We start from the raw sequence: 57,671 nt of genomic DNA, 5'->3' as shown, positions 1-57,671 counted from the left end.
TTTTGCTACCTCCAGGTTTTCTTCCGACCGATGGAGTCCAAGAACGAATGTTTCGGTGCCGGTAATGGAAGGAGTTCCGCAATAATTGGCATGAAGTGAGATAAACAGGTCGGCATGGCTGTTGTTGGCAATGGCAGCACGCTGGTGCAGCGGGATAAAAACATCTTTGTCGCGGGTGAAGACAATCTGCACATCTGGCATGTTTTCCCGGATATAATCGGCCAGTTTAAGCCCGAGTTTTAAAACAATATCTTTTTCGCGGATGTTACGGTAAACCGCTCCCGGGTCCTGTCCGCCATGCCCGGGGTCAATCACCACCGTAAAGGGCTTGCCCGGAACATCCTTTGATTGCACGGGCCCTTGGATGCAACAAGCCAAAAGGCTTAACAATAAGCCAACTATGAGTTTTTTGTCCATATTGAATAAAGATAGGGTCAAACAAAAATAGAAATATTAAAATTATTTTGCATTTGTTCACCCTATTGTCGGCGACGAATTTATATTTTTGCAGACCAATCAGCCATGAAGGCTTTTTAGCATCTGTTTTGATACGAAAACTGAAAACATATTTGTTTGTGTTAGCCTTCCTTCCCATTGGTGTGGGCGCACAAGTGTTGTCCGACTCTATCCGGTCAGCAGAACTCAATCCATTAATCCTGCAGGATAGCCTGCTTGTTGGTGAAACCCTGGTGGTTGCCGATAGTGTAGCTGTTCCCGCCGCCGATTCTACAAAATCCCCGGTACTGGAAGCCCCAATAATTTACAATGCTACCGACTCTATTATTGTTGCCTTGGATGGAAAGAAAGTATATCTGTACAAGGATGGTCTGGTGACCTATCAATCGATTGAGCTAAAGGCAGATTACATTGAACTTGACCTGAATACCAAAGAAGTTTACGCTGAAGGGTTGCCCGATTCGGTTGGGGTGATGCAGGGATCGCCGGTTTTTAAGGATGGCTCCGACGAATTTGAGTGTAAAGTGCTCCGGTATAATTTTGAAACTCAGAAAGGGATTATTCAGGATGTGAAAACCGAACAGGGGGAGGGGTATGTTCACAGCGAACGGACAAAAAAAATTGACAAGGATGCTTTCATCCTGAAAAACGGAAAATATACCACCTGCGATGCCGATCATCCACATTTTTACCTGCACATGACACGTGCCAAGGTGATTTCGAATAAAAAAATTATAACCGGACCGGCTTATATGGTGCTGGAAGATTTTCCGATTTATTTTCCGATCCTGCCTTTTGGTTTTTTCCCAAACTCGCCCACCTATTCGTCAGGGATCATTATCCCAACATATGGTGAAGAGCAAAACCGCGGTTTTTTTCTGCGTGAAGGGGGATATTACTGGGCTGCAGGGCAGTTTTTCGATCTGACCATGAAAGGGGATATTTATTCGAAAGGTTCGTGGGGGACCAACCTTCATTCAAACTACAAAAAGAGATATAAATTTTCGGGGAACGTTGATCTGCGCTATAATGTGAACAAATACAGCGAAAAGGGATTGCCCGACTACAGCCGGAGCCCGGGTTTCAGTATCAGATGGTCGCATTCGCAAGACAGCAAGGCCAACCCGAATCAAACTTTCTCAGCCAACGTAAATTTGTCAACCACCAGTTACGACCGTGAAAACTCAAATGAAATCAGTAGTTACCTGAGTACCCAAAAATCATCGAGTATTTCTTATTCCAAGAAATGGGAAAATTCACCCTTCAATATGTCGGTCAACTTCAGGCATTCGCAAAATTCCTCCGACTCAACCATGACGCTGAGCTTTCCGGAAATGACTTTTTCCATGGCGAAACAATATCCGTTTCGTGCTAAGGTTCGTTCCGGAAAGTTAAAATGGTATGAAAAAATCGGCTTAAGCTATACAGGGAATATTAAAAACTCGATCACTGCGAAGGAAGATGTCATCCTGGAACAATCGCTGATTAAAGATTGGCGTAACGGCTGGAAGCATTCGATCCCGATTACGTTGCCAAGTTTCAACCTGCTCAAGTATATCAACCTGAGCCCGAGTTTCAACTACTCGGAACGTTGGTACACCAACGAGCTGAATAAAAGGTATTACTTCGACCAAGTAGCCCGAAAAAGCGAAATGTTTGTCGATACAGTTTATGGCTTTAAACGCAATTATGAATATTCATATAGCCTGAGCTCATCTACGAACATTTACGGGATGTATCTGATGAAAAACCCGAATTCAAGAATTAAAGCCATCCGCCACAAAATTACGCCTTCGATGAGCTTTAGTTATCGGCCGGACTTTGGCGATCCTAAATATGGTTTTTGGGACAGTTATGTTGATGAGAACGGGAAGGAAATTTTTTACAATCGTTTTGAGGGCGCCGTATTTGGTTCTACCGGGCGAGGAGAAAGTGGTTCCATCAGTTTAAGCTTGGCCAACAACCTGGAAGCCAAAATGGTTGCAAAAAATGATACCTCGAACAGTGAAGAGAAATTTAAAAAAGTAAAAATCATTGATAATCTGGGGATTAGTGCTTCCTACAACTTGGTGGCCGACTCGCTGAACATGAGCAATATTAGCATTCGCGGACGGACTACAATTGGTGGGGTCAGTGTCAACTTTGGAGGTACGTTGAATCCATACATGACCGATGCTACCGGCAGGAGCCTGATCAACGAGTATGTTTGGAACCATAAGTCGGGACTGGGGAAGTTGGGCCGATTGACCAATGCCAATCTTTCGTTTGGAATGTCATTCAAATCGAAAAAAGATGATAACCAGGGAGCCGGTGCTGTGCCCGGGCAGGAACCTGAAGCGGGAGAACCGGAAACGGAATTGCCGGTAGCGATGATGAGCGGCCCTGCCTACTATGATTTCAATATCCCTTGGGAATTTCGGTTCGACTACAGTTTAAGTTATAACAAATCAAACCCGTTTACCAAATCGACTATTAACCAAAGTATCAATTTTAACGGCCGCATGAGCCTGACCGAAAAATGGAACATGTCGTTAACGACCAACTTCGATGTCCAGGCCAAAGCTTTTTCTTTTACAACCTTTAATCTTACCCGGAGCCTGCATTGCTGGAGCATGAGTTTCAACTTTGTGCCTTTTGGTCAGCGTAAAAGTTACAGTTTCACACTCAATGCTTCGTCGTCAATGTTGAAGGACTTGAAGGTGAACAAACAACGCAGCTGGTTCGATAATTAGGTTAGACGGTTTTTTGCTGGTGCGGGCACTCTATTGGAGTAAAGTATTTTCAACTGTGATCAAACCATTCCTTCCAACAAATGTTTACTAGTTTTGGCCGTTATTCGCGATGCGCCGGAAACTGTGGTTTATGATGTTATCCTTAAATGTTGTTAAGGGAATGCGGTCGTGTTTTATAATATAAATGAATTTTATTTCTTTGTGGTTTAATTATTAAAAATCAATCTAAATAATTTGATATGGCAATTACTAAAAACAAAATGGTTTCGTTGACCTACGATTTAAGGGTCGTAGGCGCTGATGGGGAAATGATCGAGCAGGCAACCGCTGAGAGACCATTAAACTTTGTATATGGGGCAGGTATTATGCTCCCCAAGTTTGAAGCTCTGTTGGAAGGTCTGGAACAAGGAAAATCATTCGAAATAAATTTGGCATGTGAAGACGCTTACGGTGAAGTGGATGAAAATGCGATCATCGAATTGCCGAAAAACATTTTCATGATCGATGGTAATTTTGATGACGAAATCGTGAAAGTAGGAAATACCGTGCCCATGATGAGCACCAGCGGACAGCGGATGAACGGGTTGGTGCTGAACGTGTCGGACGATGTCGTGAAAATGGACTTCAACCATCCCCTGGCCGGTGAAGATCTGTTCTTCAAAGGCGAAATACTGGAAGTACGCGATGCTACCGATGAAGAAATTGCAGCTACCGTTGGTTGCGGAAGTGGTGGTTGCGGAAGTGGTGGCTGCGGTAGCGGAGAAGGTGGCTGTGGCTGTGACGATGAGTCATGCTCGACCGAAAAATCGCATGGTGGCTGCGGCTGTGGCTGTTAATTGAATTTATTTAACCTCTTTTGTTGCTTCTGACGTGTCAGGAGCAATCTTTTTAATTTGTAGGCATGAATAGCTTTGGACAAGTATTCCGGTTGACTTCGTTTGGTGAATCGCATGGTCGTGGTATTGGTGGTGTGATTGATGGTTGCCCCGCTGGCGTAGAAATCGATCTCGAATTCATTCAACATGAATTGGATCGGCGCAAACCCGGGCAGTCGAAGATTACCACGCAGCGGATGGAGTCGGACCAGGTGGAGTTTTTATCAGGTATTTTTGAAGGAAAAACACAGGGAACCCCTATTGGTTTTGTGATCTGGAACAAAGATCAGCATTCGAACGATTACAGCAACCTGAAAGATGTATTCCGGCCTTCGCATGCCGATTATACCTATCAGAAAAAATACGGTAGCCGTGATCATCGTGGTGGTGGCCGTTCGTCGGCCCGCGAAACGATAGCCCGTGTGGTGGCAGGCGCCATTGCCAAATTGCTGCTCCGCCAGGTGGGCATCAGCATCCACGCTTTTGTTTACCGGGTAGGGGAGGTGGAACTGAAAAAAAGCTACCAGGAGCTTGACCTGAGCTTGATTGATTCGAATATTGTCCGCTGCCCGGATGCCGAAACTGCTGAACGCATGATTGCCCGTATTGAAGAAGCCGGGCGCAACCACGATACGGTTGGCGGAGTTATTCAGGGAGTTGTCACTGGAGTCCCGGTTGGCTTGGGCGAGCCGGTTTTCAATAAGCTGCATGCCGACCTCGGACATGCCATGTTGGGGATCAATGCGGTAAAAGGTTTTGAATACGGTTCGGGTTTCGATGGCACAAGGCTTTCCGGTTCAGAACACAACGATGTTTTTGTGAAAACCGAATCGGGTATCCGCACAAAAACAAACCACTCCGGAGGTATCCAGGGAGGGATCAGCAACGGAGAGGACATTTATTTCAATGTCGCCTTCAAACCAATTGCTACCCTGCTGAAAGAACAGCAGACGGTAGATAAGGACGAAAATGAGACCCTGATCAACCCCAAAGGTCGCCACGATCCCTGCGTATTGCCGCGGGCGGTGCCCATTGTTGAAGCTATGGCCGCACTCGTGTTGGCCGATCATTATTTGTTGCGAAAAATAAATCACTTATAATGCCAAGGAAAAAAAGAGATCGTCGGCTCCTGGCCCCCCCCTCGATTAAAGGTTTATCCGTTTACGGGCCGAAAAACAGATCGGAACAAATTATTCTTTACTTTGAAGAATACGAAACCATCAAGTTGTTGGATTACGAAAACCTGACACAGGAAGAAGCTGCTGTTTGCATGGAAGTGTCGCGTCCTACCCTGACCCGGATTTATGAATCGGCCCGCAACAAAGTGGCCCGGTCCATGGTGGAAGGGAAGGACCTGATCATCCGTGGCGGTAATTTTCAGTTTGACGATAACTGGTTTTATTGCAAATCGTGCCAGGCAAAATTCAACTTATTGCCTCACAACGAGAAAAACTGCCCGGTTTGTAATTCGACTGACATAATTTCGCTGAATGAATTTTACGCCGAAGATTAGGGGAAATTTCTGCTAAAATATTTCCAGGCTGAAGATATAATAGGGAACAGTTGAAAACGGAACATTCCGGTTTTCAACTGTTCCTTTTTCTTTTTGTAATTGAAGAATTGGCAAACTCCTGCTTGAAGAACTTCCTCTGGCCGGGGTTAGACAAGGGTTGTTTCTCCCTCGCTCTTTGCAATTATGACGGCGCCACAACTGTCGCTCCAAACGTTTACCGACGTGCGGTACATGTCCAGCACACGATCAACGGCCAGGATCAATCCTACACCTTCCAGCGGCAGGTTCACAGCAGTTAAAATAATGGTAATCATCACCAGGCCGGCCATGGGGATGCCGGCTGCGCCAATCGAGGCCAGCAAGGCGGTTACCACTACCAGCGCCTGTTGTCCGAAACTCAAATCCACCCCGTAAACCTGCGCAATAAACATGGCCGCCACACATTCGTATAAAGCGGTTCCGTCCATGTTGATAGTGGCCCCCAAAGGCAAGGTAAAACTGGTAATCTTGTTTGATACGCCACTTTCATTTTCAACGGCATCAATCGTTAACGGCAGGGTGGCGCTGGATGAAGAGGTGGAAAATGCGGTGAGCAGAGGAGTGATCATATTTTTCAAGTGCCTGTATGGATGCGCTTTACCGACAAACTTCACAATGGCCGGCAAGGTTACAAATGCATGAACGGTCAGCGCGACGATTACAGTCAGCATGTAAATGGCCATACTCCCGGCAATGGCTCCCAATTGTTCGGCATTACGCCCAACCTCCTTCGCAACAATTCCTAGAATACCCAACGGTGTAAAACGAATGATAAACAGGGTTATTTTCATCATCACCTCAAAGAAACCATCAAAGAAGCTGGTTAATGTTTGCTGATAATCAGCCCTGACTTTGTTGATAAAAAAGCCGAAAAGGATGGAAAAGAAAATAATGGCCAGGATATTCCCTTCAACCATGGCGCTGATAATATTCTCGGGTATCATCCGAATGAAAATGTCTTTCACCGATTTGGTGTCGTTGACCAAACCATCTACCGGCGCGGCAAAACCAAGGTCAACGCCAACGCCGGGACGGATCAGATTGACCAAAAACAGACCGGTTAAAATAGCAAACAACGAAGTGAGCATGTAGTACGAAATCGTCTTTAAACCCAACCTTCCCAGGTTTTTACCATTCCCCATGCTGGTTACGCCGCTCACAATCGAGCTAAAAATAAGTGGGATGATGATCATCTTCAGCGCACGTAAAAACAAATCGCCCATCCAACTGATGAGGTGAATCTGTTCGCGAAAAAAATAACCCCAGAAAACAGCTATGATCAAGGCAATCAAGATCTGCCAGTGTAATTTTAGTTTGAAGCTCTTCATCGAAAAAGTCTTGGTTCTTCACAAATCTAACTTTTTAAAACATGTTCACCAACATAAAAGAGGGTAAAGAAATCTTTCTAATTTAGCAGCACAGTACAGCACAATACAATAACAGATCAAAAACCGTATAAAATGAAGAATCGTTTAATCGGACGTTTGCCCAAAGTAGGTATTCGTCCTGTGATTGATGGACGCGAACGCGGTGTGCGTGAATCGCTGGAAGTGCAAACTATGAACATGGCCAAAGCCGCTGCTAAACTGATTGAAGAAAACCTGCGGTTTCCTTCGGGTGAAAAGGTCGAATGTGTGATTGCAGACACCACCATAGGCGGAGTGGCCGATGCTGCCCGTTGTGCCGATAAGTTCAATCGCGAAGGGGTAGGCGTATCGCTCACAGTAACACCTTGCTGGTGTTATGGTACCGAAGTAATGGACAGCGACCCGCTGATTCCGAAAGCCGTTTGGGGTTTTAACGGGACAGAGCGTCCGGGGGCTGTTTACCTGGCTGCCGCCCTGGCCGGATACACGCAAAAAGGATTGCCTGCGTTTGGCATTTACGGCCGCGATGTGCAGGATGCCGACGACACCACTATCCCTCAGGATGTTCAAACCAAGATATTGCGTTTTATTAAAGCCGCCCTGGCTTCGGCTCAAATGAAAGGTAAGTCGTACCTGTCTATCGGCTACACGTCGATGGGGATTGCCGGCTCGATGGTGGATGCCAATTTTTTCCAGGAATACCTGGGCATGCGTACTGAGTTTGTGGAATCGGTTGAGTTGATCCGCCGCATGGAAGAGGGCATTTATGACAAAGAAGAATACCAAAAAGCACTCGCCTGGGTGAAAGAAAACTGTCAGGAGGGAGATGATTGGAATGCGGCAGACAAGCAGTCAAGCCGGGAACGGAAAGACTGGGAGTGGGAGATTGTGGTGAAAATGACCTTGATATGCCGCGACCTGATGATTGGCAACCCGAAACTGGCCGAGATGGGTTTTGGCGAAGAGTCGAAAGGTCACAATGCGATCACCGGTGGATTTCAGGGACAACGGCAATGGACAGATTACTACCCGAATGCTGACTTCACAGAGGCTATTCTCAATTCATCGTTCGACTGGAACGGAATTCGCGAAGCTTTTGTGTTTGCTACCGAAAACGATAGTCTGAACGCGGTGCCCATGCTCTTTGGCCATTTACTCACCAATACCGCGCAAATCTTCTCCGATGTGCGTACCTTCTGGAGCCCCGAGGCGGTGAAACGCGTAACCGGAAAAGAACTGACCGGTTTGGCTAAAGACGGTATCATCCACCTGATCAACTCGGGTTCGACAACTTTGGATGCCACTGCGCAACAAAAGGATGCCAATGGCAACCCGGTAATGAAACCTTATTGGGAAGTAACCGAGGAAGATGCGAAAGCTTGTCTGGACAACACGAGTTGGTGCCCGGCCGATTTAGGTTATTTCCGTGGTGGCGGTTATTCTTCTCAATTTAAAACTTCCGGGCAAATGCCGGTAACCATGTCGCGGGTAAACCTGGTGAAAGGTTTGGGCCCGGTGTTGCAAATTGCCGAAGGATGGACTGTCGAATTGCCCGAAGATATTCATAAAACATTGGATGTTCGCACCAACCCAACCTGGCCAACCACTTGGTTTGTGCCCCGGGTTACCGGAAAAGGTGCCTTCAAAGATGTTTATGAAGTAATGGCCAATTGGGGCGCCAATCATGGTGCTATTTCGTTTGGGCATATTGGCGCCGACCTGATCACGCTGGCATCCATTCTGCGCATTCCGGTTTCGATGCACAATGTGGATGAAAAGGATATTTTCAGGCCCAGTGCCTGGGCTTCGTTCGGAAGCGAAAAAGAAGCTGCTGATTATAAAGCTTGCCAAACGTATGGCCCGCTTTTCGGTTAGCGGTTCATGAATTTTAAAACAATATCAATATCTTTAGTGCCCCTTGCAGCCTTGTCCATTGCGACAGGGCTTGCAGGGTGCTATGTCGCTGATAAAAATGAGACTATGCCGTTTAAAAAAGGACAGTACGGGTACGATTTCCAAATCATTCAGGAAAAGTTTTCTACCATCGAACTGGTTGCGGAATCTTCGCGGGTAGTGCTGGCCCCTGAATTACAAGGGCGGGTAATGACCAGTACGACCTCAGGAAAAGAGGGGTTTTCGTTTGGCTGGGTCAACCACGAACTGCTAAAATCGGACAACCGGTCGGAACAGTTTAATGCCTTTGGAGGTGAGGAACGTTTTTGGCTCGGGCCCGAAGGCGGGCAGTTTTCGGTCTATTTTGAAGAAGGAAAACCCATGCAGATGGCGAACTGGAAAGTTCCCGCTGCCTTAGATATCATGCCTTGGGAAGTTCAGGAAGTGATGCCGGAAATGGCCACTTTTTACAAGGAATTTTCCCTGAAAAATTATTCTGGAACCAAATTTAAGTTAGCTGTCACCCGCCGTGTGGGCATAATTTTCCCCGACGAGATAGCCGATATCCTGAAGGTTGAAATAGGTCCTTCTGTTAAGTCAGTTGCCTACGAATCGCTGAACCAGGTGAAAAACACGGGTGAACAGGATTGGAACCGCCAAACGGGCCTGCTGTCCATCTGGATGCTTTCGATGTACAATCCTTCGCCGGGAGTAACGATTGTGGTGCCATTCAAAAAAGAAGGTACTGGGCCCAAAGTAAAAGATGATTATTTTGGCAACATTCCGGCTGATCGTCTAAAAATTGCTGATGGTGTGGCCTTTTTTAAAGCCGATGGGAAACAGCGCAGCAAAATTGGCATTTCGCCCGAAAGAGCCTTGCCGGTCTTGGGCAGTTATGATACACAGAATCGTTGCCTGACCATTCTGGAAACGACCATTAACCCGGAGGCAACGGCCTATGTCAATTCTGAATGGGAAGAATGCCAGCAGGAACCGTTTAAAGGCGATGTGATCAATGCCTACAATGACGGTCCTCTGGGAAACGGTGCGCAACTCGGTCCTTTTTATGAACTGGAGTCTTCGTCAGAAGCGCTTGCACTGCAAGTTGGCGAGGCCAGGTTTCATGTACAGCGGACCTATCATTTTGAAGGGAGTGAAGATGACCTGAACCGGATTTCGCAGAAAATTCTGGGCGTTTCCCTTCAAACCATAAAAGAAGCATTTGATTAATTTATTAATAGTCTAACTAATACAAATAAACTAAACTAATTACTTGTGAAAACGAAAGAACGTGTCATTCCAACGGAATATCTGATTCCGTTTATTTTAATTACCAGCTGCTTTGCTCTTTGGGGCTTTGCCAATGATATTACCAACCCCATGGTGGAAGCATTTTCGCGGATTTTCAACATGGGTGTTGGCGGTGGGACCTGGGTGCAGGTTGTTTTTTACGGCGGTTACGGGGCCATGGCTTTTCCGGCTGCTTTTTTCATCCGCAGGTATTCTTACAAATCAGGCATTCTGATGGGATTGGGGCTGTATGCCACCGGGGCACTGATGTTTATTCCGGCCAGCTTTATCGGCTTGTATTACCCGTTTTTGATTGCCTATTTTGTGATGACTTGCGGGCTCTCGTTCCTCGAAACAAGCGCGAACCCGTACATTTTGTTCATGGGGCCCGACAGTACCGCTACGCGCCGCCTGAACTTTGCGCAGGCCTTCAACCCAATGGGGTCGATTACCGGTATGTTTGTGGCCAAAACTTTTATCCAGGCACGGCTCGACCCGCGCGGGGCCGAAGAGCGTGCCTTGCTATCGCCCGACCAGTTTGAAGCCATCAAAGCTAATGATCTGCACATTTTAAGTTCGCCGTATATTGCCATTGGCGGGGTCATTATTGTGATGTTCTTCATAATTCTGTTCGCCAAAATGCCCCGGCACGAGCATTCGGATCATCGACTGAACTTTTTCGGCGCGGTTAAAAACCTGCTGAAAGTAAAACGTTACTGGGAAGGGGTGGTTGCGCAACTGTTTTACGTAGGGGCACAAATCATGTGCTGGACATTTATTGTACAATACGGACAACGTATTTTTATGGAGCAATACGGTATGACAGCCGGGGCCGGAGCTCAAGAAGCCCAGATGTACAACATCGTGGCCATGGCCATTTTCCTGGTTTCACGCTTTATTTGTACTTTCCTGTTGAAATATATTTCGCCGGGCCGCTTGTTGCTTGCTCTTTCGTTGGGCGGTATTGCCCTGTCGTTTGGTACTATTTTCTTTCAGGATATTCACGGCTTGTATTGTTTGGTGGGTATTTCGGCCTGCATGTCGCTGATGTTTCCCACTATTTACGGGATTGCCCTGCGCGGGATGGGCGAGGATGCCAAATTTGGCGCAGCCGGGTTGATCATGTCCATTGTTGGGGGGACGTTCCTTCCAAAACTCCAGGCCTTCATCATCGATATGGAAACCGTATTCTCAATGCCGGCTGTAAATGTTTCCTTTGTTATGCCCCTGGTTTGTTTTGTTATCATTGGTATTTATGGCTACCGGACTTATACTGTCCATTTCCGCTACGAATAAACAAACGCTGCACATGATGCCGGAATGTACAAGCCATTTGAGTGTTGAAGTTTTTGGGAAGGCTATTGGAAATGGTTTAGATTTTCCCGGCAGAATTGCTATTTTTGAACCGAATATTGAAGCTGCGGAAACGTGTTGCTTCGCTGGAATTTCAGTTAATGTCCTTCTCAGGTCATTGACGTTTTTCTACTATATTCAGATAAGTTGTTGGGTTTATAGGCCTGAATTGCAGAGGCAATTCAGGCTTTTTGCTATACTAAACTTTCCTCTTTCATGAGCTTTATTTTTCATATCGACGGATCGTCTGCTCAAACTAAGTTACAGCAACTGATCCATGCCATCAACGAGGCTATCAGCAATGGTGAATTAAAAGAAGGTGATTTTTTGCCGTCGGTCAACAAACTGAGCAAAGACAGCGGGCTTTCGCGCGATACTATTTTTAAGGCATATTCCATTCTGAAACAACGCAGCATAATTTCATCTACCCCCACGAAAGGCTACTTTATTAATTCTGTTTCGTTTAAGGTGATGATGCTGCTTGATGATTTTAGCGCGTTTAAAGAGCAACTTTACAGTAGTTTTCGGAACAGCTTGCCCGAAAATTATGCGGTTGACCTACTGTTTCACCACTACAACCCCGACGTTTTCGAGCAGTTGATCCTGAACAGCCTGGGTCGCTACAGCATGTATTTGGTAATGAATATTCGCAATCAGCGTATGGAAGAGGTAGTGCGCAAAATTGATCCCAACAAATTGCTGATTTTGGATATGGGCATGCCCGACAGTCCTGATATTTCGTATCTCACGCAGGATTTTTACCTGGGCGCCATGAGCTGCCTGCATGAAGGATTGGAGAAAATTTCGAAATACGACGAGTTCAACCTGGTTTTCCCGGACAGCACACCTCACCCATCTGAAATTATCCAGGCTTTTAACGAGTTTTGTCAGACGAACCAGCTGAAACACGATGTGGTCAGAAAGATCGACCAGCATCCGATCCGTGCCGGGCAAGCTTATTTGGTTATTAAGGAAGACGACCTGGTGTACATCATCAAAGCATGCAAGCAGCAAGGTCTGAAATTGGGTGTCGATGTGGGGCTGATTTCGTACAACGATACCCCTATGAAGGAGATTGTTGGCTCAGGCATCACCGTCATTTCGGTCGATTTTAATGAGATGGGAAAAAAAGCCGCTCGTTTCACAGAAAGCAAGGAAAAGATCTTTGAAAAGCTTCCGCCGCGGTTAATTTTGCGTGGCTCTTTGTAGTCCTGGTTTTATCCGCTCCGTTCAGGAGCCGGGGATTGATTGGTACAAAAAAAAAGCGCCATGCATGTGAGCAGTGACGCTGTTTGTAAAATGTCCTTCGGTCAGTTTTTCCATTGCAACCTTTACTCGTTCGATGTTGGTTTTTCTTCTTTGCTGACCGGTTCCTCCGGCTGTTTCCGGGGATCTATTTTTGCCAAAAATGTGTTGGCAATTTTTTGTCCAGGTAATTGCCCAAGATCATCACTGATATTGGCGCAAAGGCTAACCACCAACTTTTGTTCCGGGTAGACAGCCAGCATGGAGCTACCGCCAACTGTTGAGCCGGCCTGAACATAAATTTTCCGTCCCGCCATATCTTCACTAATCCACCAGCCAAATCCTCGGTTGGTTTCGAAGCCATTGTTCAATACATTTTTGGTGAAAAACAAATCCAGGCTTTCCTGCGAAAAAAAACCAGCTTTCAGAATGGCCTGGCCTAGCTTATTCAGGTCGTCGGCAGTTGACAGGTAACCATGTGCCGGAGCACAATAACGCAGATCAATGGCGGGGGCATTTACCACCTGTGCAATGTAGTTTTGGTAGTACGGAGCTGCCCGGTTTTCGGTGATTAACAGGGGATTGTCAATAACCGTTTCGTGCAATCCCAGGGTGTCCAGAATGGTTTCTTTCATCAACTTGGCAAAGTTGGTTTCGGTAATATCTTCGGCCAGAATACCCAGCATGGCCATGCCGTAATCCGAGACGGCATAATATTCGTTTGGTGGATAGGCCAGCGTGTCGGTTGCCTGCGATTGAATATATTCTTTCAGGTTTATATATTCCTCATGAGTAGCCAGTTTACTTAGTTCGTCTTCGTTAAATCCAGCTGAATATACTCCCAGCTGGTACAAGTTAAAATCGAATTGTTTTTTCGGGAATTCGGGAATGTATTTGTAAAAAGAATCTTGTACGTTCAGTTTTCCTTCCTCCTGAAGCTTGGCAATCAGCATGGCCGTGAGCATGTGAGTGGTTCTACCGATGCGGAATTTAGTTTCGGGCTTTGCTGGCGCCAGCACCTCTTTGTCCGCGTAGCCCATTCCTTCAGACCAGACCATTTCCCCGTCAATTGAAACTGCAACCGATATTCCGGTAGTGGACGCTGTAATCAGGTGCATTTTCAAATCTTCGCGACCAGCCAGAATTTCATCTTTGTATTGTTTGTTGAGTACCACCCGGCTGTTGGGTTTTTTTGTTGAACATGAAGAAAAAATCAATAAAATTAAAGTAATGGGCAACATGCCTTTTCGCAATAGCTCACTAATTTTCAATTGTCTTGTTTTCATCATTTTAAAATTTAGAGGATGATTTTTGGGATGCATCGCTCTGATTTCAGAAACGAAATGCACCGTGGTTTTTTTAGCGGTTTCGAAAATAATAAAATCGCCCGGTTTGACGCAAACCGAAATCTTAAAAAATGTTATAGGTTGGCTTATACTTTTTCACCGGGTGATTTCGAGTCACCCGGTGAATCACGGGAAAGACGATTAAACTACAGGGGGATATTTCCGTGCTTGCGCGGCAGGTTCGATTTGCGTTTGTCCTGGGTCATTTCCAGTGCATTGATAATTTTGATTCGAGTGTCTTTCGGATAAATTATTTCATCGATGTAGCCCAGCGAAGCGGCCCGGTAAGGATTGGCAAAGGTATCGCGGTATTCTTCCACGGCCTGTGCCTTTTCTTCATCGTCCATTTTATTGCGGTGAAGGATGTTGATCGCTCCTTCAGGCCCCATCACCGCGATCTCGGCAGTAGGAAAGGCGTAATTTACGTCGGCGCCGATATGCTTGCTCGACATTACATCATAGGCGCCACCATAAGCTTTCCGGGTGATGACGGTGACTTTGGGAACAGTGGCTTCGGCAAAGGCATAGAGCAGTTTAGCACCGTGTTTGATAATGCCGCCAAACTCTTGCTGGGTGCCGGGTAAAAAGCCGGGAACATCCACCAACGTGACCAACGGAATGTTGAAGGCATCGCAAAAACGGACAAAACGGGCAGCTTTTGCTGACGAATTGATGTCGAGCACGCCGGCAAGATGTGCGGGCTGATTGGCAACAATACCTACCGACCGTCCGCCAAAACGGGCAAAACCAACAATAATGTTGGCGGCATAATGCGGCTGAACTTCCAGAAAATGCTCATCATCCACAATTTTGTAAATGATGTCTTTCATATCGTATGGTTTGTTCGGGTCCACCGGGACAATTTCATTCAGCTCACCAATAAACCTGTCAATCGGATCGGTGGGGATTTTAGCAACGGGCTCTTCCATGTTGTTCAGCGGGAGAAAACTCATCAGCTCGCGCACCATCATCAGGGTTTGCTCTTCGTTTTCGCCGTTGAAATGGGCCACGCCGCTTTTGCTGGTGTGCGCGACTGCGCCGCCAAGGTCTTCTTTGCTCACATCCTCGTGGGTGACCGTTTTGATCACTTCGGGGCCAGTGACAAACATGTGGCTGGTTTCGTTCACCATAAAAATGAAATCGGTGAGGGCAGGGGAATAGACTGCTCCTCCGGCACATGGCCCCAGAATTACGCTGATTTGAGGGATGACACCAGATGAAATCACATTGTTATAAAAGATGTCGGCATATCCGGCCAGACTTTGTACACCTTCCTGAATACGGGCGCCGCCGGAGTCGTTCAGTCCAATGAGCGGCTTGCCCATCTTGACGGCCAGCTCCTGAATCTTGACAATTTTGTCGGCATTGGAACGGCTCATGGTGCCTCCAAACACGGTGAAATCCTGGGCAAAGATATAAACCAGACGTCCATTGATTTTTCCATACCCCGTAACGACACCGTCACCGGGGATCTTGGTTTTGTCAATCCCAAAATCGGTAGCCCGGTGGGTTACCAGCTTGTCTATTTCGTTGAACGTTCCCGGGTCAAGTAAATCCAGGATGCGCTCGCGTGCTGTTTTTTTTCCGGCTGCATGTTGTTTTTCAATGCGTTCTTGTCCGCCGCCTGCTTCGGCAACCTTATTTATCGTTTCAAAATGTTCAAACTTAGCTTTTAAATCCATAGCAATTCTATTACTCAATTTCAATTAATACCTGATTTGATTCCACTGTGTCGCCTGCTTTTACATTCACTTTTTTCACTACGCCGTCGTGGGCAACTTTGTATTCGCTTTCCATTTTCATGGCCGAAATAATGACGGCTGTTTGCCCTTTAATTACCTCCTGTCCGGCTTCGACCAAAACATGAACAATTTTTCCGGGCATGGGGGCGGTGATTTTTCTGTCACTTTGCGCAATGGTCCCTTCGCCGCGGTTGCGGATGTAGCGGCTTTCGGCGTCAATCACTTCCAGGTCGTAGGTGTTGTAATACGTGTAAGCGGTGTATGCTTTGGGCTTTGATGAAGGTACCAGCGAAATGTTGTGCGACTGGTTGTTTACCAGGATGGAAAACGTGCCTTCATCGTTATGCATCAGGTCAACCTGGTAAATTTTGTCATCGACCATGATTTCCAGGAGATTCTCGTTTTGATTCAGTACCTTGACTTTGGCAATTCGATCATCCAGTTTAATTTCTATTGGCATAATGGGATATTGTTTTACAAACGATCAAAGTTTTTTTGATAAGTATATTTTTTCCAGCGGTTTTCTACCGGATTAAGCTGTTTGGTGGGTATCACCTTGTTCAGCCGGTTAAAGTAATCGATATAGGTGGCAATGATTACCATATCCTGGCAGTCCTTTTCACAGGAGCCTTTTTGTACCAGTTTCTCTTTATTTTTTTCGATGAAATTGGTGTCGTACATGCCTTCTTTAAAATCATTGGCGTCCATAATTTGCTCCAGAAATTTGATGGACGTTTTTACACCGGTGATTTTGTATTCGTACAAGGCCCGTCGCATGCGCTGGATTGCTTCCTGCCGGTTTTCGGCCCAAACAATCAGTTTCGAAATCATCGGGTCGTAATGGATCGGAATTTCATAACCTTCATACACATAGCCATCTGTGCGCACGCCCAGCCCCAGCGGTTGTGTAATGGTGTGGATGCGTCCGGGGCAGGGCATAAAATTATTATCCGGGTCTTCGGCATAAATCCGGCATTCAATGGCGTGGCCTTGTTGCTTCAGGTTTTCCTGTTTCAGTAGTAGTTCCCGGCCTTCGGCCACCAAAATCTGATGTTTTACCAGGTCAACGCCGGTAACGCGTTCCGTAATCGGATGCTCAACCTGCAAACGGGTATTCATTTCGAGGAAGTAATAATTCAGCTGGTTATCCACCAAAAACTCGATGGTGCCAGCGCCCACATAATGTACGGCCTTGGCTGCATCTACGGCGTGTTTGCCCATTTGCTGGCGGAGTTCGGGCGTCATCAGCGGCGATGGGGTTTCCTCTACCATTTTTTGGTGGCGGCGCTGTATGGAGCATTCTCGCTCAAAAAGGTGAACCACGTTGCCATGCCGGTCGCCCATCACCTGAAATTCGATGTGGTGCGGCGAGCTGACATACTTTTCGACGTAAACCGCATCGTCGCCAAAAGCGGCCAGTGCTTCGGAGCGGGCTGCCCGCACCGATGACAGGATTTCACGTTCTTCCTTCACCAGGCGCATACCCTTTCCGCCGCCTCCGGCCGAGGCCTTGATCATCACCGGCAAACCTATTTGGCTGATGGTTTTCAAAGCTTCCTCTTCCGATTGAATGGCTTCGGTAGTGCCCGGTACAACCGGGACACCGGCAGCAATCATGGCCTTACGGGCTTCGATTTTATCGCCCATCTTATCAATTACTTCAGGCGAAGGGCCGATAAATATCAATTGGTTCTTCTTGCAGAGCCGCGCAAAAGCAGCATTTTCGGATAAGAAACCATAGCCCGGATGGATGGCATCAGCTTTTGATTTCAGGGCAACGTCGATAATTTTTTCAGCATTCAGGTAGCTTTCTTTGGAAGGGGCCGGCCCAATATAGAAGGCTTCGTCGGCGTATCTCACATGCATGGATGTCCGATCGGCATCTGAAAAAACGGCCACAGTCGCTATATCCATTTCACGGCAGGTGCGCATGATACGGATCGCAATTTCACCCCGGTTGGCAACCAGGATCTTATTAATTTTTCTCATAACTTGGTTTTAGAACACTTGTGCTATACAATTATTTTAAGTCCTTTAAATCCTAATTAAAACCAAACTGAAGGAAAAATGTTTGATTTGTTAATGCTTTCAGTTGAAATAATGCGGACTGAAATAAAAAATAAAATGATTGATATTTTTGTTCAATTATTTATATTTGTATGTCTCACCCTAAACAATAATTATGTTTTTGCGTAGATCCCTGTTTTTGTTCAGCCTACTGTGTTCGTTGATCTTGAAAAGTTTATCTCAACCGTCAGCTGCCTATTCCTTGTCCACGGATGCGATGGTTAATGAACATGCAAGTCATAAAAAAGTATATTATGCCACACGTGTGAGCGAAAGACCAAAGATTGACGGACAACTGGATGACGCCTGCTGGCTGGCAGGAAACTGGGGCGGTGGTTTTATCCAGCAGCAGCCCTTACAGGCCGCAGCCCCGACACAAAAAACGGAAATCTGCATTCTATATGACAACGACAACTTGTATGTTGCGGTAAAATGCTACGATAACGAACCTGAAAAAATCCGTCCAATTTTAAGTCGGCGGGATGAATTCAGTGGCGACATAGCTGGAATTGCCATCGACTCGTATGCTGATAAGCGAACAGCTTTTGAATTTAATGTATCGGCCGCCGGACAGAAACTTGATTTAATGCACCTGGGATCGTATGAATGGGATTTCAATTGGGATGCTGTGTGGGACGGGAAATCATCGGTGCAGGACTCAATGTGGGTGGCCGAGATGCGTATCCCATTCAGCCAGTTGCGTTTTGCTAAAGCCGATGAACAGGTCTGGGGAATGCATATCTGGCGATGGATTGACCGTTTGCAGGAAGAAGACCAGTGGAAGCTGATTCCGGTAGATGCACCAGCGATGGTGTATTTGTTTGGCGAATTGCGCGGAATCGATGGCATCAACCCCAAGCGCCGGTTAGAATTCCTGCCGTATGCCAATTCAAAATTTTCGCCAAATACCGATTTGAAAGACAAGTGGTCCCACGGTGTCGGGATGGATGGCAAAATCGGATTGACTTCTGATTTTACACTGGATTACACGATCAATCCTGATTTTGGTCAGGTTGAAGCCGATCCTTCCGTGCTGACACTTTCGTCATACGAAGTTTTTTATGACGAAAAACGCCCTTTCTTTCTCGAAGGAAACAACATCCTGGATTACAGCATGGGACGCGACCTGTTGTTTTATTCACGCCGAATTGGCCATGCCCCCAGCTATACGCCCGACTACGATGCAAGCGAAGCGCTTTCAATGCCCGAAAATACATCTATCATCAGTGCCCTCAAACTTACAGGGAAGAGCAAAAAGGGTTTTTCGCTGGGCGTTGTGCAAAGTTTTACCGCCAGTGAGAATGCCTCGATTTACGGTTCGACCGGAAAATCACGTGAGACGATTGAGCCTTTTTCAAGTTACTTTGTTGGGCGGGTCAAGCAGGATTTTAACGAAGGAAATACCGTGCTGGGAGGAATGATGACCTCTGTAATCAGAAATATTGAGGATGATCAACTTGATTTTTTACCAACTTCTTCTGTTGCCGGTGGACTGGATTTCAAGCACAACTGGAACAAACGGAAATACTATCTGGGCATGAAAAGCTTTTACAGTCAGGTAAATGGTAGCGAAGATGCAATCAACCAGTTACAGCTGGCCTCGCAGCATTATTTTCAACGTCCGGATGCCGGTCATTTAGATTACGACGCTACCCGAACGAGTCTATCGGGGCATGGAGGTGAAATCCAAGGCGGCAAACGAAGCGGTAAATTCCGGGCAACCGGTTCGTTTAGCTGGCGTTCGCCGGGTGTCGATCTGAACGACCTGGGCTATATGTACCAGGCCGACTTCTTGGAAGAATCTGTTCAACTCCGTTACCAGGTTAACAAACCGAAGGGTATTTTACGCGATTATTGGTTCCGGTTGACACAACTGTCGGCCTGGAGCTACGGCGGGGAGAAAAACAAGCAGGAAATCGGCTCTCATGCTTATCTTCGGTTTAAAAACTTGTGGAGCCTCCATTATAACCTGGAGCGTGATTTCGGTTTGTATGATACCCGCGAATTGCGCGGTGGTCCCACATTATACAAAGAATCAACCTGGGACGGTGAGTTGTTTGTCCAGTCTAACTCTGCAAAAGACCTTTTTGTGGCTTTTGGCAGCCGTTTTGTGTGGGGCGACGACCTCATTTCGGAGCGAAATATTAACACTTTTCAGGTTAGCTGGCAGCTTAGCGATAACTTCAGCGTTTCATCAAAGACGGTGTACAGTACAAATACAGATTTTCACCAATATGCCGGCCGCGTTTCGTCAACGGAGGATAGCCCGACCCGCTATATTGTGGGGCAGATTGATCAAAAAACACTGGAAAGTACATTGCGTGTCGAATATTTTCTGACGCCGGAGCTTTCCCTGCAATATTATGCCAGCCCCTATGCTTCGGTAGGAAAGTACAGCCGTTTCAGGCGCGTTGCCGATGGAAGCAGCAAGAATTTGGATTTGCGGTATGTTTCGTTGACCGGTGATCTGAATAATGCGAAATATACATTTTCGGATGGAGACCAGCAGTACACGTTGACTAATCCGGATTTTAACTTTCAGGAATTTAATTCGAACCTGGTAGCCCGTTGGGAATTTCGCCCAGGATCTACGGTGTACTTGGTATGGAACAGTTCGATGTCAAAAAATGTCCGTGTTTACCAGCCATCGGTTACCGAAAGTTTTGGCGATATCTTCGGTATGAATGCCCGGCATGTTTTTATGCTGAAATTTACCTATTGGTTTTCTCTGTAGTCATTCAAACTAAACCTATTTTTGCGCGGCAAAAATGAAAGATGGGCCGGTGATCCGCCCTTCATTAAATAATTGAGAATCCCGTGAGAATAGCTGATTACATTCCATTATATAAGAAGAACCTGAACTTGGCTTTTCCGGTCATCCTGTCGCAGGTGGGGCAGGTAACTGTTTCACTGGCCGACAACATGATGGTGGGCCATGCCGGGACCACAGAGCTGGCCGCGGCATCATTTTCAAACAGTATTTTTCATATCGGGATGTTGTTTGGTCTCGGTGTTACCATGGGAGTTACCCCATTGGTGGGGAAAGTATTCAGCCAAAAAAACGATCGGCAAGTGGGCGAATACCTCAGGAATGGATTTTTTATCCATACGGTTTTTGCCTTGCTGGTGGCCTTGGCCATGGTTGGAGTTGGTTTTTTTCTTGACAAAATGGGGCAACCAAACGAAGTCGCCCAGGTTGCTTTTCCCTACTATTTGCTGTTAGTGGCTTCCCTGGCGCCAATGCTGATGTTTTATTCATTCAAGCAATTTTTTGAGGGAATTGGCAATACCCAAATTGCCATGATGATTACGCTGACTGCAAATCTGGTCAATATTGTGCTGAACTACTTGCTAATTTTCGGTAAGTATGGGTTTCCCGAACTCGGACTGAACGGCGCAGGAATTGCCACGTTGATTTCCCGTCTGTTGATGCCGGTTTTACTGATTCCGGTTTTACTGAAAAATAAAAAATACCGAAATATTTTCCGTTTTGCCAGGCAAGCTGCGCTCGTACGTTCCAAAATTAGCGAGCTTTTATCTGTTGGGCTGCCTATTGGGTTGCAGATCATTGTGGAGGTGCTCACCTTCAGCTTAGGCGCCGTAATGATGGGGTGGTTGGGCAAAGAGCCGTTGGCTGCTCACCAGGTGGCCTTGGGGATGGCCTCGTTCACGTATATGATTAGCCTCGGAGTCGGCGCAGGCACTACAATTCATGTCAGCCATGAGTTTGGTGCACAAAATTTCAGCTTGTTGCGCCGTACGGTATTTGCCTCGGTGCACCTGGTAGTGATTTTCATGTCTTTTATGGGACTTCTATTCATCCTGTTACGGCACCAGTTGCCTTTTTTATTTACCGAAGATTTGACTGTTGTTGGCATTGCTGCCGGTTTGCTGGTAATTGCCGCCTTATTTCAGGTTTTTGATGGCTTGCAGGTGGCCTTACTGGCAGCTTTACGTGGCCTGTCTGATGTAAAAATACCCATGTTCATGGCATTTGTGTCGTATTCGCTGATTGGTTTGCCAATTAGTTATGGCTGCGCCTTTGGATTGAATATGGGTGCTGCTGGTATTTGGTTCGGCTTTTTGGTAGGACTGGCTGTGGCTGCGATTCTCTTTAGCTTGCGATTGAAAAAATTGGTGGGAAGATTAGACTGAACTCCCTAAAAAAAAGGGCGGGTTACCATCGTCATGATAACCCGTTGTCCATAATTTAGTTTAGTTAGATCAGAAAATAGATATTGGTTTAAAGAGAAAAGGTATCAACTAAAGATTTAATTCTAAAGCATTTAATCTCGAAATGCTTCGCTAATATAGCAACTATTTCATTCGTTCGTTAAAAAATCCTTAAAATTTCTTAATATTTCAAAATGGCGCCTCTTTTATGTGACTGTAAGTTGTTGCCTTTCAGTAGATCTAAAACTAAAACATGTTGTAGAATATATTTGTGATTTGGCAGTAAAATGAACGTTTATGTTTTGTAATAACGGCTATTGTTCATATAAAATTACGCCATATGAAATAGGTAGTGAATAAAAGGATCGTATAATCTTAATTTGAAAAATGGTATCTTTGCGCTCCAAGATGAATAGGAAAATGGAGCTTTATAACCGTTACAGCAGAAAAGAGTTAATACAGAAGTTGATGGATGAACCTTTTGAACGTACCACGATCTCATTTTACCGGTATGTTCGGTTGGCCGATCCGCAGGATTTTCGCAACCTGCTGTTTCTTGATTGGTCCTCCCAGAATTGTTTTGGCCGGATTTATGTGGCCCGCGAAGGGATCAATGCTCAAATGAGTGTTCCAACGCATCACTTACAGTCATTTCTGGATAAGCTGCAGCAATACGTTGAATTAAAAGATATGCCCATCAAATTCGCGGTGGAGGACAACGGAAAGTCGTTTTATAAATTAACCATAAAAGTACGACCCAAAATTGTTGCCGACGGTTTGGACGATCAGGCTTTCGACACAACCGATGTGGGGAGGCACCTTACTGCGGCCGAGTTTCATAGGTTGGTAGATCAGCCCGATGTGTTGGTGGTGGACATGCGCAACCATTACGAAAGCGAAATCGGTCATTTTAAAGGGGCCATTTGTCCACAGGCCGATACTTTTCGCGAAGAAATTGAAATGGTGGCCGATCAGTTAAGTGACGTAAAGGACCGCAAAATCCTGTTGTACTGCACAGGTGGCGTACGTTGCGAGAAGGCCAGTTCTTACCTGAGGCACCATGGGTTTAAGGATGTGAACCAATTGCACGGGGGGATTATAGAATATGCCCGGCAAATTAAGCAATTGAAGCTGGAATCGAAATTCATCGGGAAGAATTTTGTATTTGACGAGCGACTGGGTGAATCAATAAATGGTGAAGTAATTGCACATTGTCACCAGTGCGGGAACGCGTGCGACACACATGTAAATTGTGCAAACAACCTGTGTCACTTGCTGTTCATTCAATGTTCCGAATGTGCCCGGCGCTATGAGGGGTGTTGCGGAGACGAATGTCGCGACGCATTGCATGTATCAGCCGAAGACCGACAGTTGCTCGTGCAAACTTTTCAGCGTAAGTTTGGCAACCGAAAAGCTTTTCGCAAAGGGATCAACCAAAAGCTGAGCTTCATAAAACCGGAACATGAATAATTTTTGGAAAGAAATAGCGTCGCCGATTATGGCCCTGGCGCCGATGGAAGATGTGACCGATACTTCGTTTCGCGAGTTGGTGGCACGTGTTTCAGATTCGGCTTGCCTGCATGTGTTATTTACCGAATTTACAGCCGTTGACGGCATGAATCATCCGGTGGGAAAGCAGCGTGTTTCAGAGCGGTTGGTGGTTAGCCAGTCCGAAAAGAAAATCCTGAAGGAAAAGGGCATCCGGCTGGTGGCGCAAATTTGGGGCAACAAACCTGAGGTGTTTCATAAAATTGCCCGCGAAATTACCGAAACTTACGAATTTGACGGCTTGGATATCAACATGGGCTGCCCGGTAAAAAATGTCGTGAAACAAGGCGCTTGCAGCGCTTTGATAGATCAGCCCGATCTGGCCCGGGAAATCGTTCTGGCCACGAAAGAAGCCACGCATTTGCCGGTTTCAGTAAAAACACGGACAGGCATCCGCAACCATGAAACCGAGCGTTGGATTTCGCAACTAATCGAAACCCGGCCGGCAGCCATCACCCTGCACGGGCGCACCCAGAAACAACAGTCTGATGGTTTGGCTGACTGGCAGGAGATTGAAAAAGCTGTCTTGATTAGAAATCAGCTTGCTCCTGAAGTGCCGATCCTGGGGAATGGCGATGTACTTTCGTATGGGCAGGCAGCAGCATACACCGAACGCTATGGGCTGGATGGCGTGATGATCGGTCGGGGAATTTTTCAGAACCCCTGGTTTTTTAATTCGGAACATCCCGAACGTACAAAAGAAGAGAAGTTACAGTTACTTCAACTTCATGTTAGGCTTTTTGAACAAACCTGGGGTGATACGAAAAATTTCAATATCCTGAAACGTTTTTTCAAGATTTACACCAATGGTTTTGCCGAGGCTTCAAAATTACGGGCTAAAATGATGGATGCCAACTCGTTTAATGAAATTTATGAACTTGTTGGCACCCAATTGGAAAATTGCTTTGTTGACTAATGAGAACAACTGTCGTGTTCAGTGCAGATAGAAAAATTGGTCAAATAGTCTTTACGTTTCCACTGTTCGATTGCCGTTTCAATATCACCTTTAAAGCCGGCTATCACATCTATCTTTTGCTGGTTCAATTTTTTAATGGCGCCTTCGCCAATGCCGCCGGCCAATAGCAGGCCAACGCCCTGTGCAGCCAATTCTTCGGCCAGATTCGATTTGCACCCGCAAGTTTTATCGGTTTCCATCCTTTCGGTTGAAAGAACTTCGAGTTGGTCGTTCAGCTCAAAAATCATGAAATGGTCACAATGCCCAAAGTGGTTGTCCACCTTGTTTTCTTTGGCCGGGATAGCTATTTTCATAATGCTTTCTGGTACATTTTCAGGGTTTCACATTCAAAATTTACGGGACAAATATATGGAACATTTGTTCTTTTGCAGAGGTGTTCCCTGGAAAAATATCGATTTAGAACGAATTATAACAATGCTTTGTTCGAAGAACTTGAAAATTAAGGTGGTCGCAGATCGGGTCAGGCAGGAAAGGTGGCTATTCGGTAGGTAATTGACCTCTGGGAAAAAAGCAGGTTATTCTTTCTTTGTATCCGGATTAAAATTCAGCGAGACCGAATTTACACAATGTCGGGTGTTTTTGTCGGTAAATCCTTCTCCGTAAAATACATGACCGAGGTGCCCGCCGCAATGGGCACAGGTAATTTCGGTGCGCCGCCCGTCGGCGTCCGGGGTTTTGCGCACAGCGCCTTCAATCTCATCATCAAAACTGGGCCAGCCACAACCCGAATCAAATTTATCCGACGATCGGTACAGCGGTGTGTTGCACTGTTTGCATAAATAAGTGCCAGCCTCTTTAAACGTGTCGTATTTCCCGGTAAAAGGCCTTTCTGTTCCTTTTTGCAAAATCACATACCGCTCAAATTCGTTTAATTTGTTGTAGTTCATCGTTTTCGTATTTTTTGGTTCTTCCTGTCCGCAGGCTGCAAGGGCAATCTCCAACCACATCATCAAGAAAATTGCTTTCATGGGTGCATTTTTAAATTAGGACAATTATTCCTCAGCTTTTGTTTGATAATATGAGCGATAAGAGGCGAAAAATCTTAGATATTTTAATGGTTTTGATGAGGTACTAGTGGTTTTCTCGAAGATTTACATTCTAATCCTCTGATATTCTCAGTTGGTTACGGAGCCAGCCGTTTTGCCAGCCAACCGGTACCGGTCAGGAAATAGCGGAAGCGGTCGTGCAGGCGGTTGGGGCGGCCCTGCCAGAATTCAATTTCAAAGGGAATCACCACGTAGCCGCCCCAGTGCGGTGGTTTGTCAATGCTGCGGTTTTGGTATTGATTGGCAATCTTTTGGAAACGCTGAACGAGTTCATCGCGGCTATGTAGCTCGCGGCTTTGTTCCGAGGCCCAGGCGCCCAGCTGACTGTCGCGCGGGCGCGAGGAAAAGTAATCTGCAGCCTGTTTTTCATCTAGCTTTTCAACCTGGCCTTTCACCCGTACTTGCCGCTCCAGAGCGGGCCAGAAAAAGTTGAGCGCCGCCCTGCTGTTTTTGTCCAGCTGCAGGCCTTTCGAACTGCCGAAATTGGTAAAAAAGACAAACCCGTCTGTGCGAAGTTCTTTCAATAAAACTACCCGCGAGTCCGGTTGTCCGTCCAAACTGGTCGAAAGGGTCATGGCTGTTGGTTCGTCCACCTTCAAGCGGATCGCATCGTCCAGCCAACGACGGAACAACTCAAATGGCTGTTCTGTCAAATCCTTTTCGGAAAGTTCAAATTGCTGGTAATTTTTGCGTATATCCCTAAGCATTAACAATTTATTTAGATTTTCTATCGCTTTTCCTCAAACAAGCTTTCGCCCGTACTTGTTTCAGAAGGCAGTAACCAATACAAATGATAACCATGAAAAGTTTATTCACTTTCGTTTTTTTACTTGCAGTAAGCGTGACTTTTGCTGCAAATCCGCAGTTACAAATTGGGGACAGGGCGAAACATACCGATGTGAAAATGGAGTGTGTCTCCGGGAAATCGGTATCGCTGGCCGACCTGAAAGGCGAAAACGGATTGGTCATGATTTTTTCGTGCAACACCTGTCCGTTTGTGATTGCCTGGGAAGATCGTTACAACGAGCTATACAATTGGGCCAAAGAACACGGGGTTGGATTTGCTTTGCTGAATTCGAACTACCAAAAGCGGAATGATGACGACTCGCTGGAAGCCATGAAAAAACATGCTGCAGAAAAAGGCTACCAGTTCCCGTACCTGGTGGACGACGAAAGCCTGATTGCCAACGCCGTTGGCGGACAAACCACGCCGCATGTGTTTTTGTTTGATAAAGATTTTAAACTGGTTTACAAAGGATTGATCGACGACAACTACAAAAGCGCCAGCGATGTGAAGCAGGCCTACCTGAAAGATGCTATTAAGAGCCTGGCCGGTGGCGAGAAAATTGCTGTGGCTGAAACCAAGCCTATGGGCTGCAGCATCAAACGCAAGGTGAATTAAAAAATGAGCTTAATGATCTGTTGAAAAAAATTGCGATAGTGCCGTGTGAATGCTATTCTGTCTGGACTGTGTCATCCTGAACTTGTTTCAGGATCTCATTTTCAGTGAGATGTCGAAACAAGTTCGGCATGGTGCTCTGTCGAAAGTGCGTTGAGACGGAACTGTCCAAGTGCCGGATAGAAATTAATCTTTATCCGGTGCTTTTATTTCCAGCCAGGCACCAAAACGGCTTGTCGGTGAAGGATTGGTGAGCGAAACAAAGCCGCCTGTTAACTTCCCGTCTACGATAAGCGGAGGCTGTTTGCGGCGCATTTCTTCTGCCAGGGCAGCATACTCTCCTTGCTTCGAAAAAAATGTGCGAAAATAGCCGAACGATCCTGGATGAAGATACTGTTCGATAGTTTTGCTCACCAGCCCCATCGTGTGGCGTGTGTTAACTTCCAAACAGGGATGAAATTTGGTGGCATCGCCGTCCATGTAAATCATGGCATCAATTCCCAGATAGCCCATGTAGCTACCGGAATAGGCTGAATTGGCAAGCTCTTCGCACAACATCCGGCCAATATCACTGATCTCGTTTTCGGAAAACGGGAACTGTCTGAAGCCTGAAAAATGAAGGTAGTGCCCGGCGTATTGTCCGTTGAGATTGGTCAGAAAAAAACTGGGACCAAGGTAGTGTGTCTGGCCGTTTTCATCCATTAAAAACTGGAAAGAAAGATCGCAGATTTTCTTATGCCACTTTTCCACCATCAGGTAAGCCTGCTGTTTTAGGGTGGTTTCAATCCATTGCAGGTTCGATCGGTTCAGGTTTTGTTGCCGAATAACCTGCAATCCGCGCCCACTCGAACTGTAAGGCGCTTTCATGGCAATGGTTCCCCAACGTTTCAGGTAGGTTTCAATTTCAGAAATAGTGCTGGCAGTTACGGGCAATTCTGCTTCTCCGGGAAATATAGGGGAATGATGTTTGCTGACAAAATTTTTAAGGAACTGTGCTGCGGCTTTTCTTCCGTATAGCTCTTTAAGTTCTGGTTTCCAGCTCAATTGGGTGATGGGATGCAGAAACCGAAAGAAATTCGATTCGGCCGGGCTGTTTCCCCAGGGGCGCAGTCCTACTTTTTCAATACCATTTTCGGTCAATCGGGCTTTGACTTCTCCTTTAGGCACAAATTCTGCCGTTGGAAAGCCGAATCCGGCCATTTGATCTGCAAAGCGGGCCGAAACCGGGGTTTCCCTGATCACCCAATCCTTTCCACCTGAAAAAAGCATCATCAACGGCGAAAGCTCTTCCTCAAATTCGCGAAGCAGAGCTGGGGCCACATAATACGGCGAGCCATTGGCTACAGCCAACTCGCAGGTCGGATTAAAATGTAGCAGAGTAATGGATGATTCGTTCAATTTTTTTCTGCAAATTTACAGGATATGAAACGAGCCGTGCTATTCTTTCTCTGTTTTTTCCCTCTTTTGTTGGTGGGTCAGCCCCGGACTTCGAGTAAAAAAGCGCTTAAATTATTCAACGAGGCCCGTGATTATTTCCGGCAACAAGAAAATGACAAAGCGTTGATGAAGCTGTCTGTTGCCATGCGCGAAGATCCCGGCTTTGTTGATGTTTACCTGCTGCAATCCGACATATACCGTGAAATGGATTCGCTCAGATTGCAAATTTCTTCGCTCGAAAAAGTAATGGAACTTGGCGTTGACGGTTTTCCTCAAGCTGGCTATGTGTTGGCTGATGCATATTTTCGTGCCGGAGAATATGAAAAAGCCCGGCAAACATGCCTTGATTTTTTACATCGGTATGGTGAGAGCGCATTTGCCCGGAAAGCTAAAGAACTGCTCACCCAGTCGGAGTTTGCCGTGACCCTGATTGACAATCCACGCCCGTTTGACCCGGAAAACATGGGCGACGCCATCAATTCGGAATTTGATGAATATTGGCCTTCACTAACGCTGGACGGTGAGACTTTCATTTTTACCCGGCTATTGCCTGCCGATAATGGAGGAGCAGGACAGCTTGCGCGTTTACAGGAAGACTTTTACGAGTCGAAACAAATTGATGGACGATGGCAACCTGCACATCCCATCCATACGTTGAATACTCCTGGAAACGAAGGGGCACAAAGCGTGTCGGCCAACGGGGGGATCATTTTTTTCACGGCTTGTAATCAGCCGGATGGTTTTGGGCGCTGCGATATCTATTTCACCCGCAGGGTGGGTGAAAACTGGACAAAGCCTCGAAATGCAGGCAGTCCGGTAAACAGCGCTGCCTGGGAGTCGCAACCGTCATTTACCGGAAATGGAGAGTACCTCTATTTTGTGAGCAGTCGCGAAGGGGGCCATGGCGGCATGGATTTGTGGCGGTGCAGGCTGAAGGGGTTCGACAATCACGGGCAACCTCTTTGGGGAGAATCGGAAAACCTGGGGGAAAATGTTAACACCCCTGGCGATGAAAATTCGCCCTTCATTCACCCGGATGGGGTCACCCTGTATTTTGCATCAAACAAATGGCCCGGCTTGGGCGGGTTCGATCTTTTTTATACCCGTAACTCTATCGATTCGGGTTGGCACAAACCCGTCAACCTGGGTTATCCGATCAATACCAATAAGGACGAGCGGGGGATGATCGTGGATGCTTCGGGAACGACTGCCTATTTTTCGTCCGACCGCCCGGACTCAAAAGGATTGGATATTTTTAGGTTCGAGCTTTACGAAGAAGCAGTGCCGACACCGGTGTCTTACGTCCGCGGCCAGGTAGTTGATCACCGCACTCAGTTACCGCTTTGTGCGACAGTTGAGTTGATTGATTTGGCACAGGGCTCTCTGGTAGCCGCAATGAATTCGTGCCTGGATGGAGGTGATTTTTTGGTCAGCCTGCCGTTAGGAAAAGAATACGCGATGAATGTATCCAGTCCGGGTTATCTGTTTCATTCGGAAAATTTCTCTTTAAAAGAGCTTCGAAAGGCATATGATCCCGTATTTCTGACAATTCCCCTTATGCCGGTTGAAACTGGTAGCGTGGCTGCTTTGCGAAATGTCTTTTTTGAAACCGGATCGTTTGCATTGCTGGAGCAATCGAAGGCCGAGCTGGAACGGCTGATTGCCTTTTTGGACCAAAATCCTGCAATTACTGTTGAAATTGGCGGCCATACCGACAATGTGGGGGGAGTGGCCTATAACTATGAACTTTCGGAAATGCGGGCCAAGTCCGTCTGGCAATACCTGGTTGAAGCCGGCATTCCCGAAAACCGGCTCAGTTACCGGGGCTATGGAATGTCGCAGCCGGTAGAACCCAACGACACAGAAGAAGGCCGCTCGCGTAACCGCCGTACCGAGTTTAAAATTCTGAAAGTGGGAGAGGAGTAGTTTATCACGAGCCTATTCGATGTGAATCAGTTCAAACGACAAGTCGGTTTTGTTGATACCTTCTACCTTGTAAAGTGCTTTAAAATCGATTAATTCAAGGGGCTTTAGCTGTTCTTCCTGAAAATGTTTCAGGTATTCGGGCTGGGTAAGTTGTTTTACGGTTGAAATGTTGCCAATGTCCTGGCTCGACAAAAACAGCAAAAAGCGGTTATCCGAATAACCAGAGGCGTTGATAACCAGGGCATAATCTTCTTCTTTGAGCTTGTCGGACTGTGCTTCGTAAACCCTGGCACAAGGATCGTTTGAGATAATGTACGGAATGGCGGCATTGGAAATGCTGAAAGTAAAGTTCATCTCGTGAACCAGGTTTTCAAAAATTCCCATGTTTTTGTAGTTGCCGATAAAGATGATGTTAAAATCCTTCAAATCGGTCGGCTGAATATCCGACAATAGTTTTACGTCAATTTCGCCGCCAGTTTGGGCAAATACTTTATAGATATCGCTTTCGCAAAAGGCCGCCATTTTTGACAGGTAGGTGAGGTTCGATTTTGAAATCGTTTTGATCAATTCGGGCTTCTTGTCGAGCAAATACTCGTAATCTGCCTCCGAGTTAATCGAAAAATCGCGGTAAACGCCTGTTCTGCCGGTTGGTAACAGGCCGTTAAAAACGAAATAGTCACCCAAAACCAATAACGTCTTTTTCTCATTTTGAGCCATTTCGTGCCAAATGGGTAACTGCCTGAATTTATTCGGCTTTTCTCGATTGCCCGTCAGAAGGAAAAAAAGTGCTGCAAGTAAGCCCGCCATTGAAAGAAGAAAGGGGATCAGATAGCTTCGTTGCTTATTTTTAGCAAAGTCCTTCGGCGTCTTAAAACGTACCGTGTATTTCCCGCGTTCAATCTCGAAAATGACAGGATCTTTTGCTCCTTCATTCTCATAATACTCCGTCAATTTTTTGCGTACATGATGGATGTAAACCCGGATGTTGGAATCTTGTTTGGCCTCATGATCGTATTTCTTGCCGAATAACTCAACGCCGATGGTGAATTCTTTCGGGTTTTTCTCTTCCAGCGAGGCTTGGACCAGGTATTCCAGCAAATCGCAGCTAATTTTTGATTTGCGAAAGTACCTGCTTTGAAGTACTTTCTCTAAATGGCTATTTATTAGGCTTCTGTCCAACTTTTTTGGTCTAATTTTAACGATACTTATAACGGTTATAAAACCAGTTTTGCGCTAACAAATGTACCTAAAAAATGAGAATTTCCTAATTTCACGCTACTCCCGCAAATGGGAAATAACTAATACCAATAAAATAATGAAACGAATTACACGATTTATCCTTTTGTTTGCTGCCTGTGGGGTTGTGACCCATGCCTCAGCTACTGGATGGACCAACTTGTTTAACGGGAAAGACTTTACCGGATGGAAACAAATAAACGGTAAAGCAAATTACGAGATTGTTAACGGCGAAATTATCGGTACTACAGTTGCCAATACGCCGAACTCTTTTCTGGCTACCGAAAAAACGTACGGTGATTTTATTTTAGAACTTGAACTGCTGGTTGACAGTGAGATGAATTCCGGCATTCAATTCAGAAGTTTAAGTTCTGCAGATTATCAGGATGGCCGAGTTCATGGCTATCAATGTGAGGTGGACCCGTCGGAGCGGGCCTGGAGCGGCGGCATTTATGACGAAGCCCGGCGCGGCTGGCTGTACCCCCTTGACCAAAACCCGCAGGGAAGAACTGCATTTCGCCGGGGCGAATGGAACCACTACCGTATTGAGGCCATTGGCAATTCAATACGTACCTGGGTGAATGGAATCCCCTGTGCCGACCTGGTGGATGACATGACCGCCGAAGGCTTCATCGCCTTGCAGGTTCATTCCATCAATGATGCATCGCAGGCTGGAAAGCAGATTAAATGGAGAAACATCCGGATTCAAACTGAAAACCTCAAGCGAAGTGCCTGGACTGATATTCCGGTGGTCAATCTGGTCCCGAATTATTTATCGCCGCAGGAACGTGCCCAGGGATGGGAGCTTCTTTTCGATGGCAAAACAACAAACGGTTGGCGAGGCGCCGGTAAGGATAATTTCCCTACTAGAGGATGGAAGGTGCAGGACGGTGTGTTGATTGTTGAAGCTGCCGAAGGCGCTGAGTCCGGAAATGGCGGCGACATTGTTACAGTGGAAGAGTATTCGATGTTTGAATTGAAACTCGATTTCAAAATTACCGAAGGCGCCAATAGCGGGATAAAATACTACATCACCGAAAAATATGGTACAAAACAGTCGGCTATTGGGCTCGAATACCAGATTCTGGATGATGAGAAACATCCCGATGCCAAAATGGGTACCGACGGGAACCGGACTGTTGGCTCTTTGTACGACCTGATTCCCGCCCACAAAAATAAGCTCGTAAATAAGCCCGGTGAATGGAACCAGGCGCGTTTGGTGGTAAGCGGTATCCGCCGGGATGAATGGCTGAAAGGAAGCAGTCTGGAAGCCAGTGAATTTGCAGGCGCACATGTCGAACACTGGCTAAACAATCGGAAAGTTTTGGAATATGAGCGAGGGACACAGGCGTTTTATGCCTTGGTTGCGCGAAGCAAATATGCCCAATGGGAAGGATTTGGCAATTGGCAATCAGGCCATATCCTGTTGCAGGACCATGGCGATGAAGTGCATTTCAGAAGTATAAAAATCAGGAAACTAAACTAATTTAACCATGAACAACGCAAAACGAATTAACGTTTTTCTGCTGCTTGTTTTGGTGTGGGCATTTTCGGCCTGTCAAAGTGGGCAGAATGCAGCTGAACAAATAACAAAGAAAAATGTAGAGTTTGAAATGGGGGTTGCTTCCTATACCTTTCGCAAGTACCCGGTCGATACCATGCTGGCCTTTATGCAGCAACTGGAATTGAAGCATTTGTCGTTAAAAAGCTTCCACCTGAGGCTGGATGCAACGGATGATGAAATAGCCGAGGTGGTGCAGAAATGCAGAAATTCCGGAATTGACCTGTATGCAGGGGGAGTTATTTACATGACTACTGAAGCGGAGGTTGACCAAGCTTTTGAATATGCAAAAAAGGCAGGCATGCGCATGATTGTAGGAGTTCCCAATCACGAGTTACTTTCGTATGTTGAAAATAAAGTGAAAGAGTACGACATTCAGTTGGCTATTCATAACCACGGACCCGGCGACAAACTCTACCCGAGCGCCGAAAGTGCCTATTTGCTGATAAAAGATATGGACCCGCGTATGGGATTGTGTGTGGACATTGGCCACACCAAGCGCATTGGTCGCGATCCGTCGCAGGATGTGAAAGACTATTTCGACCGTGTGCTGGATATCCATATCAAAGATGTGACCCAGGCCAACCACGACGGAACGACTTGCGAAATAGGCCGGGGTGTAATTGATATCGAACGCTTTCTGGCTGATTTGATCGAGTTGGAATACGATGGCATTGTTTCGTTCGAATATGAAAAAGACGGCGATAATCCCTTTGCCGGATTTGCCGAATCGGTTGGCTATGTTAGGGGAGTTTTATCAACTTTACAATAACCTAAAACCAAAAATAATGAGTTCAAACAGAAGAGATTTTTTGAGAAAAGCGGCTGCAGGTGCGGCCGGGATTACGTTGGGCACTTCGGCCTTGGGCATGTCTGCCAAAAGTTACAGCCGTATTGTTGGCGCCAACGATCGCTTGAGTGTGGCCCTCATGGGGTGCGGACGGCGGGTAGGGGCATTTTATCCGGCCATCATCGATAAAAAGAATAATGTGGATCTGGCATACATCTGCGATGTGATGAAAAAACAGCGTGAACGCGTTGCCAAAGACCTGACCGGAAAGGTGAGCGGAAAAGCGGCCTTAGTGAACGACATCCGAGAGGTGTTTGCCGACCCGAAAGTGGATGCCATTTTTAATGCCACCCCCGACCATTGGCACGCACCCGGCACCTGGATGGCCATGCAAGCCGGAAAGCATGTTTATATTGAAAAACCATGCAGTCACAGTCCGCAAGAAGGCGAACTGTTGGTGGCCTTTCAGCAAAAATTTGGCAAGGTGGTGCAAATGGGGAACCAGCAACGTTCGTCGCCCGAGTCCATCCAAATTATCAGCGAAATACACAATGGTGTTATTGGAAATGCTTACCGTGCAGTGGCTTTTTATTCCAATACCCGGGGTGAAGTGCCCATGCCTAAAAAAGCGCCTGTACCTGAAGGACTGGATTGGGACTTGTGGCAGGGCCCGGCCCCGCGCGAGGAATACCGCCACAATACCTGGGACTATAACTGGCACTGGTACGGTTGGAATTGGGGAACTGCCGAAACCGGCAACAATGCCACCCACGAGCTGGATATTGCTCGCTGGGCCTTGCAGGTGGAATATCCCGAATTTGTGGAAGTGCAGGCCGCCAAACGTCATTTCTTGAATGACGGCTGGGAAATGTATGATACAATGGATGCCAGTTTCCGCTTTCCCGGAAATAAAATCATTGTTTGGGATGGTAAAAGCCGAAACGGATACAACACCTATGGTTCCGACCGCGGCACCATCATTTTTGGCACCGAGGGTTCCGTATTTGTCAATCGCAGTGGTTACAAGCTCTTCGATCGGGGCGGCAAACTTGTCCGCGACAGCAAAGCGGCCAGCAACGAGGCTGGCACAGCGCTTGGCGGTGGCGGCGACATGACCGATACCCACGTAGTAAATTTCTTTGATAATATCCGGGGAAAATCAAGCCAATTGAATTCGCCGATTGACATGGGTGCTGTAAGCCAAATGCTGGTTCACTATGCAAACATTTCCTACCGCATTGGCAAATCGTTTGATGTGAATACCGAAAACGGTCACATTTTCGACCGCGAAGCCATGAAGTTGTGGTCGCGCGAGTACGAACCCGGCTGGGAACCGAAATTGTAAAGAATTCGGATTCAATAGTGATCTTACAATCGCAAAAGCCTCCTGATTTCAGGGGGCTTTTTTTATGAAAAATCAACCTTCCAATGGCTAACAGCTACTCAAAACCAAATTGTGAGTACTTGAAAAACAATTTATCTGTCGTGATTTGTGAAGAGGGAAGGTTTCACACAATTAAATAAAAATCAAATTTTTATACATTTTTTATAGACATAATACTTGTTAACAAATCTAACTATTTAGAAGCTGATTAAATTCAATAGTTGCCTGGGTAATCTGGTCTTTCCTTAATAAATTTGGAACACCATAATCATTAACATTTAACCCATGAGAAAGCACCTGACTGTAATACTTCTTCTTATTTTAAGTGCTGTTGCACTGAATGCTCAGCAGCCAACGCATTGGCGCGGCGAAAGTTCCGAAGGTAAGTATCCGGCTCCCAATATGTTGAAAGAATGGCCGGTCAGTGGTCCCGAAGTGCTTTGGCATTTCGATGGGCTGGGAGAGGGTTTTTCTAGCCCTTCGTTTGCAAACGGGAAAATCTATTGCACGGGAATGACCGATAATACCGGTTACCTTTACGTCTTCAGTGAAACTGGAATGTTCGAGAAAAAACTGGCCTATGGAAAGGAATTTGAAGTCAGTTATCCGGGAGCTCGGACGTGCCCGACCATTGTTGGACAAATGGCCTACCTGGTTTCGGGATATGGTGAAATAATCTGCCTGGACCTGGAACAAGGCAACCTGGTATGGAAAAAAGCGCTGGACAAAGATTTTGGCTCCGAACATCTACGCTGGGGATTCAACGAAACGATCCTGGCCGATGGTGACCGGCTGTATTTTACGCCGGGAGGAAAGGAGTTTAACCTCATCGCCCTCGACCGCATGACCGGAAAACTGATTTGGAAAAGTGCAGGTAAAGGCGAATCAGCAGCTTACTGTACTCCCAAACTGGTAAAACTGCCCGGGAGGAACATTCTGGTTACCCATACTGCAAACGTAATTATCGCTGTTGATACCAAGGACGGCAAACTGCTGTGGAGCTATCCGCACCCCAACCAATACAACATTCATCCCAATACGCCTATATTTCAGGATGGCGCTCTGTATTGCTTCAGCGGTTACGGTCAAGGCGGTGTGAAATTGTTGTTGAATGAAGACGGTTCATCAATTACAAAAGCCTGGAGTACAAATAAAATGGACAATCAAATGGGGGGCGCTGTTCTAACGGATGGTTATCTGTATGGCTCAGGGCACAAGTCGCGCGGCTGGTTTTGCCTGGACTGGAAAACCGGCGAAGAAAAATGGAACTCTACCGAACTGGGGAACGGCGTAATTATCATGGCCGGAAATAAATTGATCCTGTATAGTGATCGTGGTGAACTAGCCCTGGTAAATCCAAATCCGACTAAATTCGACATAATTTCACAAACGAAGATGGAAATGGGTACAGCGCAACATTGGGCGCATCCGGTGGTACACAATGGCATTTTATACCTTCGCCACGGAAATACACTGATCGCTTACAAAATTTCGGCATAAAACCTGGCTGGTTCGTAGAAGTAACAAAAACATAAAAACCAACTAAATGAAACGCTCCCTTTATATACTTTTTACCCTTCTGTTAGGATTCTCTGCAAATGCCCAAATTTATCAATTTCGCGGGCCGAGCCGGGATGGAAAATTTACCGAAACCGGCTTGTTGCAAACCTGGCCTGAAAATGGCCCTGAGCTATTGCTCGAATTTGAAGGGATTGGCAAAGGGTATTCATCAGTCATTTCAAACGGGAAATACATTTATGCCACCGGCATGATCGACACGCTGGATTACCTGACCTGCCTCGATTTTGAAGGGAACAAAAAATGGCAAGTGCCGTACGGCGAATCCTGGAAGAAATCGTTTCCCGATACCCGCAGCACACCAACCATCGAAGACGACCGCATTTATCTGGTCAGCGGCATTGGCGAACTGGCTTGCCTGAATGCAGAAACCGGTGCCATCAACTGGAAAGTGAATGTTGACCGCGACTATCATGCCGACTGGCACATTTGGGGCGTTTCGGAATCGCCGCTCATCGTGGATGACAAAGTAATTTGTACTCCGGGAGGGACGGAAACCTCGGTGGTTGCTTTCAATAAAATGACAGGTGAAAAAGTCTGGGAAACGCCCAGCGTGGGCGGACAACGTTCGTATGCATCTCCAACTTTATACAAACTGAACGGACAGCGCTATATTTTGGCCGTTACCGCCACAAACCTGCTGGCGGTTAATCCGGAAACGGGCGAAGTGAAAATGACTTATCAATATTATGAGCACGAAAAATGGTCGGACCAGCCTGGATTGATCTGGACCAATATCCCTTTGTTTAAAGACGATGAGATTTTTCTGTCGATGGGGTACGATTATCCGGCCAAAATGTTGAAGGTGAATGAAAATCAGGATGGATTTACGGAATTATTTACCGATACCATTTTCGATAATCACCACCATGGGCTCATCGAATTGGACGGCTACATTTATGGCTCAAACTGGGAAAACAACCGCAAGGGCAATTGGCTTTGCATGAACTGGAAAACCGGCGAGATAACTTACAATCAGCCCTGGAATACGAAAGGGGCAATGATTTTTGCCGATAGCTTGTTGTATATTTATGAAGAACAGCGGGGAAATGTAGCCATTGTCAAGCCCGATCCTGCTGGTTTTCAGGTCATCAGTTCATTTCAAATACAAAAGGGAAGCGGCCCTCATTGGGCGCATCCGTATATCCTGGACGGAAAGCTATTTTTAAGGCATGGAGAGGTGTTGATGGTGTATAATTTGAAAGCATAAAGTGAACGGATCATTTAAAAATATACTGGTTGGAGGGATTGTTCTGGTAGCAATCGTTGCTTTTGTTTTTTGGCAGACCAAAGACCCGACGGTGGACTTTCAGGCGAGCATGCCGGGCGAAGACAACCGTCAGGCAGGCAACCTGGTGCAGGAAATCATCAATATTGGCGAACATTTCAATTTTTTTGAACATTCGGCCCCCGAAATGAACGGTACCTGGCCGCGTTTCCGGGGCGAAAACTTCGATAATATTGTCGGTGAAAAACAAAACCTGAAAGACAGTTGGACAGCCGATGAACCTGAAGTTTTGTGGTCGGTCGAACTTGGCGAAGGGCACGCCGGTCCTGCCATTTATAAAGGTATGGTATATCTGCTCGACTATGACGAGGAGAAACGCGAAGACGCCTTGCGCTGCTTTTCGTTTGCTGACGGGAAAGAAATCTGGCGACGTTCCTACGAAATCCATGTCAAAAGGAACCACGGCATGTCGCGTACGGTACCTGCCGTTACCGAAGAGCATGTGGTCACCATTGGTCCTCGCTGTCAGGTCATGTGCGTCGATCGTCTGACCGGCGACCTTACGTGGGGACTCGACATGCTGAGCGAGTACGACACCGAAATTCCGCAGTGGTACACGGCCCAATGTCCGCTGATTGACGGCGACAAAGTTATCCTTGCCCCGGGAGGCCGGGCCATCATGATTGCGGTGGACATTCATTCAGGAAAAGTGCTTTGGGAAGCCCCTAACGAGATGCAATGGAAAATGTCGCATTCGTCCATTATGCCAATGACCCTAAATGGCCGCAAAATGTACGTGTACAGTGCTGCCGGCGGTGTTTGCGGCGTAGCAGCCGACGGACCTGATGAAGGCCAAATACTCTGGCAAAGCAACGCCTGGAACCACTCGGTAGTGGCGCCTTCGCCGGTTGTTTTCGACGACGGGCGTATTTTCCTGACCGCTGGCTACGGGGCAGGCAGCATGATGATAAAAGTGGTACCTGATGGAAATAAATTCAACGTAGAGGTACTGACAGAATACTCGCCCAAAGATGGACTGGCCTGTGAGCAGCAAACGCCGGTGATCTGGGAGGGGCACATGTTTGGCATCCTGCCCAAGGATGGCGGGGCCAATCGTAACCAGTTGGTGTGCGTTCATCCCGATGATGTGCAAAAGGTAGTTTGGACATCGGGGAAAACCACGCGTTTCGGACTTGGGCCTTACCTGATCGCCGACGGGAAAATGTATATCCTGAGCGATGACGGAACTTTGACCATGATAAAACCCGACACGAAACAATACATCCAGCTGGCGCAGAAAAAAATCATGGACGGGCACGATGCCTGGGCGCCGTTGGCCATTGCCGACGGGCGTTTGCTGATGCGCGACTCAAAAACCATGGTGTGCCTGGATATTGGAAAGTAATGATTTCTTTAACACCCGAAACTTGGAACTTATAAGATGAAAAACCGGAAATATATCAATCATATACTAGCCGTAATGGCGATATTCATCGCTGGTATTATTGTGCGCGATTTTTTTGTGAACCGCAGCGGGAAAAATATTGATAATCCTTACGCCTACGATATCAGTGAATTTGCACAGGTCGATCCTTCGGAAGTCATTTATAAAGAAGTTAAAGCCCTTCGCCTTTCTGTTTCTGAACCGAAAGGAATTGCTTTTGCAGATGGGATTATATATGTGATTGCCGACAGCAGCATGATTCAATTGAACGAATCTGGACAGCTAATCAAACAAACGCATTTGGAAGGCTCGCCAACAGCAATTGCTGTGAATGAAAAGGTTTGGCTGGCTTTTACAAATCGGGTGGTACAATTGGATAAAGATGGAAACGTGATCAGCCGATGGCAGGATTACGGTGAGCGGGCAGTGATTACTTCGTTGGCGGTTTCAGACCAGTATGTGTATGTGGCCGACGCCGGAAACCGGTTGGTCTATCAATGCCGTTTCGATGGGGAACTGGTTCGCCGTGTTGGTGAGAAAGATGAGCAAAAGGGAGTGCCCGGCTTCGTAGTTCCCAGCCCGTATTTTGATATCGCTTTAAGCGATGAAGGTTTTCTGTGGGCAGTGGACCCAGGCCGGCACAGCCTGGAGAATTTCAATGCTGATGGAGCCATGCGAACGTCCTGGACGAAATCATCGGTGAAAACCGAAGGATTCAGCGGCTGTTGCAACCCGGCCCACATGACCATATTGGCTGATAACTTGTTTGTGACGAGTGAAAAAGGAATTGTGCGGGTGAAAATTTACGACCAGCATGGCGAATATGTTGGGGTCGTGGCCTCGCCCGATCAGTTTGACGAAGATTCGTATGCGCCCGATGTTTGCGTGGATGAAAACAACCGGGTGATCCTGCTGGATTTCAACCGGAAACAAGTGCGCATTTTTGAACCTTTAAACAACGAACAATGAACCGGAGAGCATTCATTCAATCTTGCTTGCGGGGTGGTATTTTGGCCGGACTTGCCGGGGGTATACTGTTGCTGGCCAAACAGAACAAAATTGATTTCACCTGCTCTGCCGATGGGGTATGCAAATCGTGCAGCGTTTATTCGAAGTGTGAGTTGGAAAAAGCCAAAGAAAGCCGAAAAGATGAACGATAAAAAAACATCCAAACCGACCAACCGGCGCGAGTTCATCCAAAAAGGAATGCGGGCCACGCTGGGGCTTTCGCTGGCTGGCCTGGCCGGAGTAGCTGCCTTTAAAGCCAGTGCCGATGATTACGTTTGGCAGATCGATCCGTTTAAGTGCGTGTCGTGCGGACGTTGTGCCGACTACTGCGTGGTGACACCTTCAGCCGTAAAATGTGTGCATGCTTACGATTTGTGCGGCTATTGCGATTTGTGCGGCGGTTACCTCAAACCCGATGCGAATGCCCTATCAACTGCGGCAGAGAACCAACTATGCCCTACGGCGGCCATCAAACGCAAGTTTGTGGAGGACCCGTATTTTGAGTATGAAATTATCGAAACCCTGTGCATCGGCTGTGCCAAATGCGTGGAAGGATGCTCGGCTTTCGGGAACGGTTCGCTACACTTGCAGGTGCGCCACGATTTGTGCGTCAATTGCAACGAATGTTCCATTGCCCGTGTGTGCCCGGCCGACGCTTTTCTGAGGGTTCCGGCGTCCAGTCCGTACCTCATAAAAGGCGATTTTACCACAGGAAATTCAACGTCCAACCCAACCTAATTCAATTGAATGAACCGATATCAAAAAATAGTATATCTGCTCCCGGCCATTTTGACGGGCCTGCCGGTTTGGGCGCAACAGCGTTTTCCGAAACCCGAATTTGAAACGGGCTATGTGCAACCAGCTACTTCGCAACCTGCGCCCCGGATGCTTTTCCTCGAGTATTTTGACGTGTTTGTTTTGGTAGCAGCACTAACCCTGGCTACCTGGTTTGTGGTGAGGAAGCGCTCACGCCAGGGCGTGCTGTGGACATCGGTTTTCTCGTTGTTGTATTTTGGTTTTTACCGCGAAGGTTGCATTTGTTCGATTGGAGCCATCCAGAATATCGTGCTGGCTGTTTTCGATCCAAGCTATGTGTTGCCATTCACTGCCTTGCTGTTTTTTATCATCCCGCTGGTGGTGGCCCTTTTTTACGGACGTACATTTTGTGCGGCAGTTTGTCCGTTGGGCGCCATTCAGGATTTGGTGGCCTTTCGTCCGATCGAATTGCCTAAATGGTTGCAAAAAATTCTCGGGCTGATCCCGTATTTATACCTCGGACTGGCCGTATTGTACGCCGCCACACGCTCCGAATTCCTGATTTGCCGTTACGACCCGTTTGTGGGGCTTTTCCGTTTCGATGCCGAATTCCAGATGTTGTTGCTGGGCGCCTTGTTCCTACTGGTGGGTGTTTTTGTGGCCCGTCCGTATTGTCGCTTCTTTTGTCCCTACGGTGTACTGCTGGGGTGGATGTCCACTTTCTCGAAAAAACACATGACAATTACCCCGACGAATTGTATCCAGTGTAAGCTGTGTGCCAATTCGTGTCCGTTCGGGGCAATTGATGAGCCGGTGGAAGAGCAGGGCAACCGCCGTTCCAATGTGCAGCGACTAATGGCTTACCTGCTGCTAGTCCCCTTGTGGATGGGCATTGGCGGGCTGGCCGGATCGATGGTACACGTGCCACTGGCCAAATTCAACAAAACTGTTTATTTGGCCGAACAACTGGTAGCGAACCCCGAAATCAAACAGGACCAGAATAATATTGATGCGCGTACTTTCATGCAAAAGGGGAAAACAATGGATGAGCTGGTGACCGAAGCCCAATCCATCCGCAGTCAGTTTTATTGGGGCGGTTGGGTCCTGGGCGGATTCATGGGACTGGTGATCGGCCTGACACTGGTAAAACTGTCGTCTCACCGGAACCGAAACGATTACGTACCCGATAAGACCAATTGTTTAAGCTGCGGACGATGCATGGATTATTGTCCGGTAAAAAACTAAAAAGACAACGATGAACCTGACCGTAAAGGATAAAATGAACCTGGCACGAACGGTGGCCTGGATTGCTGCTGTATTTTGTTTGGTAATTAGCGTGATGCTGATTGCCAACTATTTTCAACTAAAAACCGTTGATCCACTCGAAACCCCTGCCTTACAAAGCCTGGTTGAAAGGCTGCGACAGGACCCTCAGGACGAAGCATTGAAAAATGACATCCGCGCCCTCGACTTAATGATCCGTAAAGCATACTTTACTAGTCAGTGGCAAATCCGGACCGGTTCGTGGATGCTGGTGCTGGGCGTGTTGGTTTCTGTGTTGGCCATTCGTTACCAAAAATCGCTCCGGCCCGGTTTGGAAGAAATGGAAAGCATTAGCAAAGATGCCTTTCTGGATAAACAACTTGCCCGAAAATGGCTGATGTATTCAGGCGTCGGTTTACTTGCTTTGGCGCTCCTTTCCGGCTTCTTCTCTAACAATATTCTGGACGAATATGAGCCAAATGCCGTTGTTCTGGAGCAGCAGATTTCTCCGGAAGTAGAAGTAGTTGATGTACTCCCACTGGAGGAAAGCGCCATAGCTATTGAGGCAGAAGATGAGAAGGCAGAATCGGCTCCGGAAGTAGAAGATAAACCAGAAGTTAAGGAGAAAGAAATCAAACCCGCCGAAGCCCCTGCAAAAACGGTTGCAGCGGTACCTACGCAAGCACAGATTCGACAAAACTACCCCTACTTCCGCGGACCTGACGGAACGGGCATCAGCTATAAAACCAATGTGCCCGAGAAGTTCGATGCAACATCGGGGCAGCAGGTGCTCTGGAAAGTGAAAGTGCCAAAACACGGCTACAATTCACCTGTTATTTGGGATGACCTGTTGTTCGTTTCGGGAGCGGACAACGCTGCAAGGGTTGTATATTGCTACAACAAAAACACCGGCGATTTGCTGTGGGAAGCCAAAGCCGATCAGATTCCGGGCTCGCCCGCCACCATGCCCAAAGTTACTGAAGATACGGGCTTGGCTGCCCCAAGCATGGCGACAAACGGCTCGGCCGTGTTTGCCATTTTTGGTACGGGCGACTTGATTGCGCTAGATATGGCTGGGAAACGCCTGTGGGCAAAAAACCTGGGGGTCCCCGACAATCATTACGGGCATTCCTCGTCACTCATCATCTATAAAAACAAACTCATTGTTCAGTACGATACCAACCGGGGTTCCAAAGTAATAGCCCTTTCTGTGATCGACGGCTCAACTGCATGGGAAACCCAGCGAAATGTGAAAATTTCGTGGGCATCGCCGGTGCTGGTTACGGTAGGGAACAAACAGCAGTTGATACTGACTGCTGAGCCCCTGGTTGCCGGTTACGACCCCGAAACCGGAAAGGAACTGTGGACAGTGGATTGCATGATGGGCGAGGTTGGGCCTTCAGTGGGCTATGCAAACGGGATCGTTTATGCCGCTAACGAATATGCAACGCTGGCAGCCATAAAACTTGGCGAAGAGCCCGAAATCGTATGGGAAGACAGCGAGTATCTGCCCGAAGTGGCCAGTCCGCTGGCAGCCGACGGATTGCTGATCATTGCCACCAGTTACGGCGTGGTCGCTTGTTACGATGCCCTCGAGGGCACCAAATTCTGGGAACAGGAATACAGCAACGGCATTTACGCTTCGCCGGTTTATGCCGATGGAAAAGTATATATTATGGACATGGGCGGCAACCTGCATGTGGTGAAAATGGCGAAAGAATATCAGTTGGTTGCCGAATCGAAACTGGGTGAAAAATCGGTTTGTTCGCCGGTGTTTGCCGATGGAAAAATGTACCTGCGCGGTTTTGAACACCTGTATTGTATCGGAAAATAAGGAAGATGACAACAGAAAATCAACATATCAACACGGTAGTTGACGAAATCGTCAAACAGAAAGGACACACGAAGAAATCCGTGATCCCGATTTTGCAGGCTATTCAGGACGAGTTTAATTATTTGCCAGAAGAAGCATTGCGCCACATATGCGAAACCACCGAGATTACCCCCGGAAATATAACCGGCGTAGCCTCTTTTTACTCGCAGTTTCGGATGGTACCGGCTGGGCGGCACATGATCAAGGTTTGCGTGGGGACGGCCTGCCATGTGAAAGGCGCCATGCAGGTTTACGATGCGTTTAAACGGCATTTTAAGCTTTCCGGTACTGAAGAGACTGATCCATCCGGGACATACACCCTGGAAAAAGTATCGTGCCTGGGCTGTTGCACTCTTGCCCCTGTTGTTCAGGTTGATGATGTTACATACGGGCATGTTACTTCGGATAAAATTGAATCTGTCCTGAAAGACTTTGAAAGTCAGGTAGGAAAAGTGGGCAAAAAAAGCAAGTTCAGAAATGCCGACGGAACTGAATTCCAAGGAGAAATACGCATCGGATTGGGATCGTGCTGTGTGGCCAGCGGCAGCCAGGATGTGCAAAAAGAAATTGAGCGGACCATTGCCGGTACCGGCATCAACCTTCACCTCAAAAATGTGGGCTGCGTAGGCATGTGCCACCAGGTGCCGTTGGTAGAAGTGATCGACGAAAACAAGCACAGTAAATTGTACGCCAAGGTTAAACCCAACGAGGTTGCCGATATTATCAGTACCCATTTCAAACCAAAACATTTTCTGGATCGTCTGAAATCCAAGGCATACAATTTTCTCGAAAAAGTACAATCCGACGAGTCGTGGGAGGGGGTTGACCGCTACATGATTGACGTGCGCGATGAAATGGTGTCCAGCTTTTTGGACCGCCAGCTACCGGTTGCTACCGAGCACCGCGGGGTGATTAATCCGCTGGATATGGACGAATACCGAAGCTTTGGCGGCTTCGAAGCACTGAGAACCGTCTTGAAGATGGACCGGCACGAAGTGATTCGAACGGTAAAAGAAAGCGGTCTGCGCGGGCGTGGCGGCGCCGGCTTTCTTACCGGACTGAAATGGGAGTTGGTTGAAAAAGAAAAAGGGGAGAAGAAGTACCTGATTTGCAATGGCGACGAAGGCGACCCCGGCGCGTTTATGGACCGTATGCTGCTTGAATCGTACCCGTACCGGGTGATCGAAGGGATGCTGATTGCTGCTTTTGCTGTGCAGGCAACGGACGGCTATTTTTACATCCGGGCTGAATACCCGCTAGCCGTTATTCGCATCCGGCAAGCGCTGATCAATTGCCGCGAACAAAACCTGCTGGGTGAAAATATCCTGGACAGTAATTTTAACTTCGATATCCAAATCTATGAGGGGGCCGGTGCTTTTGTGTGCGGCGAAGAAACGGCCCTGATGGCCTCCATCGAAGGAAACCGTGGTTTCCCGACCATTCGCCCGCCGTTCCCGGCACAAAAAGGCTTGTGGGGTTACCCAACATTGATCAACAATACCGAAACTTTTGCACAGGTTTCCTACATTATCCGCAATGGAAATGACCATTTCAGCGCCATTGGCACCGAGCATTCCAAAGGGACCAAAGTGTTTTCGCTGGCCGGGAAAGTGAACCGCGGCGGACTGATCGAAGTGCCCATGGGCATCACCATCCGGCAAATTGTGGAGGAAATTGGCGGCGGTGTACAAAATGGCAAAAAGTTCAAGGCTGTGCAGGTAGGCGGGCCATCGGGCGGCTGCATCCCGGCCTCGCTGTACGACACGCCGATTGATTATCAGTCGCTGATTGAAGTGGGCGCCATGATGGGCTCCGGTGGCTTGGTGGTGTTGGACGAAGATGACTGCATGGTGGACATTGCGCGGTACTTTTTGTCGTTCACCCAAAACGAATCATGCGGAAAATGTACGTTCTGTCGCGTGGGCACCAAGCGAATGCTCGATATCCTGAACAAGATTACCAGCGGGAAAGGAACCAAGAAAGATTTGGATGAACTGAAGTACCTCGCCGACTGGACCAAAAAAGGCAGCTTGTGCAACCTTGGAAAATCGGCTCCAAACCCAGTCTTGACCACGCTACAATATTTTCATGATGAATATGAAGCCCATATTGAAGGGCGTTGTCCGGCCGGAAAATGTACGGAAATGATCACCTATTCAATCACCGACGACTGCATTGGTTGTACCAAATGTGCCCAAAAATGTCCGGTGGATGCTATCAAATTTGAGCCGCATAAAAAGCATACGATCAATACGGAATTGTGTATCAAATGCGATGCCTGCCGCCCGGTTTGCCCGGTGGACGCGGTGATTGTGAGATAAGTTACAGGTTACGGGTGATGCGATTTTTAATCGTATTTTGTAAAGAAAAATAATTATGAATTTAATGATTCGTTATCTTTTCATGAAAAAAAATAGTTATGCAAAAAGCAATTGAAATAATTCAAAAACATGCTAGGGAACTTAAAAAATTAGAACAAAGTGAACAATATCTCTTTGATTCTTTGAATAATAAATCTAAAACTGAAATTGAAGGATTGATTAATGATTTTAGTTTTGTACGTTCAGATTTTTCTGCAACCCGATTTCAGCCTGTTAATTTACTGCGTTTTGACATTCTACATTTGTTAAAAGAAGGTACTCAGATTAGTTCTGAAACAGTTGAGAACATTAAGACTAAAATAATTGAAAAAGACGGAGAATATTTTTCAAAATACGGAGATACATTAGTAAATGCTTTAAAGAACTATCCTCAGAAAAAGAAATCCCCTTTTGTAAATTGGCAAAGAAATTTCTGTATTTTCTTTCCATTTATTTACACAAACTCCATAAAAAATGAATCAAGTTCAGCGTTAGATAAAGTTGTCGATGGATTAGAAAAAGCATTAAAACTTAAAAACTACACAAGTCATATAGTTGATTTTAATGGTCCTCAAAATTATGGAACTTCATATTGCTGGATAGCAGGTTTCCCAGAAAACAAAATCTCTCACAGAAAAGCTTATCAGTTATTTATAAAAATAGGTGCTGAAAAAATTGAAGCGGGAATTCTTGCTGGTTGGGATATAAATGACAAGGCATCAAATACTCTTGAGGATTTCAATACGATTGAAGAAGTGATTGAAAAACTTAAGGCTTCAAAGGAATCGGTTGAAAGAAAAAACAATGCTTTAATTAACTATTGGAAATTTGCACCGGGAGAAAATGGAATTTATTGGGACGAATTTTATAAAGAAAGCATAATTGCTATTGGATGGGATGATTTAACCGACCTAAAAACTTATACAACAGAAACACTTGCAGAAGATTTAGGCGTTGAAGATTCAGATAATTCAAATCAAATCTGGAATATTGAAAATTTTCGGGATGCAAGTATCGGAGATGTTGTAATTGCCAATAAAGGAAAAAGCAAAGCACTTGGAATAGGTGTCATTACTGGTGAATATGAATTTAAACCTGAAAGAAAAGAAAACAAACATATTAGAAAGGTAAAATGGCTAATAAACCAATTAGTTGATTTTGAAAAAACCATTTTCAGACCAGATACATTTACACCTACTCTAAAATGGAGCAGTATAAAAGAGAAATATATTCTAAGTAATCCTGCATTTGAAAAGATTTTTAATGACTTAGAATCAGGAAAGGAAATATTGCCACCACCTAAAGCATTACCAAAAGATTCTGAATCACAAAACTTTTGGTGGTTAAATGCTAATCCTAAAATTTGGCGCATTGACAGTTACGAACTTGGAGATATTCAATCTTATACATCGCATAACGACAAAGGAAACAAACGTAGGATTTATAAATATTTTGAAGAAGCAAAGCCAGGTGATTTGGTAATTGGTTATGAGAGCACACCAGTAAAACAAATTAAGGCAATATTTGAAATTACAGAAGGTTTGCACATTGATGATAACGAGGGCGAAATCATAAATTTTGAAATTAAAGAAATAGTCAAAGACCCAATTTCATGGGATGAATTAAAGGAAACCAAAGGACTTGAAAACTGCGAAGTTTTTATCAATAATCAAGGAAGTTTATTTAGTCTAACTGCTGATGAGTTCGACATAATACGTGATTTAATTGATGAAAAAAACATCATTACTGAAAAGGAAATTGAGAAAGTCGAAATAAAGCAATATTCATTTTCCGCTGACCCTGATAAACCATTTTTGGAAGAACATGAAATAAACGAAATTATTCATTCACTTGAAGTTAAGAAAAACATTGTTCTACAAGGCCCTCCCGGAGTTGGTAAAACATTCGTAGCAAAAAAGATTGCTTACGAAATGATGAAAAATACTGATGATACAAAAATCAGGATGATTCAATTTCATCAATCTTATGCGTATGAAGATTTTATTCAAGGAATTCGACCTTCAGAAAAAAGCTTCAAGGTTAAAAATGGCATATTCTATGATTTTTGTAAAAAGGCAGAATTAGAGCCTGACCAAAAGTTTTTCTTTATAATAGACGAAATAAACAGGGGGAATCTCAGTAAAATTTTTGGTGAATTAATGATGCTAATTGAATCTGACAAAAGAGGAAAATACAGCGTTCCGTTAACCTATTCCGAAAAGGATGATGCCTTATTTTCCGTTCCTGAAAATCTCTATTTAATTGGCACAATGAATACTGCCGATCGTTCATTAGCTATTGTTGACTATGCTTTACGTAGACGATTTAGGTTTATTACATTAGAACCAAAATTTAATGCTAGATTTAAAGATTTTCTTGTCTCTAAAGGGTTTTCAAAAGATTTTATACGGGAAATATCTTCAAAACTTAACTTGTTAAATGCAAAAATAAAATCCGATAAAAATTTGGGCTCGGGCTTCTTGATTGGGCATAGCTTTTTTTGCAATGCAAATTCTGAAAATGAAAGAAAGTGGTTTGAGAATATTGTTAAGTTTGAAATAAGACCCTTATTGGAAGAATACTGGTTTGACGATAATGAAAAAGTTGATAATGAAATAAATCTGCTTTTGTCGTAATTATGCAAATACCAATTCAAAATATCTATTATTTGCTTTGCTATGCTTGGAATAAGCTTGAAGAAAGTGAAATAGTTGATGTAAATGAAATTGATTCAACCGAATTAATTGACTTATTTGCAAAAGTCCTTTCAAATAGTTGTTCACGCTTATTAAAGCAAGGTTTGGATAGGTATTACGTTGAGCATGAAGATGTGATAATGGGCATTAAAGGGAAATTCAATTTTTCAGCAACTATAAAACAAAATGTTCTTCCTCTAAGCAAAACAACTTGTATTTACGATGAATTTGATTATGATATTTTACACAACCAAATTATAAAAACGACTATCGGGAAATTACTAAGAACAAAGAATTTAGATTCATCATTAAAAGACGAATTACATAAAATCTATTTGAAATTACCGCCCATTTCTGAAATAGTTATTCGAAAGTCAATGTTTAATCAAATTAGGCTACATCGTAATAATTATCACTATGATTTTATTTTAAAAGTATGCCAGATAGTTAGTGAGAATTTATTTATTGACGAGTCAAAAGGGAACTATAAATTCAAGGATTTCACTCGTGAAGAAAAGGCGATGGCAAGGTTATTTGAAGCTTTTGTAAGAAATTTCTACAAAGTCGAAACGGATTTTTCAGTTTCAAGTGATTCAATAACATGGAAGTTTGAATCTGATAATACAGAGGATTTAGAAATGCTACCTACAATGTTGACGGATATAACTTTGCAGAAAGGGTATAAAAAAATTATAATTGATACTAAATATTACAAAGAAGCATTTCAACGCAGATATGATAAGCAAAAAATAAATTCGAGTAATTTATATCAGATCTTTTCATATTTGAAAAATCAAGAGACTGATTCAGAAATTACTCTTAATTGTGAAGGGATTTTATTATATCCTTCAATCCAAAATAACTTTGAGTATTCCTTCAAGTATAAAAATCATAAAATCAGAATATTGTCCATAAATCTAAATCAAGACTGGCAACAAATTCGGGCAGATTTATTAAAAATTGTTGCATGATGAAAATGATCAAGCTAAAAATAAACAACCAGTCTGTTGAAGTTACCGAGGGAACAACACTATTGGAGGCGGCCCGGCAGCTTCGCATCGATATCCCGACCATGTGCCACCTGGAGGGGACGGCACATTTTACGTCGTGCATGGTTTGCCTGGTGAAGGATGCCAGTAACGGGCGTTTGATGGCCTCGTGTTCTATGCCGGCCATGGAGGGCATGAATATCATTACGGATGATGCAGAATGCCATGAATCGCGGAAGGCGGCGCTGGAGCTGCTGTTGAGTGAGCATGTAGGCGACTGCGAAGCGCCCTGCCAGCTGGTTTGCCCGGCCCATATGAACATTCCACTGATGAACCGGCTGATTGCTGCCGGAAAATTTACGAAAGCCATCGAAGTCGTGAAACGCGACATTGCCCTGCCGGCCATTTTGGGACGTATTTGTCCGGCGCCCTGCGAGGCCGGTTGCCGCCGCAAACAGGTTGATGAGCCGGTTTCTATTTGTTTGTTGAAAGGTTTTTCGGCCGACCAGGAATTACTGAAAGACGAAACGCCCTTTTCTCAAAAGGCAAAGTCGGGTAGAAGCGTGGCCATCATTGGCGCAGGGCCGGCCGGTTTGGCGGCTGCCTATTACCTGAACAAAGCCGGACATCAGGTCGCCATCTTCGAAAAGAATGAAAAGGCTGGAGGTGACCTGCTGAAAATTGACGAATCCGTTTTGCCCGCAAAAGTGTTGGAGACCGAAATCAATACCATCCTGAATTCGGGCATTTCAGTTCATTATCAGGTAGAAGTTGATCAAGCGAAATTTCAACAGCTTCAGCAGGAATACGATGCGGTGATTTTGGCATCAGGTATGCTAGACAATCAGCTCAAAGAGTGGGGACTAGTCCTCTCTAAAAACGGTGTCGATGTGGATAAAGAAACATACCAAACCTCAATAAATAAAGTATTTGCCATCGGGAATGCGCTTCGCCCATCTAAATTAGCCGTCCGCTCGGTTGGCCAGGGGAAAGAGCTGGCATTCATTTTGGACCGACTATTTACAACAAACGAATTGAAAGCCTATTCGTCGCGGTTCAATTCGAAATTCGGGAAACTGGCCGAGGCTGAATATGCTGAATACCTGAAAGAATCGGTCGATACTGTCCGGCAACCAGCCAGCCGAGGCAAGGCGGAAGGTTTTACGGTTGAAGAAGCCGTAACCGAAGCCAAGCGCTGTTTGCATTGCGATTGCCGCAACCCGGAGAGCTGCAAACTGCGCGAACTGTCCGACCGGTACGGTGCCGAACAAAAAAGATTTCAGTACGACGACCGCTTGCCGGTACGCAAAGAGTTTGCGGATTCAACAATAATTTATGAACCGGCCAAGTGCATCAAATGTGGTATATGCGTACGGATTACCCAACAGTATCAGGAAACTTTTGGTTTTTCCTTCATTGGCCGCGGGTTTGATGTTGAAATTGGCGTACCTTTCAATGAGACAGTGGCAAAGGCCCTGGAAAGAACCGCCGGGCTGGTTGCTGAAAAATGTCCCACCGGTGCGTTGGCAAAAGTTGACTCTGAAGAGCAATTGACCATTTCTGAAACTTCATCCTGAGCTTGTTTCAGATTCGGATTAAAACAAGATCCAAATGAAAAAAGACACCATAATACTGTTTCTTTTACTACTCGCAAATTCGCTGTTCGCACAAAGCGAATGGCCCGTCTTTCGCGGCAACAGGCAACTGACAGGGGCTATCCATGCAACCTTGCCCGATCAGTTGAAACTGCTGACCTCCTTCCAAACCGGTGACGACATTAAAGCTTCGCCTGTTGTGAAAGGCGCCCTGGTGTATTGCGGATCGACAGATGGTTTTTTTTACGCCTTCAACCTGAATGGTCAGCTGAAATGGAAGTTTGACGCTGAAAACAGCATCGAAGCGCCTGCCATTCTGCTGGACGGTAAAGTCATCTTTGGTTCGTTGGACGGATGGCTGTTCTGTCTGAATCAGACCGACGGGACACTGGTGTGGAAATACAAAACCGACAACCAAATCATCGGTTCGGCCAATTGGAACAATATGGATGGAAAAACGGTGCTGGCAGTGGGCAGCTACGACTATTTTCTGCACGGAGTAGATCTGGCCGCTGGCAAAAACCTGTGGAAGTACGAATCGGACAATTTTATCAATGGGGCGCCAGCGCTCTACAAAAACACAGTGGTGTTTGGAGGCTGCGATGGTTTTTTGCACCTCGTTGATTTAAAAACCGGTCGGTTGACGAAAAAAATTGAATTGTCAACATATGTGGCTTCATCGCCTGCTATTGTTGGAAATGAAGCCTACATCGGTGATTACGAGGGTCAATTGTTTGCTGTCGATTTGGAGGCTGGAAAAATTAAATGGACCTACAACAATCCGGATAAAAACCTCCCGTTTATTGCTTCTCCAGCGGTTTCCGGGGATTTTATTGTTTTGGGGAACGAAGACCGGAATCTTTATTGTTTCAACCGGCTCAACGGAAAACCTGTTTGGAACAAACGTTTATCAAACCGGATCAATTCTTCGTCTGTTATAGTTGGTGATAAAATCATTACCGCCACGATGGATGGCATGATTTACATGCACCGTCTGAAAACCGGCGAAGAGCTCTGGAGATATGAAATTGGCAGCCAAATTGCCAGCTCACCGGCAGTTTGCGCTGGAAAAGTAATCATCGGGGCCAACGACGGACGAATCTATATTTTTGGGAGCCTCCCCTAACCCCTCAAAGGAGGGGAATGTTGGAGGAATTTGTTGTTGTTTTATGCTATAACGATATATAATTCAGCCATTAATGTAATTTTCTTCTCTTCTGTTGGAAAAATTGGAGGATGTTTTTATGAAAATCGCACACATTATACCGGGTTCAGGCGGCAGTTTTTATTGCGGAAACTGCCTTCGCGACAGCAAATACATGAAAGCATTGCAGGATCTGGGCAAGCAAGTGGTGAAAGTTCCCATGTACCTGCCCTTATTTGAAGATGCCCATGATTTAAATGAAGTGCCTGTATTTTACGGGGCTGTGGATATTTACTTAAAGCAACGCTTCCCTGTTTTTAGGCATATGCCAGCATTTGTGGACAAGATGCTGAACTCGAAGACGGTGTTGAACCTGGCCGCCCAAAATGCAGGATCAACCCGTGCCAAGGGGCTTGAAGAAATGACCGTTTCGATGTTGCTGGGCGAGGACGGCTTGCAAAAAGATGAACTGGAGCGCTTGGTCGATTGGTTGAAAAATGAAGCCAAGCCGGATGTCGTTCACTTATCGAATGCCCTGCTATTGGGACTGGCCCGGCGTATCAAGCAAAAAATAGGCATTCCGGTGGTATGCTCACTGCAGGACGAAGACGTGTGGGTGGACGTGATGAGCGACCTGCATCGCGACGAGGTTTGGGAGTTGATGCAGGAGCGGGCTCGCGAGGTGGACGCGTTTGTGGCTGTGAGCCAATTTTATGCCGATGATATGCAAAAACGACTTCACTTGAAAAAAGAACAGTTGTTTGTCAACCACATTGGCGTGGATGCCGCCGATTACGAAGTGAAGGATATTCGAGAAAAGGAACCCATGATTGGTTTTATCTCGCGCATGTGCGAAGAAAACGGTCTGGGTATTTTGGTCGATGCCTTTATCCATTTGAAGGAAGAGGAACATTTCCGGCACGTGAAACTGAAAATTACCGGTGGAAAAACCAATGACGATACGGCTTTTATTAAAGAACAAAAACAAAAAATTGCAGCGGCCAAGCTGGAACAGGATGTCCTTTGGGTAGAGGAATTTGAAGGGCCCTCACGCCAGGATTTTTTTAACTCGGTGGCCGTGTTGTCGGTGCCTGTTCTGAATGGCGAAGCTTTTGGCCTTTATCAGCTCGAAGCACTGGCATCTGGCATTCCGCTGGTCCAGCCCGAACTGGGCGCTTTCCCTGAGGTGGTGGGGTTATCGGAAGGCGGTATTATTTATCACCCAAACAGCGCTAAAAAACTGGCCAAAGCCTGGAAAAGCATTATTCTGGAAAAAGATAAATTGGCAGAACTGAGTGAAAAAGGCCTGGCAGGTGTGAAAGCCCGCTTCGATATTCATAAACAAGCGGAAAAACTGGTGAAAATATATGAAAAGGTAGCCCCCTAAATATTTTATTATGCTTGAAGTAAAAGCGTTAACAAAAAGTTTTCTTTCCGGTTCGGGCGAAAAACGCATCATCCTGGATCAGCTTGAATTAACTGTTCGCGAAGGCGAAAGTGTGGCCATTGTCGGGCCCTCCGGCTCGGGAAAAACCACTTTGCTCAATATGCTGGGGGCATTGGACAAACCTGAATCGGGGGAAATATTACTAGATAGCGAACCGGTTTTTAACAAAAATGAAAAAGAATTGGCCGAATTTCGTAACCGGTCGATCGGTTTTGTATTTCAACTTCATCACTTGCTTCCTCAGTTGAATTTGGAGGAAAATGTGTTGTTGCCCGTGATGGCCCAACAAAAAAAAGTTAACGAGAATCAGCAAGAGCGGGCTGACATGTTAATTAAAAAGCTTGGTATAGGATCGCTGAAAGGGCAGAAGCCTGGCCAGCTTTCCGGCGGTGAGTGTCAGCGCACCGCGGTGGCCCGCGCCTTGATCAACCAACCCAAAATTCTGCTGGCCGACGAGCCTACCGGTGCGCTTGATCAGCATTCGGCGGAACAGCTGGCTGATTTATTGCTTCAACTCAACAAAGAAGAACAAGTGAGTCTGATTGTGGTAACGCACTCTATGGCTTTAGCCGCTAAAATGGACAAAATCTATCAACTTATTGATGGCAAACTGAAACTCGCTGCGTCATGATTATTTTCCGGTACGCCCTGAAATCACTGATTCATTTTTGGAAACTCAACCTGACGATCATTCTGGGTGTGGCGCTTAGTACGGCTATTTTACTCGGTGCTTTCATCATCGGCGATTCGGTTTCGTTCAGTTTAAAACAGATTACCCTCCAACGTTTGGGAAATGCCACATGGGTGATAACTGCCGGTGAGCGGCTTTTTCGGGAAGAACTGGCTGCAGAATTGGCGTCGGAAGATGCTCAAACTACCCCGCTTTTGTTTGCCAACGGGATGGCAGTTTTGGATGGCGGCCGGGCGCGGGCAAACCAGCTGCAGGTTTGGGGTGTGACAGCCGGTTTTGACTACTTTGCAGGAACAGACAGTTTGTATAAATTAGCAGGCAATGAAGCCGTCATTAATCAGCAACTATCTGATATTCTTGGCGTTGTAGTTGGCGGTGAGCTGCTGTTGCGCGTCAATAAACTGAGTACTTTTCCCGCCAACACGCCTTTTGTATCAGCCGATGAAAGCACGGTTTCTTTTCGGGTGAAGGTAAAAGCCATCGCAACAGCTGAGGAAACAGGCAATTTCAACCTGCAGAATATCCAGTCGTCCCCCAAAAATATTTTCATTTCCATCGATTTGCTAAATCGGCAGATGCAGCTTTCAGACAAGGCCAACATCGTGCTGACAGATTGGAAAGGAAACGACCGGAACGAATTGCTGAAATGCCTTTCAACCAATTGGCAACTAAACGACATAAACCTGCAAGTACGTGAAAATGAAGCACTGAATTATACCGAGCTGGTTTCCGACCGGGTTTTTATCGAACCTTCGGTGACTAAGCAGGCATTGAGTATAGAAAACAGCTATCCGGTTTTATCTTATTTCGTCAATCAAATTCAACTGAAAAACCGGCTGACGCCTTATTCGTTTGTGGCCGGATTATCGAATGAAAACAGCTCACTGGTGGACAATGGGATAATAATAACAAACTGGCTGGCTGATGATTTAGGTGCAGAGCTTGGAGATTCACTTCAGCTTAATTATTTTGAGGTTGGGCCGCTCCGCCAATTGGTTGAAAAGACAGCTTGGTTCAGTGTGGCCGGAATTGTAGAGATGCTGGGACCTTATGCTGATGTCAACCTGATGCCCGATATTCCCGGTTTGTCTGACGCCGGGCATTGCAGCGACTGGGAAACCGGTGTGCCGGTCGATCTGTCGAAGATACGCCAGAAAGATGAGGATTACTGGAACGAATATAAAGGAACACCCAAAGCGTTTGTAAACTTGCAGACTGCCCAGCGTTTATGGGGCAACCGTTTCGGGTTGGCAACAGCCATCAGGGTGGAAGGGCTGAGGTCTGCTGATTTTGAAAATCAGCTATTAAAGGGACTAGTCCCCCTTGATGTTGGCTTCCAGGTTAAAGATGCCCGCTCGGAAGGGTTGCAGGCCGCCGGACAGGGAGTGGATTTTGGCGAACTGTTTATCGGGCTGAGCTTTTTTGTACTCTTTGCAGCTCTGTTGCTGGCGTATCTAATGTTTTTGTTGTATCTGAACTTCCGTCGTGCAGAGATCGGTACCTTGCATGCCCTTGGTTTTGCCGCAACAAAGATACGCCGCCTGTTTTTTGTCGAAGCCTTATTTTTGGTGATCGTTGGCGCCGGTCTGGGTTTGCCCCTCGGCTTGGCTTACAACAGCCTGATTCTGGACGCCATCAACACCATTTGGCGCGAGATTGTGCGTACCACTATCCTGCATATTCACGTAACTGCCGCAGCTATTGTTCAGGCCGTAGCGATTGTTTCGGCCATCAGCCTGGCCAGTGTGTGGCTGATTTTACGAAACTATGCGAACCGGCAAATTGTACAGGTTCAGCATGTGCAGGAACAAAAGACGAAACCCGGTAAATGGTCGCTCCTCACCGGCACCGCCTTAGTTTCGCTTTCTACCCTGCTGTTGCTGATCGAGGGAATTGGTCGCGAAATCAATCCGCTAATCTTTTACATCAGTGGATTTGGATTGTTGCCCGGATTGATTTTGCTGGTGAATATTGGTTTTGTCCGGTTTGCCAATTTGGGTGCGAAGGGCCTGTCGTACCGTCATTTTTTGTTTTTATTGATGATGGAAGACCGCCGCCGCAATATGCTGGTCATCAGCTTTCTTTCGGTAGGTGTTTTCCTGGTACTTTCCACCGGGATGAACCGGAAGGATTTGACTGCCCATGCCGAACGGCCATCATCAGGAACTGGTGGTTTCACCTTCTTTGCAGAAACAAGCTTTCCGG

Annotated in this window: 44 protein-coding genes (2 of these 44 cut by a window edge); 33 read left to right on the top strand and 11 right to left on the bottom strand. The window is 46.1% G+C overall.

The window, feature by feature from the left end:
• A protein-coding gene (locus N2K84_RS05710; protein WP_282590825.1) for an N-acetylmuramoyl-L-alanine amidase family protein crosses the window boundary here: on the bottom strand, positions 1 to 354 show its 5' end (the start). 729 nt of this gene lie to the left of the window's left edge; only the first 354 of its 1,083 coding nucleotides appear in the window; the start codon lies at positions 352 to 354; its stop codon lies beyond the left edge, outside the window.
• Between the two features lie 221 nt (positions 355 to 575).
• Here N2K84_RS05710 and N2K84_RS05705 point away from each other — a divergent pair, with 221 nt between their 5' ends.
• The 4 genes from N2K84_RS05705 to N2K84_RS05690 all read left to right on the top strand — a co-directional run bounded on the left by N2K84_RS05705 (position 576) and on the right by N2K84_RS05690 (position 5,576).
• A complete protein-coding gene (locus N2K84_RS05705; RefSeq protein WP_282590824.1) occupies positions 576 to 3,188 on the top strand; it encodes a putative LPS assembly protein LptD in 2,613 nt (870 codons plus the stop codon).
• A 239-nt stretch (positions 3,189 to 3,427) separates the two neighbouring features.
• Complete coding sequence (locus N2K84_RS05700) at positions 3,428 to 4,024, top strand: FKBP-type peptidyl-prolyl cis-trans isomerase (RefSeq protein WP_282590823.1); 597 nt, start codon at positions 3,428 to 3,430, stop codon at positions 4,022 to 4,024.
• 65 nt (positions 4,025 to 4,089) lie between these two features.
• Positions 4,090 to 5,163 (top strand): chorismate synthase, encoded by a 1,074-nt coding sequence (aroC, locus tag N2K84_RS05695; protein WP_282590822.1) that lies wholly within the window; start codon positions 4,090 to 4,092, stop codon positions 5,161 to 5,163.
• On the top strand, positions 5,163 to 5,576 hold the full coding sequence (locus N2K84_RS05690; RefSeq protein ID WP_282590821.1) for a DUF134 domain-containing protein: 414 nt from the start codon (positions 5,163 to 5,165) through the stop codon (positions 5,574 to 5,576). The genes aroC and N2K84_RS05690 overlap by 1 nt, the downstream gene beginning before the upstream one ends.
• Before the next feature lie 146 nt (positions 5,577 to 5,722).
• Here N2K84_RS05690 and N2K84_RS05685 read toward each other — a convergent pair whose 3' ends face one another.
• Positions 5,723 to 6,943 (bottom strand): dicarboxylate/amino acid:cation symporter, encoded by a 1,221-nt coding sequence (locus N2K84_RS05685; RefSeq protein ID WP_282590820.1) that lies wholly within the window; start codon positions 6,941 to 6,943, stop codon positions 5,723 to 5,725.
• Between the two features lie 132 nt (positions 6,944 to 7,075).
• Between N2K84_RS05685 and N2K84_RS05680 the strand changes: the two genes are divergently transcribed.
• The 4 genes from N2K84_RS05680 (at position 7,076) to N2K84_RS05665 (ending at position 12,727) form a co-directional block, all read left to right on the top strand.
• Positions 7,076 to 8,857, top strand: coding sequence for an L-fucose isomerase (locus N2K84_RS05680; protein ID WP_282590819.1), 1,782 nt, complete (start codon positions 7,076 to 7,078; stop codon positions 8,855 to 8,857).
• A 105-nt stretch (positions 8,858 to 8,962) separates the two neighbouring features.
• Positions 8,963 to 10,105, top strand: a complete 1,143-nt coding sequence (locus N2K84_RS05675) for a DUF6786 family protein (protein ID WP_282590818.1) — start codon at positions 8,963 to 8,965, stop codon at positions 10,103 to 10,105.
• Between the two features lie 45 nt (positions 10,106 to 10,150).
• Positions 10,151 to 11,461, top strand: coding sequence for an L-fucose:H+ symporter permease (gene fucP, locus N2K84_RS05670; protein WP_282590817.1), 1,311 nt, complete (start codon positions 10,151 to 10,153; stop codon positions 11,459 to 11,461).
• Positions 11,462 to 11,734: 273 nt separating this feature from the next.
• Positions 11,735 to 12,727, top strand: a complete 993-nt coding sequence (locus tag N2K84_RS05665) for a GntR family transcriptional regulator (RefSeq protein ID WP_282590816.1) — start codon at positions 11,735 to 11,737, stop codon at positions 12,725 to 12,727.
• A gap of 122 nt (positions 12,728 to 12,849) precedes the next feature.
• On the opposite strand, the gene N2K84_RS05660 is transcribed toward N2K84_RS05665, so the two are convergent.
• From N2K84_RS05660 to accC, 4 genes are all read right to left on the bottom strand, one after another.
• Complete coding sequence (locus N2K84_RS05660; RefSeq protein ID WP_282590815.1) at positions 12,850 to 14,052, bottom strand: serine hydrolase domain-containing protein; 1,203 nt, start codon at positions 14,050 to 14,052, stop codon at positions 12,850 to 12,852.
• A gap of 203 nt (positions 14,053 to 14,255) precedes the next feature.
• Positions 14,256 to 15,791, bottom strand: coding sequence for an acyl-CoA carboxylase subunit beta (locus N2K84_RS05655; RefSeq protein ID WP_282590814.1), 1,536 nt, complete (start codon positions 15,789 to 15,791; stop codon positions 14,256 to 14,258).
• A gap of 10 nt (positions 15,792 to 15,801) precedes the next feature.
• Positions 15,802 to 16,311 carry an acyl-CoA carboxylase biotin carboxyl carrier protein subunit gene (locus tag N2K84_RS05650; protein ID WP_282590813.1) on the bottom strand — a complete coding sequence of 170 codons (510 nt, stop codon included), beginning with the start codon at positions 16,309 to 16,311 and terminating at the stop codon, positions 15,802 to 15,804.
• Positions 16,312 to 16,325: 14 nt separating this feature from the next.
• Positions 16,326 to 17,840 carry an acetyl-CoA carboxylase biotin carboxylase subunit gene (gene accC, locus N2K84_RS05645; RefSeq protein WP_282590812.1) on the bottom strand — a complete coding sequence of 505 codons (1,515 nt, stop codon included), beginning with the start codon at positions 17,838 to 17,840 and terminating at the stop codon, positions 16,326 to 16,328.
• A gap of 244 nt (positions 17,841 to 18,084) precedes the next feature.
• Here accC and N2K84_RS05640 point away from each other — a divergent pair, with 244 nt between their 5' ends.
• The 4 genes from N2K84_RS05640 (at position 18,085) to N2K84_RS05625 (ending at position 24,555) form a co-directional block, all read left to right on the top strand.
• Positions 18,085 to 20,652, top strand: a complete 2,568-nt coding sequence (locus tag N2K84_RS05640; RefSeq protein WP_282590811.1) for a DUF5916 domain-containing protein — start codon at positions 18,085 to 18,087, stop codon at positions 20,650 to 20,652.
• A gap of 83 nt (positions 20,653 to 20,735) precedes the next feature.
• Positions 20,736 to 22,073 (top strand): MATE family efflux transporter, encoded by a 1,338-nt coding sequence (locus N2K84_RS05635; protein ID WP_282590810.1) that lies wholly within the window; start codon positions 20,736 to 20,738, stop codon positions 22,071 to 22,073.
• A 486-nt stretch (positions 22,074 to 22,559) separates the two neighbouring features.
• The gene (gene trhO / locus N2K84_RS05630; protein WP_486865279.1) at positions 22,560 to 23,561 is read left to right on the top strand and encodes an oxygen-dependent tRNA uridine(34) hydroxylase TrhO; all 1,002 of its coding nucleotides are present in this window, start codon (positions 22,560 to 22,562) and stop codon (positions 23,559 to 23,561) included.
• A complete protein-coding gene (locus N2K84_RS05625) occupies positions 23,554 to 24,555 on the top strand; it encodes a tRNA dihydrouridine synthase (RefSeq protein ID WP_282590808.1) in 1,002 nt (333 codons plus the stop codon). Before trhO ends, N2K84_RS05625 begins: the two co-directional genes overlap by 8 nt.
• On the opposite strand, the gene N2K84_RS05620 is transcribed toward N2K84_RS05625, so the two are convergent.
• The 3 genes from N2K84_RS05620 to pdxH form a co-directional block, all read right to left on the bottom strand.
• Positions 24,552 to 24,908 carry a NifB/NifX family molybdenum-iron cluster-binding protein gene (locus N2K84_RS05620; protein WP_282590807.1) on the bottom strand — a complete coding sequence of 119 codons (357 nt, stop codon included), beginning with the start codon at positions 24,906 to 24,908 and terminating at the stop codon, positions 24,552 to 24,554. The genes N2K84_RS05625 and N2K84_RS05620 overlap by 4 nt on opposite strands.
• Before the next feature lie 222 nt (positions 24,909 to 25,130).
• Positions 25,131 to 25,583: a methionine-R-sulfoxide reductase gene (locus tag N2K84_RS05615; RefSeq protein WP_282590806.1), complete on the bottom strand. Its 453-nt coding sequence runs from the start codon at positions 25,581 to 25,583 to the stop codon at positions 25,131 to 25,133.
• A 155-nt stretch (positions 25,584 to 25,738) separates the two neighbouring features.
• Positions 25,739 to 26,368 (bottom strand): pyridoxamine 5'-phosphate oxidase, encoded by a 630-nt coding sequence (gene pdxH, locus N2K84_RS05610; RefSeq protein ID WP_282590805.1) that lies wholly within the window; start codon positions 26,366 to 26,368, stop codon positions 25,739 to 25,741.
• A 92-nt stretch (positions 26,369 to 26,460) separates the two neighbouring features.
• Between pdxH and N2K84_RS05605 the strand changes: the two genes are divergently transcribed.
• Positions 26,461 to 27,063, top strand: coding sequence for a thioredoxin family protein (locus tag N2K84_RS05605; protein WP_282590804.1), 603 nt, complete (start codon positions 26,461 to 26,463; stop codon positions 27,061 to 27,063).
• Positions 27,064 to 27,246: 183 nt separating this feature from the next.
• On the opposite strand, the gene N2K84_RS05600 is transcribed toward N2K84_RS05605, so the two are convergent.
• Positions 27,247 to 28,458 (bottom strand): hypothetical protein, encoded by a 1,212-nt coding sequence (locus N2K84_RS05600; RefSeq protein ID WP_282590803.1) that lies wholly within the window; start codon positions 28,456 to 28,458, stop codon positions 27,247 to 27,249.
• Positions 28,459 to 28,482: 24 nt separating this feature from the next.
• Here N2K84_RS05600 and N2K84_RS05595 point away from each other — a divergent pair, with 24 nt between their 5' ends.
• A complete protein-coding gene (locus N2K84_RS05595) occupies positions 28,483 to 30,423 on the top strand; it encodes an OmpA family protein (protein WP_282590802.1) in 1,941 nt (646 codons plus the stop codon).
• Positions 30,424 to 30,435: 12 nt separating this feature from the next.
• Here the strand turns inward: N2K84_RS05595 and N2K84_RS05590 are convergent, their stop codons facing one another.
• Positions 30,436 to 31,602 (bottom strand): hypothetical protein, encoded by a 1,167-nt coding sequence (locus N2K84_RS05590; RefSeq protein ID WP_282590801.1) that lies wholly within the window; start codon positions 31,600 to 31,602, stop codon positions 30,436 to 30,438.
• Positions 31,603 to 31,738: 136 nt separating this feature from the next.
• On the opposite strand from N2K84_RS05590, the gene N2K84_RS05585 reads away from it, so the two are divergent.
• The 19 genes from N2K84_RS05585 to N2K84_RS05495 all read left to right on the top strand — a co-directional run.
• Complete coding sequence (locus N2K84_RS05585) at positions 31,739 to 33,145, top strand: 3-keto-disaccharide hydrolase (protein ID WP_282590800.1); 1,407 nt, start codon at positions 31,739 to 31,741, stop codon at positions 33,143 to 33,145.
• Positions 33,146 to 33,152: 7 nt separating this feature from the next.
• Positions 33,153 to 33,992 carry a sugar phosphate isomerase/epimerase family protein gene (locus N2K84_RS05580; RefSeq protein ID WP_282590799.1) on the top strand — a complete coding sequence of 280 codons (840 nt, stop codon included), beginning with the start codon at positions 33,153 to 33,155 and terminating at the stop codon, positions 33,990 to 33,992.
• A gap of 16 nt (positions 33,993 to 34,008) precedes the next feature.
• Positions 34,009 to 35,355: a Gfo/Idh/MocA family oxidoreductase gene (locus tag N2K84_RS05575; protein ID WP_282590798.1), complete on the top strand. Its 1,347-nt coding sequence runs from the start codon at positions 34,009 to 34,011 to the stop codon at positions 35,353 to 35,355.
• A 324-nt stretch (positions 35,356 to 35,679) separates the two neighbouring features.
• Positions 35,680 to 36,894, top strand: coding sequence for a PQQ-binding-like beta-propeller repeat protein (locus N2K84_RS05570; RefSeq protein WP_282590797.1), 1,215 nt, complete (start codon positions 35,680 to 35,682; stop codon positions 36,892 to 36,894).
• A 46-nt stretch (positions 36,895 to 36,940) separates the two neighbouring features.
• Positions 36,941 to 38,182 carry an outer membrane protein assembly factor BamB family protein gene (locus tag N2K84_RS05565; protein ID WP_282590796.1) on the top strand — a complete coding sequence of 414 codons (1,242 nt, stop codon included), beginning with the start codon at positions 36,941 to 36,943 and terminating at the stop codon, positions 38,180 to 38,182.
• A gap of 1 nt (position 38,183) precedes the next feature.
• Positions 38,184 to 39,605 carry an outer membrane protein assembly factor BamB family protein gene (locus N2K84_RS05560; RefSeq protein WP_282590795.1) on the top strand — a complete coding sequence of 474 codons (1,422 nt, stop codon included), beginning with the start codon at positions 38,184 to 38,186 and terminating at the stop codon, positions 39,603 to 39,605.
• Between the two features lie 36 nt (positions 39,606 to 39,641).
• Entirely contained in the window at positions 39,642 to 40,613 is a 972-nt protein-coding gene (locus N2K84_RS05555) for an NHL repeat-containing protein (protein WP_282590794.1), read from the top strand.
• The gene (locus tag N2K84_RS05550; protein WP_282590793.1) at positions 40,610 to 40,804 is read left to right on the top strand and encodes a hypothetical protein; all 195 of its coding nucleotides are present in this window, start codon (positions 40,610 to 40,612) and stop codon (positions 40,802 to 40,804) included. The genes N2K84_RS05555 and N2K84_RS05550 overlap by 4 nt, the downstream gene beginning before the upstream one ends.
• Positions 40,794 to 41,390: a 4Fe-4S dicluster domain-containing protein gene (locus N2K84_RS05545; protein ID WP_282590792.1), complete on the top strand. Its 597-nt coding sequence runs from the start codon at positions 40,794 to 40,796 to the stop codon at positions 41,388 to 41,390. Before N2K84_RS05550 ends, N2K84_RS05545 begins: the two co-directional genes overlap by 11 nt.
• 9 nt (positions 41,391 to 41,399) lie before the next feature.
• Positions 41,400 to 42,653, top strand: coding sequence for a 4Fe-4S binding protein (locus N2K84_RS05540; protein WP_282590791.1), 1,254 nt, complete (start codon positions 41,400 to 41,402; stop codon positions 42,651 to 42,653).
• Between the two features lie 10 nt (positions 42,654 to 42,663).
• Positions 42,664 to 44,505, top strand: coding sequence for a PQQ-binding-like beta-propeller repeat protein (locus N2K84_RS05535; protein WP_282590790.1), 1,842 nt, complete (start codon positions 42,664 to 42,666; stop codon positions 44,503 to 44,505).
• Between the two features lie 5 nt (positions 44,506 to 44,510).
• Entirely contained in the window at positions 44,511 to 46,865 is a 2,355-nt protein-coding gene (locus N2K84_RS05530; protein ID WP_282590789.1) for an NAD(P)H-dependent oxidoreductase subunit E, read from the top strand.
• 98 nt (positions 46,866 to 46,963) lie between these two features.
• Positions 46,964 to 49,540: an AAA family ATPase gene (locus N2K84_RS05525; protein ID WP_282590788.1), complete on the top strand. Its 2,577-nt coding sequence runs from the start codon at positions 46,964 to 46,966 to the stop codon at positions 49,538 to 49,540.
• A gap of 2 nt (positions 49,541 to 49,542) precedes the next feature.
• A complete protein-coding gene (mcrC, locus tag N2K84_RS05520; protein WP_282590787.1) occupies positions 49,543 to 50,571 on the top strand; it encodes a 5-methylcytosine-specific restriction endonuclease system specificity protein McrC in 1,029 nt (342 codons plus the stop codon).
• Positions 50,568 to 52,166: an FAD-dependent oxidoreductase gene (locus N2K84_RS05515; protein WP_282590786.1), complete on the top strand. Its 1,599-nt coding sequence runs from the start codon at positions 50,568 to 50,570 to the stop codon at positions 52,164 to 52,166. Before mcrC ends, N2K84_RS05515 begins: the two co-directional genes overlap by 4 nt.
• Positions 52,167 to 52,200: 34 nt before the next feature.
• On the top strand, positions 52,201 to 53,310 hold the full coding sequence (locus tag N2K84_RS05510; RefSeq protein WP_282590785.1) for an outer membrane protein assembly factor BamB family protein: 1,110 nt from the start codon (positions 52,201 to 52,203) through the stop codon (positions 53,308 to 53,310).
• A gap of 118 nt (positions 53,311 to 53,428) precedes the next feature.
• Entirely contained in the window at positions 53,429 to 54,715 is a 1,287-nt protein-coding gene (locus N2K84_RS05505; protein ID WP_282590784.1) for a glycosyltransferase family 4 protein, read from the top strand.
• A gap of 10 nt (positions 54,716 to 54,725) precedes the next feature.
• Complete coding sequence (locus N2K84_RS05500) at positions 54,726 to 55,406, top strand: ABC transporter ATP-binding protein (RefSeq protein ID WP_282590783.1); 681 nt, start codon at positions 54,726 to 54,728, stop codon at positions 55,404 to 55,406.
• Positions 55,403 to 57,671, top strand: the 5' portion of a protein-coding gene (locus tag N2K84_RS05495) for an ABC transporter permease (protein WP_282590782.1). 962 nt of this gene lie beyond the right edge of the window; 2,269 of the gene's 3,231 nt are visible here — the first part of the coding sequence; it begins with the start codon at positions 55,403 to 55,405; the stop codon falls past the right edge of the window. Before N2K84_RS05500 ends, N2K84_RS05495 begins: the two co-directional genes overlap by 4 nt.

It is taken from the genome of Gaoshiqia sediminis, from assembly GCF_025907915.1.
GTDB classification, from domain to species: domain Bacteria; phylum Bacteroidota; class Bacteroidia; order Bacteroidales; family Prolixibacteraceae; genus Gaoshiqia; species Gaoshiqia sediminis.
Note: the sequence above shows the minus strand (reverse complement) of the source record. Positions and strands in the feature narration are given on the sequence as shown.

Coding starts and splice junctions, on each gene's coding strand:
- pdxH (WP_282590805.1), bottom strand. CDS start 26,368: ATGCTTAGGGATATACGCAAAAATTACCAGCAATTTGAACTTTCCGAA.
- N2K84_RS05690 (WP_282590821.1), top strand. CDS start 5,163: ATGCCAAGGAAAAAAAGAGATCGTCGGCTCCTGGCCCCCCCCTCGATT.
- N2K84_RS05660 (WP_282590815.1), bottom strand. CDS start 14,052: ATGATGAAAACAAGACAATTGAAAATTAGTGAGCTATTGCGAAAAGGC.
- N2K84_RS05650 (WP_282590813.1), bottom strand. CDS start 16,311: ATGCCAATAGAAATTAAACTGGATGATCGAATTGCCAAAGTCAAGGTA.
- N2K84_RS05550 (WP_282590793.1), top strand. CDS start 40,610: ATGAACCGGAGAGCATTCATTCAATCTTGCTTGCGGGGTGGTATTTTG.
- N2K84_RS05585 (WP_282590800.1), top strand. CDS start 31,739: ATGAAACGAATTACACGATTTATCCTTTTGTTTGCTGCCTGTGGGGTT.
- N2K84_RS05515 (WP_282590786.1), top strand. CDS start 50,568: ATGATGAAAATGATCAAGCTAAAAATAAACAACCAGTCTGTTGAAGTT.
- N2K84_RS05675 (WP_282590818.1), top strand. CDS start 8,963: ATGCCGTTTAAAAAAGGACAGTACGGGTACGATTTCCAAATCATTCAG.
- mcrC (WP_282590787.1), top strand. CDS start 49,543: ATGCAAATACCAATTCAAAATATCTATTATTTGCTTTGCTATGCTTGG.
- N2K84_RS05500 (WP_282590783.1), top strand. CDS start 54,726: ATGCTTGAAGTAAAAGCGTTAACAAAAAGTTTTCTTTCCGGTTCGGGC.
- aroC (WP_282590822.1), top strand. CDS start 4,090: ATGAATAGCTTTGGACAAGTATTCCGGTTGACTTCGTTTGGTGAATCG.
- N2K84_RS05700 (WP_282590823.1), top strand. CDS start 3,428: ATGGCAATTACTAAAAACAAAATGGTTTCGTTGACCTACGATTTAAGG.
- N2K84_RS05545 (WP_282590792.1), top strand. CDS start 40,794: ATGAACGATAAAAAAACATCCAAACCGACCAACCGGCGCGAGTTCATC.
- N2K84_RS05620 (WP_282590807.1), bottom strand. CDS start 24,908: ATGAAAATAGCTATCCCGGCCAAAGAAAACAAGGTGGACAACCACTTT.
- N2K84_RS05510 (WP_282590785.1), top strand. CDS start 52,201: ATGAAAAAAGACACCATAATACTGTTTCTTTTACTACTCGCAAATTCG.
- N2K84_RS05565 (WP_282590796.1), top strand. CDS start 36,941: ATGAAACGCTCCCTTTATATACTTTTTACCCTTCTGTTAGGATTCTCT.
- N2K84_RS05665 (WP_282590816.1), top strand. CDS start 11,735: ATGAGCTTTATTTTTCATATCGACGGATCGTCTGCTCAAACTAAGTTA.
- N2K84_RS05595 (WP_282590802.1), top strand. CDS start 28,483: ATGAAACGAGCCGTGCTATTCTTTCTCTGTTTTTTCCCTCTTTTGTTG.
- N2K84_RS05605 (WP_282590804.1), top strand. CDS start 26,461: ATGAAAAGTTTATTCACTTTCGTTTTTTTACTTGCAGTAAGCGTGACT.
- N2K84_RS05580 (WP_282590799.1), top strand. CDS start 33,153: ATGAACAACGCAAAACGAATTAACGTTTTTCTGCTGCTTGTTTTGGTG.
- accC (WP_282590812.1), bottom strand. CDS start 17,840: ATGAGAAAAATTAATAAGATCCTGGTTGCCAACCGGGGTGAAATTGCG.
- N2K84_RS05685 (WP_282590820.1), bottom strand. CDS start 6,943: ATGAAGAGCTTCAAACTAAAATTACACTGGCAGATCTTGATTGCCTTG.
- N2K84_RS05540 (WP_282590791.1), top strand. CDS start 41,400: ATGAACCGATATCAAAAAATAGTATATCTGCTCCCGGCCATTTTGACG.
- N2K84_RS05535 (WP_282590790.1), top strand. CDS start 42,664: ATGAACCTGACCGTAAAGGATAAAATGAACCTGGCACGAACGGTGGCC.
- N2K84_RS05525 (WP_282590788.1), top strand. CDS start 46,964: ATGCAAAAAGCAATTGAAATAATTCAAAAACATGCTAGGGAACTTAAA.
- N2K84_RS05555 (WP_282590794.1), top strand. CDS start 39,642: ATGAAAAACCGGAAATATATCAATCATATACTAGCCGTAATGGCGATA.
- N2K84_RS05625 (WP_282590808.1), top strand. CDS start 23,554: ATGAATAATTTTTGGAAAGAAATAGCGTCGCCGATTATGGCCCTGGCG.
- N2K84_RS05615 (WP_282590806.1), bottom strand. CDS start 25,583: ATGAAAGCAATTTTCTTGATGATGTGGTTGGAGATTGCCCTTGCAGCC.
- N2K84_RS05575 (WP_282590798.1), top strand. CDS start 34,009: ATGAGTTCAAACAGAAGAGATTTTTTGAGAAAAGCGGCTGCAGGTGCG.
- N2K84_RS05655 (WP_282590814.1), bottom strand. CDS start 15,791: ATGGATTTAAAAGCTAAGTTTGAACATTTTGAAACGATAAATAAGGTT.
- N2K84_RS05570 (WP_282590797.1), top strand. CDS start 35,680: ATGAGAAAGCACCTGACTGTAATACTTCTTCTTATTTTAAGTGCTGTT.
- N2K84_RS05680 (WP_282590819.1), top strand. CDS start 7,076: ATGAAGAATCGTTTAATCGGACGTTTGCCCAAAGTAGGTATTCGTCCT.
- N2K84_RS05530 (WP_282590789.1), top strand. CDS start 44,511: ATGACAACAGAAAATCAACATATCAACACGGTAGTTGACGAAATCGTC.
- trhO (WP_486865279.1), top strand. CDS start 22,560: ATGGATGAACCTTTTGAACGTACCACGATCTCATTTTACCGGTATGTT.
- N2K84_RS05505 (WP_282590784.1), top strand. CDS start 53,429: ATGAAAATCGCACACATTATACCGGGTTCAGGCGGCAGTTTTTATTGC.